The organism is Nonomuraea sp. NPDC005692, from assembly GCF_040631115.1.
Taxonomy (GTDB): domain Bacteria; phylum Actinomycetota; class Actinomycetes; order Streptosporangiales; family Streptosporangiaceae; genus Nonomuraea.
In genome coordinates this window covers 1-54,976 of sequence record NZ_JBEXYU010000051.1, presented here as the reverse complement: position 1 = coordinate 54,976, position 54,976 = coordinate 1, and the positions used below count along the sequence as shown (strand labels likewise).

Genomic DNA, 54,976 nt, shown 5'->3' with positions numbered 1-54,976 from the left:
TCCATCGAGATGCGCGACACCGACGAGGACGTCTTCCGCGCGGCGGAGGAACTCGGTATCGATCTGTCCCGGCGTGAGCCGAGCAGCGTGGAAGAGGTCTGACGGTCCCGTGCTCCACTGCGGCGCGCCGGGCCGGAGAAGGGTCCGGCGCGCCGCGGTGGAGCAGGACCGGAGGGGTCCCGGAGGCTCAGGCCGCGGCCTGCCGCACGAGGGCGGCGATGCGCGCCTCGGCGTCGGGGGTCAGCTCCTTGAGCGCGAAGGCGCACGGCCACAGGGCGCCGTCCTCGAGGGCCGCCCCGTCGTTGAAGTCGAGGATGGCGTAGCGGGACTTGAACTTCGCCGCGGGCTTGAAGGAGCACACGATGTTGCCGTCCTTGGCGTAGGCCGGCATGCCGTACCAGGTCTTCGGCATCAGGTCCGGTGCGACGGCCCTGATGAGGGCGTGCACCGCCTCGGCCAGCACGCGGTCGTCCTCGGCCATCTCGGCGATCTTCTCCAGCACGTCGCGCTCGCCGTCGGCCGCCGACGCCTTCCCGCCGCGCCGCGCGGCCTTCTTCAGCTCGCTGGCGTGCGCCTTCATCGCGGCGCGCTCGTCCTCGCTGAAGCCCTCGAAACCCTTGCCGGCCGCGGCGGTGTTGTTGGTGGTGCTCATGGTGAAATCTCCTTCTCTGTGGGGTGAATGCTAGTACTGACCGTTTTGTGGGATGGTGTCGCTCAGCCCCAGGCGCCGGCGATCTGCCGGGTGGTGGCGTTGAGCCGGTTGAACAGGTTCGTCACGCCGATCATCAGCACGATCGCGGCGAGCTGCTTCTCGTCGTAGTAGGTGGCGGCCCGGTCCCAGACCTCGTCGCTGACCGCGTCGGCCCGGTCGGCCAGCCGCGTGGCGGACTCGGCCAGCTCCAGCGCCGCCCGCTCCTCCTCGGTGAAGTACGGGGCCTCCCGCCAGGCGGTCACCGTGGCCAGCCGCTCCTCGCTCACCCCGGCCTTGCGGCCGCTCTTGACGCCCGCGTCCACGCACGCGCTGCACCCGTTGATCTGGCTGACCCGCAGGTGCACCAGCTCCAGCGTCGTGGCGTCCACCCCGCCGGCGTGCACCGCCTTGAACAGATCCTGGATCGACTGCATCGCGCCGGGCAGAACGAAGGCCGGGTTCTTCATCCGGGACTGCATGGTGGTTTCTCCCTTTTTCCTGGTCGGCGCCCCGTCCCCCGGGGCGTGACTCCATCTCAGCGCAGCGGGCCCGCCGCGACGATGCCCGTGGGACACCGTGGGACAGCCGGAATGCCGGTGGCCTGCGATGATTCGTCCCGGTAAGTTTCTTCACGGACGGGACAGAGAGGCAGGAACGCGTGACACGACAGCAGACGGCGGACCCCCAGGACGAGCTGGCCACCCGGCTGCGCCTGCTCCAGGAGCTCTCCGGGCACGGCGTACGGGCGCTCGCCCGCGAGACGGGCCTCAGCTCGTCGTCGTTGTCGCGCTACCTCAGCGGCCAGTCGGTGCCGCCGTGGGCCGCGGTGATCGAGCTGTGCCGCCTGGTCAAGCGCGACCCGCGCCCGCTGCGTCCGCTGTGGGACCGGGCGGCCAACCCCCTTCCGGCGCCGCCCAAGGCCAGCCGCCAGGTCCAGCCGCCCGCGCCGCCCGCCGGCGCTCCCCGTCCGCCGCGCAACGACCTGCCGCGTGACGTGCCGGACTTCACCGGGCGCGAGGCCCATCTCGACGCCGTGCTCGCCGCGGTCGCGCAGAGCCGGGTGGTCGCCGTCGACGGCATGGCGGGCGTCGGCAAGACGTGCCTGGCCGTGCACGCCGCGCACCGGCTCGCCGCCGACTACCCCGACGCCCAGCTCTACCTGGACCTGCACGGGTTCACCGACGGACGTGAACCGCTCGACCCCGACCCCGCGCTGCGCTCGCTGCTCGCCGCGCTCGACGTGCCCTCGGAGAAGATCCCGCAGGAGGGCGGCATCGAGCCGCTGGCCGCCTGCTGGCGGGCCGAGCTGGCCGGGCGGCGGGCCGTCGTGGTCCTCGACAACGCCGCCGGCGCCGAGCAGGTCCGCATGCTGCTGCCCGGCGCGGGCGAGTCCGTCGCCCTGATCACCAGCCGCAACCGGCTGCTGGGCCTGGAGGAGGTGCCGCCCGTCTCGCTGGACGTGCTCACCCCGCAGGAGAGCGCCCAGCTGCTGGCCCGCGCCAGCGGCGACCCCAGCGGGCCCGACGGGCGGCTGGCCCAGGACCCGGATGCGGCGGCCGAGGTGCTGCGGCTGTGCGGCCACCTGCCGCTGGCCCTGCGGCTGGCCGGGGCCCGGCTGCGCCACCGGCCCGGCTGGACCGTCGGCATCCTGGTCGAGCGCATGGCCGAGGGGCCGAGCGAGTTCGACACCGCCTTCGCCATGTCCGTACGGCAGCTCGACCGCGCCCAGCGCCGCCTGTTCCGGCTGCTGGGCCTGCTGTCCGGGTCCTCCTTCGACGACTACGTGGCCGCCGCGCTGGCCGGGGTGCCGCTGCGCGAGGCGCGGACGATGCTGGAGGACCTGCTCGACGCCCACCTCGTCCAGCAGCCCTCGCCCGGCCGGTACACGCTGCACGACCTCGTCCACCAGCACGCGCGCCGGGCCGCCGAGGAGCAGGACTCGCCGGCCGAGCGGGAGCAGGCGCTGGGCCGGGTGCTCGACTACTACGTGCACGCGGCGGCCGCCGCCGACGCCGCGATGCCGTACGAGTCGGGCAGCCGTGCCGCGTCGGCGGGCAGCCCGCCGGCCGCTCTGCCGGCGTTCGGCAGCAAGCACGCGGCGCTGGGCTGGTTCGTCACGGAGTACACCAACCTCATGGGCGCCTTCGAGGTGGCGGTCGCCACCGGCGCCGACGCGCACGCGTGCGAGCTGCCCCGCTTCATGCGCGCGTTCTTCGCCCGGCGCTGCGGCACCACCCACCTCAACGTGCTCTTCGAACGGTCGCTGGCGGCGGCCGAACGCCTGGGCGACCCGTGGCAGCTCGCCGAGGCGCACAGCGACCTGGGCTTCGCCCGCTACAACGCGGGCCGCATGGCCGAGGCGGGGGCCGCGTACGAGGCGGCGGCCCCCCTGGTGTCCCAGGCCGGCGACGCCCGCTCCGCGGCGGACCTGATGATGCGCCGCGGCTACCTGAGCTGGGACGAGGGCCACGTCGAGGAGCCGCTCGACCTGTTCAGGCAGGCGGCCCGGCTGTACGCCGACGCCGGCTGCCCGACGGGCGTGGCCCACGCCGCCGCCGACGAGGCGTGGGCGATGCTGCAACTGGGACGCCGGGAGGAGGCGGCCCGGCTGGCCCGCGACGCGCTGGAGCAGACGCACGGCGAGCCCGGCTGGCCGGCCACGCTGACCGCCCGGATCACCCTCGGCATGGCAATCGTCCACGAGGAGCCCGCAGAGGCCGCCCAGCACCTGAGCCAGGCCCTGGATCTGGCCCGCGAGGACGGCCACAAGCACAACGAGGCGTGGTGCCTCAACTGCCTGGGCGTCGCCCTGCGCCAGATGGGCCGCCACGAGGAGGCGCTGGAGAGCCACCGGCAGGCGTTCGCCCTCCTGGACGAGCTGTTCGAGGAGCACTGGAAGGTGCACTTCCTCTACGGCTACGCCGAGACCTGCCGCCTGGCCGGCCTGCCGGATGAGGCGCTGCGCCTGCACCGCCAGGCCCTCGAACTGGCGCCCAAGGTGGGCGCGCGGCACAAGGAGGCCCTGGCCCACGAGGGCATCGCGGCCGTGCTCGACGAGAGCGACCCGGCCGCCGCGGCCGAGCACCGCGCGGCGAGCCAGGCCATCCGCCGCGAACTCAACCCGGACGCCTGACCCCGTCCTCCTCGCGGACGGGCCGGGCGGCGGTCGCGCGGGCCAGCTCGGTGCGGTTGGCGACCTGGAGCTTGGCGTAGACGTGCGCCAGGTGGGTCTTGACCGTGCCCCGGCTGACGAACAGCCGGGCGGCGATCTCCGGGTTGGACAGCCCTTCGGCGGCGAGCCCGGCCACCGACCGCTCGGCCGGGGTCAGGCTCTCCCATCCGGACTCGGGCCGGCGGCGCGGCCCCCGCGCGCGGGTGGCGTGGGCGACCGCCGTGTCCAGGTCCATGCCGCGTCCCCGCTCGATGGCCGCGAGCAGTTCGCGGCCCTCCTCGCCGTCCGCGGCCGGGAGGGGGCGGGGCGCGGCCCCGAGGCCGGCGCGCGCCCGCTCGGCGGCGCCGGCCAGCACCCCGGCCGTCCTGACGGCCCCGCGACGCAGGTCGAGCAGCGCCAGCGACTCCAGGCCGGCCACCAGGCCGAGCACGAGGTCGTGGTCGACGTTGATCCGCAGGGCCTCGTGGTGCAGCCGCAGCGCGCGTTCGGGGTCGTTCTCGTGGGACAGCAGCGCCAGCTCGTCCAGCACCCCGGCGCGCACGCGCGGCATGCGCCCGGTGACCGGCGACCGCGACAGGGCGTCCAGCAGCCGCGCCGCCGCCGCCTCCGCGCCCGACCGGCGCAGCGCCGCCGCCAGCACGAGCTGGGTGTCGGGCGCCAGCCACGCCGCGTCCGGCTCCTCCTGCCAGCGGCCCTCCCGCCAGCACCACTCCACCGCCTCGCGCGGGCGGTCGTGCCCGAGCGCGAGCATCGCCTGGCAACGCTCCCACCCGGTGATGAACGGCAGCCGTCCGAGCCCGTCGATCAGCCGGTCCACGGGCTCCAGAGCGGCGGCGGCCTCGTCCAGGCGGCCCTGCAGGATGCGGATCTCCGCCAGGACGACCCGGGCCGAGCCGGTCCAGTGCAGGTCACGCAGCGGTTCCGCGGTCACGACGGCCCGCCCGGCCAGCTCGGCGGCCCGCTCCAGCGCGCCCGACCGGGCGGCGGCCAGCGCCCACCAGCCCAGCGCGAAGGAGGCCACGCCGCGGTCGCCGCGCGCGACCAGCCGCTCCACGGCCCGCTCGAAGCACTCGGTCGCCTGCCGGTAGTCGTCGCCGAGCACGTGCACCAGGCCGACGATCGCCTCGGCGCTGTCGGCGACGAACCCGTCCCCGGCCCGGACGGCCTCCTCCCGCACCGCGCGGGCCTCGGCCAGCGCCTCGGGCAGGCCCGTCGCCAGCAGGCCGAGCGCGATCAGCGGCCCGGCCGGCCGGGCGGACTCCGGGGCGCCGGTCGCCTCGGCCAGCTCCCGCGCCGCCCGCGCCACCTCGAACGCCTCGATCCCCGGCTCGGCGGTGTTGAGCACGAGCGCCAGCGCCGCCAGGACCCGGGCCTGGAGCGGGCTCGGCTCGTCCGCGCCGAGCGCCGCGGCCCGGCGCAGCAGCGCGGCTCCCTCGGCGCCGCGTCCCTCCAGGTGCCACAGCCACGCGCAGTCCGCGGCCAGGCGCCGCCCCCGCGCCGGGTCCGGACGCGACAACCCCCACTCGATCGCGGCCCGCACGTTGGGGTAGGCGGCGCCCAGCCGCGCCCGCCAGGCGTCCTTGTCGGTCTCCAGCAGCGGCGCCAGCTCCGCCGGCAACGACGCGTGGACGTCCAGGTGCAGGTCGCGCGCGGCGGTCTCCTCCCGCGCCGCCGCCAGGCGGTCCAGCGCGTACGCCCGCACCACCCCGAGCATCCGGTACCGGGCCACCGGGCCGGTCGTGTCGGCCACGACCAGCGACTTGTCGATCAGCCCCCGCAGCGCCCTGAGCAGGCGTCCGGCGCCGGGCCCGCCGAGCTCGGCCAGGCGGGTGACGGCGTCGGCGGTGAAGCCGGGCTCGAACACCCCGGCGCGCCGGAACAGCACCCGCTCGTCGTCGTCCAGCAGGTCGTGGCTCCAGCTCATCGACGCCTGCAGGGTGCGCTGGCGGAAGGGGGTGGTCCGCGCGCCGCCGTCCAGGAGGGCGTAGGGGGCGCTCAGGGAGTCGGCGATCTGCGCCAGCGACAGCGCGCCCGCCCAGCCGGCCGCCAGCTCCAGCGCGAGGGGCAGCCGGTCGAGCCGGTCGCAGATCCGCCTGGCCTGCGACCCGGCCACCCGTGCCGCGGCGGGGCCGGCCGCGTCCGGGGCGCCGGCGCGGACGCGTTCGAGGAACAGCTCCAGCGCGTCGGCCAGCCTCATCGGCGGCACCGGCCACACCCGCTCGCCGGGCACGCCGAGCCTGGACCGGCTGGTGGCGACCACCGCCACCCGCGGGCACTCGGCCAGGACGGCCGCGACGACCCCGGCCGCGTCGTCCAGCACGTGCTCGCAGTTGTCCACCACGAGGAGGAGGTCGCGCTCGCGCAGCGCGGCGGCCAGCACCGGCACCGGGTCCCGGTCGGCGGGCAGCGGGACGTCCAGCGCGGCGGCCATCCGGCGGCCGACCTGGCCGCCGTCGGTCTCCTGCTCCAGGCCGACCCAGAACACGCCGTCCGGCCACGCCCCGGACGCCGTCCGGCACAGGCGCATCGCCAGCCGGGTCTTGCCGCACCCGCCGGGACCGGTCAGGGTCAGGACCCGCCCGGCCGCCACCGCCGCGCCTGCCGCGGCCAGCTCCTCGGCCCGGCCCACGAACGACGACAACTCTGCCGGAACATGACGGACATCAGACATCGCCCGAAGTATGCCAGCAAATCAGCCAGGGATTCGGCGGCATCTCTGCCAGGTGGCCGATGTTCCCGGCCCGCCCGGACGGAAGGATCGTGCCCATCGGAACAAGCACCTCACCAGGAGATCCGGACATGACTCAGCACGACAACATCCAGGGCCGCAGGGTCGTCGGCAACATCTCGCTGTCCCTCGACGGCCGGGTCAGCGGGCCGGGCGGCGAGTACGACATGAGCTGGATCGTCCCGCACGCCCTCAGCGACGGCGCCCGCGACCACATGATCCGGGTGACCGGCGCGGCCACCACCGTCCTGCTCGGCCGCAGGAACTACGAGGGCTTCGGCTCCTTCTGGCCGGCGGTCGCCGGGGACGAGGACGCCGACCCCCGCGACCGGGCCTTCGCCCAGTGGCTCGACGAGACCGAGAAGATCGTCTTCTCCTCGACCCTGACGGACGCGCCGTGGCGGAACTCCCGCCTGGCCGAGGCCGGCCCCGCCGAGGAGGTCGAGCGGCTCAGGAAGCAGGCCGGCGGGGACGTCGTCGTCCTGGCCAGCGGCAGCGTCATCAGGGCCCTGCTGGAGGCCGACGCGCTGGACCGGCTCAGCATCACGCTCTGCCCGGAGGTGGCCGGCGGCGGCGCCCGGCTGTTCGAGGACGGCCTGCCCGCCGCGCACTGGTCGCTGACCGACCTGACGACCACCGACTCGGGCGCGATCTGCCTGCTCTACGACCGCCTGCGCCAGGGCTGAGCGGCCACACCCGCAGGTCAGGCGGGGAGCGGGGCCGTGGTGGCGCGGTGCCGGGCGAAGGTGAGCGCGACGACCGTCCCGAGCAGCATGCCCGCGGCCGCGACGAGCACCGCCGTGCGCATCCCCGAGGCGAGCGCGGGGCCGGTGGCCTCGCCCACCCCGCCGGCCGCGACCAGCACCGCCAGCCCGAGCGCCGCGCCGACCTGGAGCGCGGTGGAGGCCATGCCGGACGCGATCCCCTGCTCGCCCGCCGCCACGCCGGTGGCCGAGGCGATCCACATCCCGGTCCAGGTGAGGCCCTGGCTGACGCCCGACACGACGATGCCGGGCAGCACAGCCCAGTACGAGCCGTCGGCGCTGATCCCCATCGCCAGCAGCGCGGTGCCCGCCGCCCCGCCGACGGTTCCGCCGAGCAGCGTCACCCGCATCCCGATCCGCCCGGCCAGCCGCCCGCCGAGCTGGGTGCCCAGCGCGATCAGCAGGGACGGCACCAGGAACGCCAGCCCGGTCGCCACGGCGCCGTACCCGAGCACGGTCTGGAAGTAGATGGTCAGGAAGTACGGCAGCGCGTTGAACGTGGCGCCGAAGACCAGGATGAGCGCGACGGCCGAGCTGAGGCTGCGGTTGCCGAACAGCCGCAGCGGCATGAGGGGGTCGGCGCCCGCCTTCTCGACCGCGACGAAGGCGCCCAGCAGCACGGCGGCCAGCACGAACCCGCCGGTGATGAGCGGCGAGCTCCACCCGGACTCGGGCCCCTGGATGAGCGCGTAGGCGAGCAGGCTGACGCCGCCGGTGGCCAGCACCGCGCCCGGGACGTCGAACCGGCGGCCCCGCGCGCGGGCCCGGTCGGCGGGCAGCAGCAGCCACGCTCCGGCGATCGCGACGACGGCCAGCGGCACGTTGACGTAGAAGACCGCCTCCCAGCCCCAGGCGCCGGTGAGCAGGCCGCCGAGCAGGGACCCGAGCGCCAGCCCGCCGGCTCCGGCGCCGCTCCACACCGCCAGCGCCCTGTTGCGCGCCGTCCCCTCGGCGAAACCGGTGTTGACCAGCGCCAACGTGGCCGGGAACAGCAGCGCGCCGCCCAGTCCCTGCGCGGCCCGCGCGGCGACCAGCGCCCCGGGGCTCTGCGCCATGCCGCCGGCCAGGGAGGCGAGCGCGAACAGCGCCAGCGCGCCGACGAACATCCGGCGGTGGCCGAGCAGGTCGGCCGCCCGGCCACCGAGCAGCAGGAAGCCGCCGTACGCGACGGCGTAGGCGCTGGCCACCCACTGCAGGGTCTGCGGGGAGAAGTCCAGGTCGGCGCCGATCCTGGGCAGGGCGACGAAGACGATGTTGAAGTCGAGGGAGGTGATGAGCTGGGAAAGGGCCAGCAGGGCGAGGATCAGGCCGGGTCGGCGTCTCATGTCCACCTTCATACGAATGTCCGGGAAATACGTACAGTTCGGGATCCTCGTACAATTGGGGGACGCTCGTCAAATCACCGTCCGGTGAAGAGGCGGGAACGAGAAAGGGCCCTCGCGAGATCGCGGGGCCCGTTTCTTCGTGCGCGGATTCGACCGGCGCGGGGGATTACTGCTGGTCCTGCGCCTTCTTCGCGGGGAGGGCGTAGGCGAGGGCCGCGCCGAGGCAGAGCGACAGCGCGAGCCCCAGCAGGATGTTGTGCAGGGTGACGCCGAGGCCCATGCCGATCGCGATGCCGGAGGCCAGGCCGATGGTCCAGTTGGGGGTGGTGCGCTGCGCGTTGTTCGTCATGGTCCGATCCTGTCGGAGCCGGCGGATCCGACGTAGACGCCGCAGTCACGGGTGGGCGATGACAGAAGTCATGGCTCTCGCCGTACGTTTCTCAAGGCCGGCCCAACCGGTCAGGATTCGAGAAGCGCCCGGGTGGGCGTCCTCCGTAGCGTTGCTCTCATCGTCGGAAACGTCTGAAGCACCAAGGAGACACGGCATGAAAGCGCACGTCAGCTCTATCCTCCTCGCCGTCCGCGACATGGACGCGGCCAAGCGGTTCTACACGGAGGGCCTCGGCTGGAAGATCCAGAACGACTACGGCATCTCGGTGTTCTTCGAGTCCGACGGCGCCTCGCCCGTCGGCTTCTACGGCCGCGAGGGCCTGGCCGACCAGATCGGGCTGAGCCCGGAAGGCAGCGGGTTCAGCGGGGTCGTGCTCACCTATGTCGTCCGCAGCGAGGCGCGGGTGGACGAGATCATGGAGGAGGCCGAGAAGGCCGGCGCCACCATCCTCAAGCCCGCCGGCGCCCTGCCGTGGGGCGGGTACGGCGGCACCTTCGCCGACCCTGACGGCTACGTCTGGAGCCTGGGCTACAGCGACCAGGGCAAGGACCAGCCGTACGCCGAGTAGCCGCGGCGGGCGCCTCCACGGGAGGTGGTGAGGTCCGGCGCCGGCGCGTGATCGTGCCGACGCCGGACCACCGTGGACGGACCTGGATGTCTTGTCGGCTTTGCGAAAAATATCTTGATGAAGTAGCGTCACCCCCGTGACTGCCGGGTCGGCCTTGGGCCACGCACCAGAGAGCAGCCCGGCCCTGGCGTGATCGCCCGGCGGGCGCGCGGCCCGCCGCTTCCTCTTCTCCTCCTCAGCACGTCAGAGCAGAGACCATCACCCATGGAGAAGAGTGGATTTCAACAAGCAGGTCATCGACGAGTTCCGCGCCAACAACGGCCAGGTCGGCGGCTATTTCGAGGGAGCGAGACTGCTCCTGCTCACCACGACCGGCGCCCGTTCGGGCAAGCCGCACACCACCCCGCTCGGCTACCTGCCGGACGGCGGTGAGCGCATGCTGGTCATCGCCTCCGCCGGCGGGGCGCCGAGGAACCCCGCCTGGTACCACAACCTGCGCGCCAACCCTCGTGCCACCGTCGAGAGCGGCGTCTTCGTCTTCGACGTCGAGGCGGAGGTCCTGGAAGGGGCCGAACGGGACGCCGCCTTCGCCCGCGCCGTGGAGAGCGACCCCGGCTGGGCCGACTACCAGGCCAAGACGACCCGGATCATCCCCGTCGTCGCGCTGAAGGTGGTGCCGGGGCCGCCCCGGTCGACCGCGCCCTCCGGCGGGGCGTACCTCAAGCTGGTGCACGACGGCTTCCGCCGCGAGCTCGCGCTGATCCGCAAGGAGCTGGCCGACACCGGACGCCCCGGCCTGGGCGTGCAGCTGCGCATCAACTGCCTGACCATGTGCCAGGGGCTGCACCACCATCACACCGGCGAGGACACGATGATGTTCCCGGCGCTGGCCGAGCGGCACCCCTCGCTCGCCCCCGTTATCCAGCGGCTGGCCGTGGAGCACGAGCGCGTGAGCGTGCTGGTGGCGGAGCTGAAGGAGGCCCTGTCCGGTGACGACCCGGTGCGGGTGCGCGCGGAGATCGAGCGGCTGACGGACGACCTCGAAGCGCATCTGACGTACGAGGAGGAGCAGCTCGTGCCGATCCTCGACCTCGCCTGAGCCCGTTCAGGCCGAGACGGACGCGCGTGCCGGCGGCGCGGCGCTGAGCCGCCGGGTCGAGACGGCGACGACGAGCCCGAGCGCGGCGTAGGCCGCGCCGAGCAGGCAGGCGGCCGCCCATCCCGCGAGGCTGTAGGCCCAGGTGGTGGTGATCGCGCCGAGCGCGGAGCCGAGGGAGTAGCAGGCCATGTACGCGCCGATGACCCCGCTGCTCCGGTCGGGACGCGCGGTGGTGAGCAGGTGCTGGCTGCTGACGTGCACGGCCTGCACGGCGAAGTCGAGCACGATGACGCCGGCGATCAGCAGCCACAACGACCAGCCCGCCTGGGCGGTCAGCAGCCACGAGCCGGCGAGCAGCGCCAGCGACCACCCGGTGACCGAGGACGCCAGACCCCGGTCGGCCCAACGGCCGGCCCGGGCCGCGCCCAGCGCCCCGGTGAGACCGGCGAGCCCGAACAGCCCGATCTCGGTGGTGCCGAGGTGCCACGGCGCGGCGCCGAGGGGCAGCGCCAGCCCGCTCCACAACGTGCCGAAGGAGGCGAACAGGAAGAACGCGATCAGCCCCCGGCTGAGCAGGAGCCGGTCGCCGGCGACCAGCCGCCCCAGCGACGACAGCGACCGGCCGTAGGAGACCCGGGGGCGCCGGACGTCGGCGTCGAGGACGAGGCGGGCGGTGATCGCCAGCAGCACGCACAACGCGGCGATGACCAGGTAGACCGCCCGCCAGTCGGCCAGCTCGCCCAGCAGGCCCGCGACCATCCGGACCCCGAGGATCCCGGCCACCACGCCCGAGGTGACCGTGCCGATGTTGCGGCCGCGCTCGCCGGGCGGTGAGACGGCGGCGACGTAGGCCACCGTGACCTGGACGACCACGGCGAACAGCCCGGCCAGCGCCAGGCCCGCGATCGCCAGGCCGCCGCCGGGTGCGACGGCGGCCACCGCGGCGCCCACCGCCGTCAGCAGCAGGTGGGCCGTGATGAGCCGGCGCCGGTCGAACAGGTCGCCGAGCGGGACGAGCAGCACCAGTCCCGCCAGATAGCCGATCTGGCCGGCGGCGACCAGCCATCCCAGTGATCCGTCCGCCAGCCCGAGGTCCCGGCCCGCGGCCTGGAGGACCGGCTGGATGCCGTAGACGGGCGACACGGCCACCGCGCACACCAGCGCGAGCACGATCCGTTGCCTTCCGGTCAGTCCTGGCGACATGTCACTCCTCAATCAGTTTCAATATGCAACCGATCGGAGGCTAGGGCATAATGGTTTTGAATTGCAACTGATCGGAGGGCCCAGTGGACGTCACACTCGCCGCGGGAAGCGCCTGGACCGACCCGGCCTGCCCGGTCGCGCGCGCCGTCGACCTGGTCGGCGACCGGTGGAGCCTGCTGATCGTCCGTGACGCGATGGACGGCGCCACCACCTTCACCGAGTTCCACCAGCGGCTGGGGATCGCCCGCAACATCCTGACCGACCGGCTCCGCAAGCTGGTCGAGCACGGCATCCTGGACAGGCGGGCCGCCGCCGACGGCAGGCGGCACGCCTACCGGCTCACCGACGCCGGGCAGGACCTCTTCACGGCCGTCGTCGCCCTGCGCCAATGGGGCGAGCGCCACGCCTTCACCCCGGACGAGCCGCACTCCGTCCTGGTCGACGGCCAGGGTCGGGAGCTGCCCCGGCTCCACCCGCTCGGCCAGGACGGCACACCGCTCTCCGCCGAGACCTCACGCGTCAGGAAGACCTCCGCGTCCGGCTAGCCGGCGATGGTCCCCGGTTCAGGGGGCTTGGAGCGCCGCGTCGAGGAGGGCGTCGAGGAGCGGTATCCGGCGGTCGGTGTCGTCGCGGGTCGCGATGAGCGCGATGCTGATGTCGAGAGCGGGGATCCGGGCCTGCAGGGCGCGCAGCCCCGTCCAGCCTCCGCCATGGCGATAGACGACATGTCCGGCATATGACCGTACGCCCATGCCCCAGGCGTAGTCGATCGGCGTCCCGTCGTCGAGCCGTCCCGGGGTCTGCATGAGCGGTGAGACGCCGAGCTCGTCCGCGTTCAGTGCCTGGCTCCAGCGCAGCAGGTCGGCGAGGGGCGTCCACACACCCCCGTCGCCGAGTGACAGGGGTGCGGGGCGGGGGCGGACGAGCGGTGCGGCGCCCTCCGGCATGGGTTCGGGCCCCGGCCAGCAGCGGGTGCCGGTCATCCCCAGGGGGGCGAAGAGCCGGCGGTGGGCGAGGTCGGGCAAGGGCAGGCCGGACGCTTGTTCCAGCACCGCCGCCAGGCAGACGTACCCGGCGTTGGAGTAGGCGTGCGCGGTGCCCGGCGGGCGGTCCAGAGCCGGGAAGCGGGTGAGGGCCGCGAGAATGCCCGGCGTGGTGCGGTCGGCGGCGCCCTGGAGTGCGTCGATCTCGGCATCCGCCGGAAGGGCGGCCGTGTGGTGGACGAGGTGCCGGATCCGTACGGCGCCGGCCCACCCCGGCAACTCGGGCAACCAGCGCGACAGGGGCGACTCCATGTCCAGCGCCCCGTCCCGGACCAGCAGCGCCGCGCACGCCGCGGTCATCTGCTTCGACAGCGACGCGGCGTAGAAGACGGTCGTGGCGCTCATCGGTTCACCGGAGGCGGTCACTCCGCGCGCCACGAGGACGGGCGGCGCGCCGCGCCGGTGGATCCCGGCCACGATCGGTTCGTCGTCGCGGTAACCGGCCTCGGAGACGAGGGCCGCGGTTCGCCGGTGCAGTTCGGACATGACCCGATCCTCCCAGTGGGGTCCGGTCGCACGTTCCCGGAGTTTAGGAATGAGCGTTCTTGACTGAACGTTCCTTTACTGTCTAGGATCGAGGCATGGGACGACCAAGAGGATTCGACGAGGTCACCGTGGTACGGGCGGCGGCGGAGCTGTTCTCGACCCGGTCATACGACGGCATCTCCATGGACGAGCTGGTGACCCACCTCGGCGTACACCGCAACAGCCTGTACAAGACCTTCGGCAGCAAGCGCGGTCTCTACCAGGCCGCGCTGAGCTGGTCCCTGGAGCACGACGTCAACCCCCTGATCGACCGGATCGCCGCCGCCGGCGACCTGGCCGAGGCGTTGCGCGTGGCCGCCGAGCCGGCCGCCGAGGTGGGCCTCAACCTGCTGCTGCTGGCCGCGGTCGAACGCGCGCCGGTGGACCGCGAGGTCGCCGACCGGCTCGCCGCCGTGCTGGCCGCGTTCGACCAGGCCGCCAGGGCGGCGTCCGGGAGCGAGGGCACGGAGGACGACCTGGCCTTCGCGCTCACCGCGGCCGTCCTCGGCCTGCGGATGCGGGCCAGGGCGGGGACCGCGAACACCGATATAGACCAGGCCGGCGCCGCTCTGGCCCGCCGGCTCACCCACCACCACCACCAAGGAGCATGACATGGCGAGGATCAGCATTGACGGACAGGCGCTGGTCGTGGAGATCGAGGGCCTGGACAAGCTGTGGGCGTTGAAGAGCCGGCTGGTCATCCCGCTGGCCAACGTCCGCGGCGCCACCGCCGACCCGGGGATCGTCGGCGACCCCAAGGGGGTGCGCGCGCCCGGCGCCCACCTGCCCGGCGTCATCACCGCCGGAACGTTCCATCTCAACGGCGAGAAGGTCTTCTGGGACGTGCACGACGCCGCCAAGGCCGTGGTCATCGAGCTGGCCGACGAACGTTACGCCCGGCTGGTGATCGAGGTCGCCGACCCGCGCGCCGCCGTGGCGCTCGTCGAGGAGGCCATCACCGTCCGCTGACGGCCGATCCTGGATCAAGGGCTGGAGCAGAAGCGCTACCGGGACACTCCGAGCGTGCGGTCCACCCGCGCGAGCCGTCGCACGGCCTCGGCCAGCTCGGTGTGCCCGGCGGTCGCGGCGAAGCCGAGGCGCAGGCAGGCCGCCGGGAGCTCGGTGGCGAAGTAGCGGTTTCCGGCGCTGACGGCCACACCGTCGCGGCGGGCCGCGTCGGCGACCACGGCGTCGTCGGCGCCACCGGGCAGGCGCACCCACAGGTGGAGGCCGCCGGCGGGCACGCGGTCGAGGGTCCAGCCGGGCAGCTCGGCCAGGACGGCGGCGGCCAGCGTCGCGCACCGCTCCCGCAGCGCCGCGCCCAGCGACCGCACGTGCCGTTCCCAGGCGGGCGAGGTGAGCAGTTCGAGCGCCGCCTCCTGCAGCGGGCGGCTGACGAAGAAGTCGTCGACCAGCCGCACGGCGCGCAGGCGTTCCATGACCGGGCCCCGGGCGGTCAGGGCGCCGATGCGCAGGCTGGGCGCGGCCGGCTTGGTGAGGGAGGTCAGGTGCACGACCGTGCCGTCGCGGTCGTCGGCCAGCAGCGGCGGCGGCACCGGCGCGCCGTGGCCGAGGTGGCGCGCGAAGTCGTCCTCGATCACGAAGGCGCCGGCCGCGCGGGCGGTGTCGAGGACCTGCCGGCGGCGGCCCGGGGCCAGCACCGCACCGGTCGGGTTGTGGTAGGTCGGCTGGCAGTAGAGCAGGCGGGCGCGGGTCAGGGCGAAGGCGTCGGCCAGCAGGTCGGGCTTGAGGCCGTCGGCGTCCGTCGGCACCGGCACCGGGCGCAGGCCGGCCGCCCGGGCGGCGGCGATGGCCCCGGGGTAGGTGGGCGACTCCATCAGGACGGGGTCGCCCGGCCCGGCGATGGCCCGGAACGCCATGGAAAGGGCGCTCTGCCCGCCGGCCGTGATCAGAACGTCCTCGGCGTTCACACCGCCGCCCGCCATCGTGGCGAACACGCCGCGCAGGGAGGCCAGACCGGCGGCCGGGGCACGGTCCCAGGCGTCGGGACGTCGGGCCGCGCGGGCCAGCGCGGCGGTCAGGGCGCGGGTGGGCTGGAGCGAGCGGTGCAGGTAGCCGCCGTCCAGCAGGATCGTGCCCTCGGGGAGCGCGCCGACCGCGCCGGCCAGGCTGCGGGTGTCCACGGCCCGGTCGGCGAGGGTGACGGACTGCCACGCGGTGTCGGGGACGCCGGCCCGCCGCCGCGCCGGGGCCGCGACGTACGTGCCGCTGCCGGGACGGGTGACCACCACCCCCTCGGCGGCCAGCGCGGCGATCGCCTGCGACACGGTGGCGGGGCCGACCTTGTAGCGCCGGATCAGCTCCCTGCTGCTCGGCAGCCGGTCGCCCGGCGAGAGCCGGTCGATCATCGTGCGCATCCTGGTCGCCAGCTCGGCCGAACTGCTACTGTCGGACATGAGAATCGATGATAGCGCTTCCAGCACTTCGCCAGAATCGCTTCTGGACGTCGCGGCCCTGCGCGCCGACACCCCGGGAGCCGCCGAGGTCGTGCACTTCAACAACGCCGGGTGCGGCCTGCTGCCCGCTCCGGTGCTGGCCGCGATGGTCGACCACCTGCGGCTGGAGGCGCACCTCGGCGGCTACGAGGCGGCCGCCGCCCGCGCGGCGCAGGTCGCCGAGTTCTACGCCGAGACCGCCGCCCTGATCAACTGCGCTCCGCGCAACATCGCCTTCGCCGGCAGCGCCACCCACGCCTTCTCCACCGCGCTGTCGGCGATCCCGTTCGCGGCCGGGGACGTCGTCCTGACCACCCGCAACGACTTCATCTCCAACCAGATCGCCTTCCTGTCGCTGGCCAGGAGGTTCGGGGTACGGGTCGTGCACGCGCCCGACCTGCACGAGGGCGGCGTGGACGTGCCAGCCATGGCCGCGCTGATGCGCCGGCACCGCCCGCGCCTGGTGGCCGCCACCCACATCCCCACCAACTCCGGCCTGGTCCAGCCGGTCGCCGAGATCGGCCGGCACTGCCGCGAGCTGGACCTGCTCTACCTGGTGGACGCCTGCCAGTCGGTCGGCCAGTACCCGATCGACGTCGAGGAGATCGGCTGCGACCTGCTCACGGCCACGTGCCGCAAGTTCCTGCGCGGCCCGCGCGGCTCCGGCTTCCTGTACGTCGCCGACCACGTCCTGGACGCCGGCTACGAGCCGCTGTTCATCGACATGCACGGCGCGCGCTGGACCGAGCCGGGCCGCTACGAGCCGGTCGCGACGGCGGCCAGGTTCGAGGACTGGGAGTTCCCCTACTCCGTCGTGCTCGGCTGCGCGGCCGCCGCCCGCTACGCCCGCCGGGTGGGCGTGGACGCCGTCGCCCGGCGCACCCCGGCCCTGGCCGCCGGCCTGCGCGACGGGCTCGCCGCGCTGCCCGGGGTGCGCGTGCTCGACCGGGGACGGCGGCTGGGCGCCCTGGTCACCCTCGCCGTCGAGGGCTGGCGGGCGGAGCCGTTCAAGGCGGCGCTGGACGCGCGCGGCGTCAACTCGGCGCTCAGCTTCCGGCACTTCGCCCAGTTCGATTTCGGGGACAAGGACGTCGACTGGTGCCTGCGCCTGTCGCCGCACTACTACAACACCGAGCAGGAGGTGGACCTGGTCGTCGCGGCGGTCGCCGAGCTCGCCGCCACGCCTCGGTGACGGGTGCCGCGAGCGGCTGACGGCGGTTCCTTCCACGCATGTCCCAACTTATGGCGAATTTCGCCAGAAGATCTAGACGTACGGCATTACGCGGGTGACAATCCGTTCGTCAATCGAAGATCGCCTGGTCCCGCGCGGACCTCTGGTCGACATGCGAGGACCGATGCGGGTTGTGCGTGGGCTGGTCGCGGCCGTCTTGGCGTTCACGATCCCGGCGGTGCCGCCCGCCGGCGCGGAGCCGCCGGAGGCAGGCGCGCCTCCGGCGGCGAGCGCGCCCCCCGCGTCCCTCGCGCCGGAGGCGGCCGCGACCGCCGCGGCCAGGCGTACCGGCCGGCCGGTCGAGATCGAGTCGATGCGCAGCGAGACCCGCCAGGTCTTCGCCCGCCCGGACGGCACCTTCACCCTCGAACAACACGCCCGCCCCGTCCGCGTCCGCCAGGCCACCGGCTGGGTGCCCGTGGACACCACGCTCCGCCTGCGTCCCGACGGCGCGGTGGAGCCGGCGGCGACGGCGGCCGGGCTGACCTTCTCCGGCGGGGGCGGCGGCCCCCTCGCCCGCCTGTACCGCGGCGGCAAGGCCCTGGAGCTGAGCTGGCCGGGCACGCTGCCCAGGCCCTCGCTGGACGGCGACACCGCCACCTACCCCGAGGTGCTGCCCGGCGTGGACCTGCGGGTCACCGCCGACGTGGACGGGTTCTCCCACGTCCTGGTGGTCAAGACGCGGGCCGCCGCGCGAGCCCTGCCCGACCTGGACTTCCCGCTGTCGGTCAGCGGCCTGTCGCTCACCGCCGACAAGGCGGGCAACCTGGAGGCGGTCGACCGCACCGGCGGCACGATCTTCATCGCGCCCACCCCCACGATGTGGGACTCGACGGGCGCCGGCCAGGCCGCGGTCAAGGAGGGCCGCGCGCCCGAGGCCCGCCAGGCCACCATGGGCGTCTCGCTCGAAGGCAGGAAACTGCGGCTGCGGCCGGACCGCGCGATGATGAGCGACCCGAAGACGCGGTACCCGGTGTTCCTGGACCCGTACTTCTCGGCCGCCCGCGGCGCCTGGACCGCCGTGTGGAGCAACTGGCCCAGCTCCAACTACCTCAACTCCAGCGACGTCGCCCGCGTCGGGCACGTCAACTCGCAGACCAACCGCTCGTTCTTCCAGATGAACACCGGCGCCACGATCCACGGCAAGCAGATCATCAAGGGCACGCTGCGCACGTACGAGACATGGTCGTACTCGTGCAGCGCCCGCGCGGTCGAGGCGTGGTCCACCAACACGATCAGCAAGAGCACCACCTGGAGCAACCAGCCCAAGTGGGTCAAGAAGCTCTCCACGGTGAACGTGGCCAAGGGCTGGGGCTCGGCCTGCCTGCCCGGCGGCGTCGAGTTCGACGTCACCTCCCAGGTCGCCGACGCCGCCGCCAACAAGTGGCCCAACATCACCGTCGGCCTCCGCGCCACCAGCGAGACCGACCAGTACGCCTGGAAGAAGTTCCGCAACAACCCGAGCCTGGTCATCGAGTACAACTCGCTGCCGACCGACCCGGTGGCGGCCGACGCCTGGTCCGACCCGGGCGGCCCGTGCGTCTCCGGCGACGACCGGCCGGTCATCAGCACGCCCACGCCCAAGCTCTGGGCCCGGCTCAAGGACGCCGACAACTCCGTCAGGGGCCGCTTCGAGTGGTACCGGGCCGACGGCACCAAGGCCGGGGAGTACCTGACCCCCTTGGGCTCGACCGGCACGGCCTTCTCCGCCCTCGTCCCGCAGAGCCTGTACGCCGACGGCGCGCTGGTCCGCTGGCGGGTCCGCGCCGAGGACGGCAAGGCCAACAGCGCCTGGAGCCCCTGGTGCGAGGCCACCGTGGACGCCACCGCCCCCGGCCGGGAGCCCGAGGTGTCCTCCGACCGGTTCACCGAGAACGGCTGGAGCGACGGCGTCGGCCTGGCGGGCGGGTTCACCTTCGCCCCCAACGGCGTCACCGACGTCGCCGCCTACGTCTACGGCCTGGACACCGCCCCCAAGACCGAGGTCCCGCCCGCCCAGGACGGCACGGCCGCGATCACCCTCACCCCGCGCCACGACGGCCCGAACGTCCTGTCGGTGCGCAGCAAGGACCGCGCCGGGCAACTCGGCCCGATCCGCACGTACGTCTTCAACGTCAACGCCGGACGGGGACCGGCCGGCCACTGGCCCATGGACGAGGGCCAGGGCGGCACCGCCGCCGACGCCGCCGGCACCCACCCGGCCACCCTGTACGGCGCCACCTGGACCTCGGGCCGGACCGGCGGCGCGGTGTGGCTGGCCAACGCCTACGCCCAGACCGGCGGCCCGGTCGCCGACACCGGACGCAACTTCGCCGTCACCGCCTGGGTCCGGCTGACCGGCACCGCCGCCTCCGCCACCGCCGTCACCCAGGAGGGCGGCCGGACCGGCGCGTTCTCCCTGCAGTACAGCAAGGCCGACAACCGCTGGGCGCTGGCCGTCACGGGCGCCGACGCCGACGCCGCCACGGCCGTGCGCGCGCTGTCGGCCGCCGCGCCCCGGCTGAACGAGTGGACCCACCTGACCGGCGTCTACGACTCGGCGGCCGGTCAGATCTCCCTCTACGTCAACGGCCGGCCGGAGTCCTCGGTCGCCGTCCCCGCGCCGTGGAACGCCACCGGCCCGCTGACCATCGGCCGCGGCAAGGCGACCGGCGCGGCGGCCGACTTCTGGCCCGGCGACGTGGACGACGTGCGGCTCTACGGCCGCGCCATGTTCGCCGACGAGGTCGCCGACCTGGTCAACAGCGCCGCCACGCTGGTCGGTCACTGGAAGCTGGACGAGGACGGCGGCCTGTCGGCCGCCGACTCCTCCGGCCGGGCCACGCCCGCCGCGCTGGCCGGCGCCGCCACCTGGACCGACGGCTGGCTGGACGGCGCCCTCGCGCTCGACGGCGCGACCGGCTACGCCCAGACCGCCGCGCCCGCCGTCGCCACCGGCTCCGGGTTCACCGTCGCCGTCTGGACCCAGCTCGACTACCTGCCCGCCAAGGACACCGCCGCCGTCGCCCAGCCGGGCACCAGAGCGGCCGGGTTCCAGCTCGGCTTCGACAAGGAACAGGGGCGGTGGGCCCTCGGCATGGCCGCCGCCGACACCGACACCGCCGCCCTCGTCCGCACCCGCTCGGACGCCGTCCCCGCCCCCCTGGAATGGACGCACGTCGCCGGCGTGTACGACGCCCTCGCCGGCGAGCTGCGCGTCTACGTCAACGGCCGCCTGTCGGCCACCACCGTCACCCCCCACGTGAGCACCTGGACCGCCACCGGCCCCCTGCAACTGGGCCGGACCAGAACAGCGGGCGTCTTCACCGGCTACTGGCCGGGGACCGTCGACGACGTCCGCACGTACGACGGCGTGCTCAGCGCCGAGCAGATAGCCCAGCTAGCAGCCCAGTAGCCCCTCCCTGGGAGAATCCGTGGACAGTGAGTTAGAGCTGCCAGAGCCCAACTGGAATCGTTTTCAGCAACCCGCCGCCGAACCCGACGCCCCCGACCCCCGCTGGAACCGCTTCCAGGGCGTCAAGCCCGAGACCGCCTGGCCGCGCAGGCTGGCGACCGTGCTCACGGTCGTGCTCCTGGCACCCATGGCGTACGCGATGCCCGCCTCCGCCGCGCCCCGCAAGGCGCCGACGGTGCAGAAGGAGACGCCGGTCAAGGGCGGGAAGGTGCCCGTCCTGCCGCCGCTCGCCGATCCCGCCTCCAAGCAGGCGTGGAAGGCCCCGCCCAAGGTCGCCTGGCCCGCCGCCGGCACCGCCGAGCTGGGCGGTAGCGCCGCCACACTGGCCGCCGGGTTCCCGGTGCGGCTCGCCCCGGCCGCCAAGGGCGTGGCCGCGGCCGAGGCCGTCCCGGTCAAGGTGGAGCTGCTCAGGACCGACCTGCTCGGCGTCGCGATGCGCGTGTCGCCCGGCCAGGGCGTCACGGCGGCCAAGGCGGCCGGGAAGACCCGGCTGGAGATCGACTACTCCGGCTTCCGGTACGCCTTCGGCGGCGACTACGGCGCCCGGCTGCGCATGGTCGAGCTCGACGAGTGCGCGCTCGACGCCAAGGCCGCCGCCACCTGCGCCGCGCCGCGGCCGGTCAGGAGCGACAACGACGCCAAGGCGGGCAAGCTGACCGCCGAGGTCGAGACCACCGGCCTGTACGCCGTGACCGCCGCCGCCTCCGGCCCGTCGGGCGACCACGCCGCCACCTCGCTGGCCGCCTCGGCGAGCTGGAGCGTCGGCAACCAGTCCGGCGACTTCTCCTGGAGCTACGACCTGCGCACCCCGCCCGCCCTGGGCGGCGACGAGCCCGACCTGTCGCTCGACTACTCCTCCCAGAGCGTGGACGGCCGCACCGTCTCCACCAACAACCAGCCGTCCTGGGTGGGGGAGGGCTTCGAGCTGAACCCCAGCGGCTACGTCGAACGCCGCTACAAGGCGTGCATGATCGACGGCAAGAAGACCGGCGACCTGTGCTGGGACCAGGACAACGCCACCCTGTCGCTCGGCAACTCCGCCGTCGAGCTGGTCAAGGACGCCACCACCAAGCAGTGGCGGCCCAAGCGCGACGACGGCACCCGCATCGAGTACCTCACCGGCGCCACCAACGGCGACAACAACGGCGAGTACTGGCGGGTCACCACCGCCGACGGCACCCAGTACAGCTTCGGCCTGAACCGCCTGCCCGGCTGGGTCACCGGCAAGCCGGAGACCAAGTCGGTGCAGACCGTGCCGGTGTTCGGCAACAACAGCGGCGAGCCGTGCTACTCCAGCACCCCCGCCAACGCCTGGTGCCAGCAGGCCTACCGGTGGAACCTCGACTACGCGGTCGACACCCACGGCAACGCCACCACGTACTGGTACGAGAACGAGAAGAACTACTACGGCCGCAACATGAAGCCCGAGCTGGGCACCGTGTACGTGCGCGGCGCGTACCTCACCCGCGTCGACTACGGCTACCTGAGCAACGAGCTGTTCACCAAGGCCCCGGCCGCCCGGGTGGTCTTCGACGTGGCCGAGCGCTGCCTGCCCTCCGGCACCGTCACCTGCGCCGCCGACCAGCTCAAGAAGGAGACCGCGGCGTCCCGGCCGGACGTGCCGTTCGACCAGATCTGCGACGCCGGGGTCAAGTGCACCGACCGGCTGTCGCCGACGTTCTTCTCGCGCAAGCGGCTGGCCAAGGTCACCACGCAGGTGCTCAGCGCCTCCGGCCAGTACAGCCCGGTCGACTCCTGGACGCTGACCCACCAGTTCCCCGCCACGGGCGACGGCCTCAGCCCGTCGTTGTGGCTGGCCTCGGTCCAGCAGAGCGGCCACGTGGGCGGCACCCTCACCATGCCGAAGATCACCTTCAGCGGCGTGCAACTGCCCAACCGGGTGGACGCCAACGAGGGACGCGCGCCGCTGGTCAAGTGGCGGGTCCAGGCCGTGAACAACGAGACCGGCGGTGAGCTGCGGGTCAACTACGCCGCGGCCGACTGCAAGCCCGGCGACGTGCCCGCCGCGGCCGACAAGAACAACCGGCTGTGCTTCCCGCAGCGCTGGGCGCCGCCCGACGAGGGCGAGGTCACCGACTGGTTCCACAAGTACGTCGTCACCCAGACCGTCGAGGTGGACCGCGTCGCCGGCTCGCCGAACGTGGTCACCGACTACGAGTACCTCGACGGCGGGGCCTGGCACTACGCCGACAACATCCTCGTCAAGCCCGAGCAGCGCACCTGGTCGGACTGGCGCGGATTCGGCCGCGTGCGGGTGCGCGAGGGCGACGGGCAGGACACCCGGCGCACGCTCACCGAGTTCAGGTACTTCCGCGGCATGCACGGCGACAAGCAGGCCGACGGCTCCAAGCGCACCGCGCAGGTCGTCGACACCGAGGGCGGCAAGCTGGACGACCTCGACCAGCTGTCCGGCTTCGAACGCGAGGAGATCCTCTTCGACGGCGACAGCGCGACGGTGCTCACCGCGACCGCCGAGGAGCCGTGGTCGCTCAAGACCGCCGAGTCCACCCAGGGCGGTGTCACCAAGACCGCCTACGTGGTCGAGCCCAAGTCGATGGTGACCCGCACGGCGCTGGCGGGCGGGGCGTGGCGGCGTACCGGCGAGGAGCGCTCGTACGACGCCAAGGGCCTGCTCACCCAGGTGGAGGAGAAGGGCGACCTGGCCAAGACCGACGACGACCAGTGCACCCGCTACACCTACGCCCGCAACGACACCGCCTGGATGCTCGACTACGCCAGCAGGATCCAGAAGGTCGCCGCGAGCTGCGGCACCGCCGTCTCGGCCCTGGCCGCCGGCGAGGTGATCTCCGACGAACGGGTCCAGTACGACAACAAGGCCTACGGCCAGGCGCCCACCAAGGGCGACGTGACCACCGTCCAGCAGCTCGGCGCGGCCGACGGGTCGACCGTCACCGACAGCACCCACACCTACGACGTCTACGGCCGCGAGACCAGCGAGACCGGCCCGGTCGGGACGAAGTCCACCATCACCTACAGCCCGGCCACCGGCGCCCCGGCCACGGAGATCGTCGAGACCAACCAGCTCGGCCACGTCGAGCGCACCCTCGTCGAGCCCGCCTGGGGCGAGCCGGTCGCCGAGGTCGACGCCAACGGCCGGCGTACCGACATGGAGCACGACGCGCTCGGCCGCCTGGTCAAGGTCTGGCAGCCGGACCGCAGCAAGGCCGCCGGCCAGTCGCCCAGCACCGAGTACGCCTACACCATGCGCACCGACGGCCCCAGCGTCGTCACCACCAAGACGCTGCGCGCCGACGGCGGCTACACCGTCAGCCACGAGCTGTACGACGGCCTGATGCGCGAGCGCCAGACCCAGGAACCCGCCCCCCGCGACGACCAGACGCAGGACCCGGCGCTGCGCGACGGGCGCACGATCACCGACACCTTCTACAACTCGCTAGGCGAGGTGAGCAAGTCCAACACCGGCTACTTCGCCACCGGCACGCCCGCCACCCAGCTGCTCGCGGTCGCCGACACCGACGTGCCCACGCAGGTCGTGTCGGTCTTCGACGGCGCCGGCGAGGTCAACGCCCAGATCCTGAAGGCCAAGGGCGTGGAGAAGTACCGCGTCTCGGCCACCCAGCAGGGCGACCGCGTCAACATCACGCCGCCGGCGGGCGGCACCGCGACGACCCGCATCGGCGACGCCGACGACCGGCTCGTCGAGCTGCGCCAGTACAAGGGCGCCACCCCGACGGGCCCGTACGAGTCCACCAGGTACACCTACGACCCCGCCGGCCGCCTGTCCACGGTGACCGACGCCGCGGGCAACGTGTGGCGCCACCACTACGACGTGCGCGGCCGGGAGATCAGGACGGAGGACCCGGACAAGGGCGTCACCACGATGACGTACAACGACGCCGACGAGCTGGTGAGCACCACCGACGCCCGCGGCAGGACCCTCTGGTACGTCTACGACGAGCTCGGACGCAAGAAGGAGCTGCGCGACGGCTCGGCCACCGGCACGCTGCTGGCCGAGTGGAAGTACGACGCGCTGGCCAAGGGCCACATGAACGCCAGCATCCGGTACGCGGGCGGGCAGGCGTACAAGGCGGAGATCAACGCCATCGACGCCGACTACCGCACGCTGCGCGAGACGGTGACCGTCCCCGAGCGGGAGGGCAAGCTGGCCGGCTCGTACGTGCTCAACACCCGCTACACCCTCGACGACCAGGTGCAGTCGGTCAGCTTCCCGGCCGGGGGCGGGCTGGAGGCCGAGTCGGTGGTCTACTCCTACGACGAGCTCAGCCAGCCGACCAAGGTCAGCGGGCTGTCGTCGTACGTGACCGCGACCCGCTACTCCAAGCTCGGCGAGACCCTGCAGTACGAGCTGGGCTCCGGCGGCAAGAAGACCTGGCTCACCTACACCCATGACGAGTCCACCCGCAGGCTGACCAGGATGCGGCTGGATCGGGAGGGCGCCGCCGCCACCGACCTCGACCTCGACTACGCCTACGACGCCGCCGGCAACATCACCAAGATCGCCGAACGGGCGGGCGGCCAGGACACGCAGTGCTTCACCTACGACCACCTGCGCCGGATGACCTCGGCGTGGACGGCCACCGACGACTGCGCGAGCGGCACGCCGGCCTCGGACAAGGTCGGCGGCGTGGCGCCGTACGCGGTCAGCTACGCCTACGACTCCACCGGCAACCGGGTCAAGGAGACCAAGCACGCCTGGGGCGGCGCGCCCGAGGCCGTGCGCACCTCGGTCTACCCGGCGGCCGGCGGCAAGCAGCCGCACGCGGTGCAGAGCATCGGCGCCGACCTGTTCGCCTACGACGAGGCCGGCAACACCACCCGGCGCAAGGTCGGCACGTCCGACCAGGCCCTCGTCTGGGACGCCGAGGGCAACCTGGAGTCGGTCACGGAGGCCGGCAAGACGACGTCGTTCGTCTACGACGCCGACGGCGACCGGCTGCTGCGCAAGACCGCCACGGACGCCACCCTGTACGTGGACGACATGGAGCTGCGCTTCGACTTCGCCAAGGACGCCGTCGAGCAGACCCGCTACTACACCGTCAACGGCGAGCCGATCGCCGTCCGCACTCCCGACAACCAGGTCTACTTCCTGGCCGCCGACCACCAGGGCACCGCGCAGGCCGCGGTGAACGGCGGCACCGGGGAGCTGGCCGTCCGGCGGACGACGCCGTTCGGTGAGGACCGGGGGTCGCCACCGCCATGGTGGCCGGGGCAGCGGTCCTTCGTCGGCGGCACCAAGGACCCGACGACCGGGCTCGTCCACCTGGGCGCCCGCGAGTACGACCCGAAGAACGGCCGCTTCCTGTCGGTCGACCCCATCATCGACGAGGAGGACCCGCAGCAGCTCAACGCCTACGCCTACGCCAACAACAGCCCCGTCAGCATGAGCGACCCCGACGGCCAGCTGTTCTGGATCGCCGTCGGCATCGCGGCCCGCATCGCGGCGCGGATCATCGCCAGGAAGCTGGCGCAGGCGGCGGCCCGGCGGGCGGCGCTCGCGGCGGCCCGGGCGGCGGCGCGGCGCGCGGCCATCGCGGCGGCCAAGCGGCGGGCGGCGGCGCTGGCCAGGAAGAAGGCGCTGGAGGCGGCCAAGAAGAAGGCCGCTGCGGCGGCCAAGCGCAGGGCATTGGCCGCGGCCAGGAAGAAGGCGGCGGAGAAGGCCAGGAAGGCGGCCGCGGCGGCGGCCAAGAGACGGGCCGCGGCGGCGGCCAAGAGGGAGGCACGCAGGAAGGCCGCAGAGGCGGCCGCCAAGCGGCGGGCCACGCAGGCGGCCAGGGCGCGTAACCGCTACCGGGCGGCCCAGGCCCGGCGCGCCCAGGCGGCGCGGCGCCCGGCACAGCGTCCGACCAGTCACCGGGCGGTGCAATGGCAGTCGCCGCCGAAGGCCGCCAGGCAGCCGGCGCAGCCGAGACCGAGCCAGGTCTACCGGAACGACGGCACCACGCAGCCGACCCAGTCCTACACCGTCTACCGCGACGGCAAGATGTACCCGGACGGGCCGCCGCCACCCAGCCTGACCAGGCCCCAGGGCTCCGGGCAGGCGGAGAAGCAGATCTTCAAACCGGAGAAGATCGAGCCGGAGAACACCCGGACGGGCACGATCGCCGAGACCGGCGCCCGCGTCACCCGATGGATCGACCAGAGCGGCCTGGACGACTTCCTCGGCGGCTTCTTCTGATCCCCCGCCCCGGGCGCGGACCGAACCCGGTTCCCGCGCCCGGGGCTCACCCGCCGGACGCGGTGGTCACCCGGCCGCCGCGTCCGGCGGCGCGTCGTGGGCCGTGGCGAAGGCCAGCAGGGACGCCGCCGTCCGGGCCGGGTCCTCCAGCATGGGGGAGTGCCCGGCCCCGGGCAGCAGCTCGACGGTCGCGCCCGGGACCGTCCGGTAGCCGGCGGCCGAGGCCGAGCGCCATCTCCGGTCGTCCTGGCCGAAGATCACCAGCAGCGGCTTGCCGAGGACGGCCAGCCGGTCGGGCAGCGTGCGCTGCCGCAGGTACGCGTCGGCGGCCTTCGAGGTCGTGGTGAGCGAGTGGTAGGTGAGGCCGCGCACGTCCTCGACGAGCTCGGGCGGGATCCGGTAGCCGGGGCGGCTGAACGCGGTCGCCAGGCCCCGCAGGAGGAGGCCGTCGGTGCGGAACCGCCACAACAACTGCCCGGCGACGGGAACGAACAGCAACTCGCCGACGAACCCGTCGGAGATGAAGGCGTCCAGGCGGGGCCCGGAGTCGACGAGGGCGAGCGCGGTCACCAGGTCGCCTCGCTGCTCGGCGAGCGCGGTGGCGACCGAGCCGCCGGGCGGGCCGGGGTCCGGACCTGTTGGGAAGTCATCATGGCGACACTGTCGCGGGTCCCCCGCCCCGCCGGCTTGTACGAATGTCCCCGGCTGCCCCCGGTCAGGCAGTCACCGGTTCAGGCCACGTCCCGGCGCAGCGGCCGCAGGACGGCGGCCGCGCTCGCCAGCGCCGCGTACACCAGCAGGACCAGCGCCCCGGCGGCCGGTGACAGCAGCCGGACCGGCTCGCTGGACAGCTGGGCGGCCAGCGCGTCGGCCACGGCGGTGAAGTCGGTCAGCGCCGAGGTCGCGCCGCCGGGCAGCCACGGGTACAGCTCCCGCACGCCGGGGATCATGATCAGCGCCAGCTCGCCGCCGTACAGGTAGCCGATCACCACGCACAGCGCCGCGACCTGGTTGCGGATCAGCGCGCCCATGCCCACGCCGAGCACCACGTAGACCGCCATCGCCACCCCTTGGCGGGCCAGCAGCGCCACGATCGTCCCGGCGGGCAGGCCGAGCTCCGCGCCGCGGGCCGCGGCCACGCCGAACAGCGCCGCCCCGGCCGCGCCGGCCAGCACCAGCCCGTACGCCAGGCCCGCCACGGCGTAGGCGAGCAGTTTGGCCACCAGCACCCGCCACCGGTCAGGCGCGAACAGGAAGGTGAAGTTCACCGTGCGGTGCCGGTACTCCGACGTGACGGCGAGCGTCCCGACGGCGGCCGGCACGAAGGCGGTGAACCCGAGGAACCCCAGGACGGCCCGCACCCCCGCCTCGGTGTCCAGCCCCGGCATGGGCGGCTCGAAGTTCTCCGGCCCGACCAGGGCCAGCAGCCCGATCAGACCGCCCCCGAGCAGGACGGCCGTCAGCGGCAGGCCCCACCACATCCTGGTGGCCAGCAGCCGCCGGAACTCCGCGCGCACGAACCCGGTCATGCCGCCGCCTCCCCGCCCGTGCCGGCGCGTTCCCGCGTGCCCGCCGCCTCCCCGCCCGTGCCCGGTCGTTCCCGCGCGCCCGCCGCCTCGCCGGTGAGCCCGAGGAAGAGCCGTTCCAGGGTCGGGCGTTCGGTGGTCAGGCCGTGGACCGGCAGCCCATGCGCCGCGGCCAGGGCGGCGACCCGCGCCGGATCGAGGCCGCGGACCCGCAGGTCGTGCGGGCCGGCCACGTCCGCCAGCTCGGCCACGTCCACCAGCTCCGCCTCGGCGGCCAGCACCGCGCGCAGGGCGGCGGCGTCGGGGGTGCGCACCAGCACGTCCGGCTCCGCGCCGCACAGCTCGCGCAGGGGGCCGGCGGCCAGCAGCCGCCCCCGCCCGATGACCACCACGTCGTCGGCGACCTGCTCCACCTCGGCCAGCACGTGGCTGGAGACCAGCACCGCACGCCCCTGCGCGGCCATGTCGCGCAGGAACGAGCGCAGCCACGCCGCCCCCTCGGGGTCCAGGCCGTTGCCCGGCTCGTCCAGCAGCAGCACCCGGGGGTCGCCGAGCAGGGCGGTGGCCAGGTTGAGCCGCTGCCGCATCCCGGTGGACAGGGCCCCGGTCGCCCGCCCGGCGGCTCCGGCCAGGCCCACCAGGCCCAGCAGGTCGCCGACCCGGCGATCGGGATGGCCGCCCATCGCGGCGTAGACGCGCAGATGGTCGCGGACCGAATGGCGGGGATGGAAGGAGGCGGCGTCGAAGGTCGCGCCCACCACGGTGGTCGGGCGCGGCAGGTCACGGTAGCGGCGCCCGCCGATCGTCACGGCGCCGCGGGTGGGGGTGACGTGGCCGACCATCATGCGCATCGTCGTGGTCTTCCCGGCGCCGTTGAGACCGAGGAACGCGGTGACCGCCCCGGGCCGGACCGTGAAGCTGAGGTCGTCGACGGCGGTCAGCGAGCCGTACCGCTTGGTCAGGCCCCTGACCTCGACGCCGGTCACGCGACCACCGCCCGTACCGCGGCGGCGACCCGGCCCGCGTCGGGGACCGAGACCACCACCTCGTCGAACTCGCCGCCGGACGCGGCGCGGTCGAGCAGCAGGTGCACCGCCGGCGTGTCACCGGTCACCGACACCAGCTGCCGCCGTCCGCCGAACAGGCCCCACACGCCGATCTTGACGTGCCCCGCCACGCTCAGCCCCTTGCGCGCGCCGCGCGGGACGCGCAACGGGTCGCCCGCGACCCGCGCCTCCCGCACGGACGCGAGCGGGCACGTGTACCGGCCGTGACCGGTGAGGAACCGCTCCCAGCGGCCGAACTCGATCGTGACCATGCCCTCGTCGACCCTTACCGTTGCCACAGTTCAGCCTTCCTTCAGGGGGAGCAGGACCGTCGCCAGCAAGCGCGGCGTACGCCCCCCTCCCGGCTCGTTCGCCAGCAGGGGCCGCACCAGCTCGGCGAACCCCGTGGCGAAGGCGACGAACTCCTCGTCGTCCAGGTGCAGGACCACCTGCTGGTATCCGGCGCCGTCGGCGGCCAGATCGACGCGCTCCCGGTCGAGGTAGCGCGCGAACTCCGACAGCAGGCTGCCGGCGAACGCGGTGAAGTACCGCGCGTGGTCCTCCGCCGACGCCGCCGCCAACGCCTCGGCGGACGGCGTCAGGCCGCCCTCGGGCACCGCGTAGACCCGTTCGGTCGCGCCGCCGACCTTGTGCTCCTCGACCACCTCCAGCATCCCGGCCTTGGCCAGCGTCGCGATCTGCCGGTAGAGCGTCGCCTGCGGCACGTCGGGCAGCAGGCCCGCCAGGTCGGAGGGCGTACGGCGGCCCCCCGCGACGGCGCGCAGGATGCGGATGCGCACGGGATGCAGCGCCAGCTCGGCCCAGCGCTCTGTCGAGGTCGTCACACGTCACACGTTATCATTATCGAGAATGAGAATGACAAGAACGGGGCATTTCCGCATGTCAGCGGCCTTGCGGGGGTATGTGGCGCCTGAGGGGGACCCGGTGATGGGAGCGGCGGTCGGATATCAGGCGGCGTTCGAGGCGCTGCCGTGTCCCTGCATGCTGCTCACCCGGGGCCAGGTCGTGCTCGCCGTCAACGACGCCTACCTGCGGATGACCGGCCAGGACCGGGCGGAGGTCGTCGGCCGGGCCCTGCTCGGCGCGGCCCCGGTGCTCGCCGATCTGAGCGGGTCGGGGGCGGCGAAGGTGCGCGCCTCGCTGGAGCGGGTGGCCGCCACCGCCACCGGCGACGTCGTGCCGCTGCTGCGGGAGGACTGGGATCCGCCCGGCCGGCGCCACTGGCGTCTGGCGAACGCCCCGGTGCTCGACCCGTCGGGCGAGGTGAAGGAGATCGTCGTCGTCTTCGGGGACGTCACCGGGTCGCTCGAACCCCGGCTCGCCACCCGTCCCGACGGCCGCGTCTCCGGACCCCTGAAGCCGGACGCGCTGCTCCACCAGGCCTACCGCCAGGAGCAGCAGAAGGTCTCCATGCTGCACGAGACGATCGAGCACCAGCAGCGGTTCGTCTTCGACGCCGCCCACGACCTGCGCAACCCCATCACCGGCCTGCTGACCGAGCTGGAGGAGGCCCTGTCCGACCCCGGCGCCGACCTCCGCCGGACCCTGCGCAGCCTGCACCGGGACGCCGAGCGGCTCAACGACATCGTCGGCGACCTGCTCGCCCTGGCCCGCCTCTACACGGCCCCGCCGCCGGGCGCCGACCTCGTCGATCTGGCCCGCCTGGTGGTGGAGGAGCTGGACGCCCATCCGCCGAGCGCGTCCGTCCTCACCCGGCTGGAGGAGGACGTGGTGGTCCGCGCCTCGCGGGTGCGGCTGGCCCGGCTGCTGTCCAACCTGGTGGCCAACGCCGAGCGGCACACCAGCAGCAGGATCGAGTTCGTGGTCGCCGCCGCGCCGCCGTACGCGGTCCTGGAGGTCATCGACGACGGGCCCGGCATCCCGGCCGAGGAGCGGGAGCGCATCTTCCACCGGCTGTACCGGCAGGAGCAGGCACGTTCACTGGACGCGGGCGGCTCCGGCTTCGGCCTGCCGATCGCCCGCGAGATCGCCCACGCCTACGGGGGCGACCTCTTCGTGGCCGACCACCCGGGCGGCGCCCGCTTCGTCCTGAGGCTCCCGCTGGCGACGTGATCGTCCTCGGGATCGACGGGCTTATGTCGATGCTCAGCCATAAGTCGTGCGCCAGTCGGCGAAGATAGACTTGGGCTCCTCTGAAGTGGCTGCCGTCATCGGCGGAGAGGCTGGTGTTGACTCTGGACACGCTCAACGGCGCGACGGCGGGGGCCGGCGCGCTGCTCTCCCTGCTGCGGGAAGGGCCTCCGCGCACCCGGACCGAGCTGGTCCAGCTCACCGGCCTGGCCCGGTCCACCGTGTCCCTGCGCCTCGACGCGCTGCTCCGCCACCGCTGGGTGCTGCCCGCCGACGAGGCCATCTCCTCGGGCGGGCGGCCCGCGGCCATGTTCGCCTTCAACCGCACCGCCCGGCTCGTCCTGGCCGCCGACCTGGGCGTCACGCACGAACGGGTCGCGATCACCGACCTCGGCGGCACGGTGCTGGCCGAGCGCACCGCCGACGCGCCGATCGGCCAGGGCCCCGAGGCGGCGCTCGGGCGGCTCGCGCACACGTTCACCGACCTGCTCGACGAGAGCGGGCGCGACCTGGCCGACGTGTGCGGGGCGGGCATCGGCCTGCCGGGCCCGGTCGAGTACCCGACGGGGCGCCCGGTCAACCCGCCCCTCATGCCGGGCTGGGACCGCTTCCCGGTGCCGGAGTGGCTGGGGGAGCGGCTGGGCGTGCCGGTCTTCGTGGACAACGACGTCAACATCATGGCGCTCGGCGAGCAGCGTGCCGGGCGGCAGGCGACCGGCCAGCTCGTCTTCGTCAAGATCGGCACCGGCATCGGCTGCGGCGTGATCTCCGACGGCCGCCTCCACCGGGGCGCGCAGGGCGCGGCCGGCGACATCGGCCACATCCGCGTCGCCACCGCCGACGACGGCGTGCTGTGCCACTGCGGCAACGTGGGCTGCCTGGAGGCCCTGGCGGGCGGGGCGGCGCTGGCGGCCCGCATCTCGGCGACCGGCGTGCCCGCCGCGGGCGGCCGGGACGTCGTCGCGCTGCTGCGCGCCGGCAACCGCGACGCGGCCCAGCTCGTCCGCCAGGCCGGGCGCGAGATCGGCGACGTGCTGGCCACCATCGTGAACTTCTTCAACCCGGCCGCGATCGTGATCGGCGGCGACCTGGCCGACGCCGGTGAACACCTGCTCGCGGGCGTGCGCGAGGCCATCTACAAGCGCTCGCTGCCGCTGGCCACCCAGCACCTGCGCATCCAGGTCAGCGAGCTGGGCGACCGGGCGGGCGTCATCGGGGCGGCCGTCATGGTGCTGGAGCACGTCCTGGCCCCGGAGGCGGTCGACAGCGCCCTGGCCGGCTGACCTCGTCCGCGAAGCGCCCCGCCGGCCCGCGCAACATCCCAGCCTGGGGAGTGCGACGGAGGAGTTCGAGGTCCGCAAGATCCGAACGCCACAGGGCCGCAGGAAGCCGACCCGTGAGCGGGAGGCATGCTCCCGCCTCATGGATCAAGGCTTCAGCAGCATGGAAGCGTGCCGGAAAGTCCCGCCGGTCAGACGACCGGCGGGACCTCCGTCTGGCGTGTCCCGCTACCTGCGGGAAGACGAACGCGTCCATATCGCCGACCGGGTGCGGGAGAAGGTCTCGATCCGCGAGATTGCCCGGGAACCCGGGCCGTGCGCCCTCCACCCTCAGCCGGGAGATCCGCCACAACCGGCACCCCACCACCGGCCAGTACCGGCCGCAGCGGCTCAGGCCCGAGCTGACGCGCGCCGGCCCCGCCCCAATCCCAGCAAGATCGGGCCGAACCCGGAGTTCGGACCTACGTCCAGGACCACCAGCGCCGGCGCCGCTACAGCACCCCGATGGTCATGATCAGTGAGCGGCCCGCCGAGGTCCATCTGCCGCACGACCACACTGGGCTCAGTATGCGCGATGCCCTGCTGGACTCCGTCGCGAGGCTGCCGGTGCATCTCAGGCGCTCCCTGACCTGGGATCAGGGCAGCGAGATGGGCCGCCGCTCCGAGTTCTCCGTCGCCGCCGACATGCCCGTCCACTTCTGCGACCCGGCCGGCCCGTGGCAGCGCGGCTTCAACGAGGACGCTCGACTGGGACACCCCAGCCGAGCGGTCGGCCATGCTGCTCGCCGTCGTGGCTGAGGTGTCCACGAGTGATGCTGACCTGCGGGATCGGGACGATTCAAAGATCGCTTTCCGGACTCGCGACGGTTAGATCGTCAGGTGGTGTTGCGATATGTCCACATTTCGGCCATCTGTCCATTCGCCACCCGAGCCAGCCAGATCAGATCCGTCCCCGGCGTATTGAGGTCCTGTCCTTGATGAACGCTGCCAATGGCTGCGATCCGATCAGCGTCAGCAAGGATGCGTTCAATGTGGAAGTGAAGGTCTGGCTGCGCCGCCTTGATCTGCTCAATCGCCCGTTGCACGCCTGCTGGGCCGACCACCTCGGGGTGGGCGTGGTCGATCCAGCCTTCGCTGAGGATGTCGGGGGCGGCGGAGACATCGCCGGTGTTCCACATGTCGAAATAGCGTTCCACAACCTGCTTGGAGGTTGTGGCGACGGCTTCGTTCATCACCGTTGTGCTCCCATCCGGTTCCGCTGTGATGTTGCGCCCACCCTACGGCGGACATGTCCGCGATGATCGCCTGGTCGCCGACTCGACCGTCCGCCGGAGTGCAGCGCTGCGCCTACTGCCGATCGCGAGCGTTCCGGCCACGGGCCGAATTCGTTTCGTCTAGGTCTTAACAGACTTTCGTTGACAATCATCAAAAGTCAGATCTACTGTCGCGATCTACAAAGGTTCTTCGATCGCCCGCCAATGGAACCCTCCTTCCCGGTCCACCCCCCACGGAAAGGGAACCTCCGCGATGCCCCCCAGCAGGTCCACCCGTGTCTCCCGATGGACGGCGCGCGCCGGCGCCGTCCTCCTGGCCATGTCGAGCGCGGTCGTGCTCACCGTGGCCGCCCCGCCCGCCCGCGCCCACGCCGCCATCGACCCCGCCGACTACCAGCGCGTCGAGCTGGCCAAGGGCGTCGCCGAGATGGGCGAGCCGATGACCATGGCCGTGCTGCCCGACCTGTCGGTGCTGCACACCGCGCGCGACGGGACGCTGCGCCGCACCGACGCCCAGGGGCTGACCACCGTGGTCGGGGCGCTGCCCGTCTACACCCACGACGAGGAGGGCCTCCAGGGCGTCGCCGTGGACCCCGGCTTCGCCGCCAACCGGACCATCTACCTCTACTACGCCCCCCGCCTGAGCACGCCGTCCGGCGACGCGCCCGCGACCGGCGCCGACTGGTCGGCCTGGCAGGGCGTCAACCGCCTGGCCCGGTTCACCCTCAGGCCCGACTGGACGCTCGACACCGCCTCGCAGCGGACGGTGCTCGACGTGGCCGCCGACCGCGGCATGTGCTGCCACGTCGGCGGCGACATGGACTTCGACGCCCAGGGCAACCTCTACCTGTCCACCGGCGACGACTCCAACCCCTTCGACTCGGCCGGCTACGCCCCCATCGACGAGCGCCCCGACCGCAACCCCGTCTACGACGCCCAGCGCAGCGCCGGCAACACCAACGACCTGCGCGGCAAGATCCTGCGCATCAAGGTGAACCCCGCGGACGGCACCTACACGATCCCCGCGGGCAACCTCTTCCCGCCGGGCACCGCGCGGACCAGGCCCGAGATCTACGCCATGGGCTTCCGCAACCCGTTCAGGATGACCGTGGACAAGGCCACCGGCGTGATTTACGTCGGCGACTACGGCCCCGACGCCGGCAGCACCGACCCGGCCCGCGGGCCCGCCGGACAGGTCGAGTTCGACCGCGTCACCGGCCCCGGCAACTACGGCTGGCCGTACTGCACCGGGACCAACACCCTGGCCGAGACCTACAACGACTACACCTTCCCCTCGGGCCCCTCGGGCCAGAAGTACGACTGCGCCACGGGCGGTCCGGCCAACGACTCGCCGCGCAACACCGGCCTGGCCAAGCTCCCGCCCGCCAAGCCCGCCTGGATCAGGTACGGCGGCGACGCCGGCTCGCCGCCCGAGTTCGGCAGCGGCTCGGAGTCGCCGATGGGCGGCCCGATCTACCGCTACGACGCCGCGCTCGACTCCGCCGTCAAGTTCCCCCAGGACCTCGACGGGCACTTCTTCGCCGGCGAGTTCGGCCGCAAGTGGATCAAGGCGATCGACGTGGCCGCCGACGGCACGCGCGGCGAGATCGCCGCCTTCCCCTGGACCGGCACGCAGGTGATGGACCTGGCCTTCGGACCCGACGGCGCGCTCTACGTCCTCGACTACGGCTCGGGCTACTTCGGCGGCGACGCCAACTCCGCCCTCTACCGCGTCGAGTACATCAAGGACCGGAACCGCTCGCCGGTCGCGGTCGCCAAGGCCGACCGGACGTCCGGGAAACTCCCGCTCACCGTGGCCTTCTCCAGCGCCGGCTCCGCCGACCCCGAGGGCGGCACGCTGACCTACGCCTGGAACTTCGGCGACGGCACCACCTCCACCGCCCCGAACCCCACCAAGACCTACACCACGGAGGGCGAGTTCACCGCCACGCTCACCGTGCGCGACCCCCAGGGCAACGCCGGAACAGCCGGCGTGGTCATCACGGCCGGCAACACCGCTCCCACCGTGACCATCGGCACGCCCGCCCCCGGGACGCTGTTCACCTGGGGCGACACCGTGCCCTTCACCATCGGGGTGACCGACCCCGAGGACACCCAGATCGACTGCGCCAAGGTGCGGATGACGTACGTGCTCGGCCACGACAGCCACGGCCACCAGATCACCTCGAAGAACGGCTGCGCGGGCGAGCTGACGATCCCGGCCGACGGCGAACACGACGACGCGGCCAACATCTTCGCCGTCTTCGACGCCGAGTACACCGACAAGGGCGGGCTGACCACCCACACCCAGCACGTCCTGCAGCCACGCCACCGCCAGGCCGAGCACTACGCGACGATGTCCGGCGTCTCGCAGATCTCCAAGGCGGCCGCGCACGGCGGCAGGACGGTCGGCGACGTGCACAACGGCGACTGGATCGCCTTCATCCCCTACCGGCTCGACGACGCCAGGACGTTCCGGGCGCGGGTCTCCTCGGGCGGCGCCGGCGGCTCCATCGAGGTACGCACGGGCTCGCCCACCGGACCGCTGCTCGGCAAGGCCGCCGTCCCGGTGACGGGCGGCTGGGAGACCTTCACCGACGTGCAGGCCCCGCTGACCGGCGCGACCGCCGCGTCCACCACGCTCTACCTGGTCTTCACCGGGGGCGCCGGGGCGCTGTTCGACCTCGACGACTTCACCCTGGCCAAGGAGGCGATGGCGGTCGGCCCGATCCGCGCCGCCGACGGCAGGTGCGTGGACGTCGCGGGCGCCAACAGCGCCGACGGCACCAAGGTGCAGCTCTACTCCTGCAATGGTACGAACGCCCAGAACTGGGCCATCGACGGCCAGACCGTCAAGGCGCTCGGCAAGTGCCTCGACGTGGCCGGGGCCAACAGCGCCGACGGCACCAAGGTGCAGATCTGGACCTGCAACGGCACGGGCGCGCAGAAGTGGACCGCCGAGGGCGGCGCGCTCAAGGCGCTCGGCAAGTGCCTCGACGCCACCGACCCGGCCCAGCTCGTCATCAGGACGTGCAACGGCGGCACGGCCCAGAGGTTCACCACGGCGACCCCCTCCGCCGGCGGCCCCGCCGTCCTGGTCTTCTCCCGTACGGCGGGGTTCCGGCACGACTCGATCGCGGCGGGCGTCCAGGCGATCAGGGATCTCGGCTTCGGCGTGACCGCCACCGAGGACCCGGCCGCGTTCACCACGGCGAACCTGGCCGCGTACAAGGCGGTCGTCTTCCTCAACACCACCGGTGACGTGCTCGACGCCGCGCAGCAGGCCGCGTTCGAGGGCTACGTCAAGGCGGGCGGCGGCTACGCCGGGGTCCACGCGGCGGCCGACACCGAGTACGACTGGCCGTGGTACGGCGGCCTCGTCGGCGCCTGGTTCGCCGCCCACCCGGCGGTGCAGAAGGCGACGGTCAAGGTCGAGGACCGCGCGCACCCGGCGACCGCCCACCTCGACGCCACCTGGCCGCGGACGGACGAGTGGTACGACTACCGGACCAACGCCAGGACCGGCGCCCACGTGCTGGCCACCCTGGACGAGTCGACGTACTCGGGCGGCACGATGGGCGCCGACCACCCGATCGCCTGGTGCAAGCCGTACGACGGGGGGCGTTCCTTCTACACCGGCGGCGGGCACACCGCGGAGTCCTTCGCCGAGCCCGCCTTCCGGCAGCACCTGCGCGGCGGCTTGGCCTACGCCACCGGCCAGGCGAAGGCCGACTGCCGACCGGAGACCGGCTACACCACCCTCTACAACGGCTCGACCACCGGCTGGGAGCAGGCGGGGCCGGGCGGGTTCGCCAACGCCGGCGGCACGCTGACCTCGCAGGGCGGGATGGGCCTGCTCTGGTACAAGGCCAAGGAGTACGCCACCTCCTACTCGCTCAAGCTGGACTGGAAGCCGGCCGGTGACGACAACTCCGGCGTCTTCGTCGGCTTCCCGCCCTCGACCGACCCGGCCTCGGCGGTGAACAACGGCTACGAGATCCAGATCGACGCCACCGACTCCCCGGACCGGACCACCGGCTCGGTCTACGGCTTCAAGGCCGCCGACATCGCCGCCCGCGACGCCGCGCTGAACCCGCCGGGGGAGTGGAACACCTACGAGATCCGGGTCGAGGGCGAACGTCTCCAGGTCCTGCTCAACGGCGTGAAGATCAACGACTTCACCAACACCGACCCGGCCCGCTCCCTGAAGAACGGGCACATCGGCATCCAGAACCACGGGGACGGTGACGAGGTGTCCTTCCGCAACATCCGGATCAAGGAGCTCGGGCCGCCCGCCGGGGACTCCGTCGTCCAGGCCGAGACCTGGGCGCAGGCGTCCGGCGTGGCCACCTACCCGCACGCGCCCGCGCACGGCGGCACCGTGCTCGGCTACGTCAACCCGGGTGACTGGGCGGCCTACGACGTGGACCTCACCGGGGTCACCGCGTTCCGGGCGCGGGTGGCCTCGCCGGGGCCGTCGGGCGGCTTCGAGATCCGCACCGGCTCGCCGGCCGGGCCGGTGCTCGGCGCCGTCACCGTGCCGAACACCGGCGGCTGGCAGTCCTACGCCGACGTCTCCACGGCGCTGACCGGCGTGCCCTCCGGCGCGGCCCGGCTGTACCTGGTGTTCACCGGCGCGAACTTCGACGTCGACGACTTCACCCTCGTCCGCGGCGCGGCCAGGACGCCGGCGAAGCGGGCCCGGTAGCCGCCGGGCCGGTGGCCGCCACGCGGACGGCCGCCGGCCCGGCCGGGGTCAGGGCAGCGCGTAGCCGAGGACCTGCTCGTGGATCAGGCCCTCGCAGCCCGCCTGGTCCGTGACCAGGTGGTCGCCGCTCGCGGCCCGGCACCGGTGCAGCGCGACCGATCCGGGCACCTGGCTGGTGTAGACGTGCCCGACCGGGCCCATCGGGAACTGCCCCTCGCAGCCGGGGTCGCGGGTGAGCATGGTGTGCGCGCCGACCTTGCACTCGTACAGGGGCACGGTGCCGGCCGCCTGGTTGCGCAGCAGCTTCCACACGCGTTCCTGGGTGAAGCCGGGCGGCAGCAGCCGGGAGCTGGCCACGTGCCCCTTGCTCGACTGGTAGCCGCGGCGGAGCTGGGTGTGGGGCAGCAGCTCGAAGCCGCACGACAACTGCGGGGGCGACAGGTCGTTCCGGTTGGCCAGCGCCCACGTGGCCCAGGCCGGCTTGGCCGAGCCGTCGGTACGGCGCAGCCCTACGCCCAGGCCGGCGGCCGTCTCGTCCGGATGGTCGCTCATGCGGTGCCAGACGTAGCTCTCGATGCCCGGCGTGCCGAGGACGTTGCGGAAGGAGTTGCACAACTGCGACGCCTGCGCGGCCTCCGACGAGGGCGACAGCGAGTTCACGCCGCTCTCGGTGAGCTGCACCTGCCAGGCCGACGGCGTGTTCGGGAACTGCTGGCGCAGCCAGCCGACCAGCACGCCGATGTTGCCGTAGGTGACCTTCGGGAAGTCGTCGGCGGAGAACTGCGGCGCCAGCAGATTCGGCGGGTAGGGGTGGTAGGCGACCCGCCAGGCCCGGTTGCCGGCCCGCGCCGCCAGGCCCTTGAGCACGGTCATGCCCGACAACAGCGCGTCGGAGGCGGCCGGCTGGTCGTAGGCGGTGCCGAAGTGGTGGTCGAGCGAGGTGAGCACCTTCGCGGTGGGCTGCTGGGCCATGACGGCGTCGTAGGCGGCGTTGTAGTTCGCGGCGATCGCGTCCAGCCAGGCGGTCGTGCCGCAGGCCGTGCCCTGGCCGCAGCCGATGTCGAACCAGGTGTTGCTGTTGACCTCGTTCATGACGACGAAGTCCGCGATGCGGCCGTTGCCGTGCTGCCCGTCGTAGCGCTGGGCCAGCATGCCGGCGAAGCGGCCGTAGTCGGCGGGGTCGTCGGGGACGCAGAACTTCTCGAACCCGGGGGCGGCGGGCGTGCAGGGACGGGCCCCGCGGGCCCAGGCCGGGGTGCCGTAGACGACGGCGGTGACGACGAGACCGCGGGCGGTCCAGTCCTTGACGGCGGCGTCGACGGCCGAGGCGACGGTGAAGCAGCGCCCGCCGAACTCCTGCGCGCCCGCCGCGCACGGCGGCGTCTTCACGCTGGGCTCCCAGTCGGCCCAGATGAGGTTCATGGCGACGCCGCCGGCGTTGTTGCCGGCGATCTCGTTCTTGTCGGGCCAGAAGTCCGGTTGCAGGCCCTTGATGCGGTAGTCGGACCTGACCGGGTACGGCAGAGCGGCGGCCGCGACGGCCGGCGCCGCGGGAAGGAGAAGTAAGAGGACGGCGGCGATACGGGCAACCCAACCCATGGGACCTCCTGGATTTAAACGTCTCAACAATGAGGCCCAGAAGGCAGCCAGGCAAGACCCGATTTCCTGCGGCTGGCCGGCTTGAAACGTCACTGGGGAACGGTCGACGCCCTGACCATGAGTTCCGGCTGGAAGACGATCTCCTGGTGCCAGTGGTTGGCATCACCCCGGGCGTCGGTGAGCAGCAGCTCCGCGGCCGCCTGGCCGAGCTGGTGCTTGGGCTGGCGGACCGAGGTCAGCGACGGCGACAGCAGCTCGGCGAACTCGACGTCGTCGTAGCCCATGACCGCCATGTCGTGCGGGACGCGCACGCCGCGCCGCTCCAGCCCGCGCAGCGCGCCCAGCGCCACCGTGTCGTTGACGCAGAACAGCGCCGTCGGCCCCTTGCGCGCGGGCAGCCGCTCCAGCGCCGCCTCGCCCTCGCGCGGCGTCAGCGCGGGCAGCGTGACCTCGCTGATCACCTCGTCGGGATCGAGCCCGGCGGCCCGCACCGCCCTGGCCAGCCCCTCGCGCCGGTCGGCGCACTGGCGCACGATCGGCGGCCCGTTGAGGAAGGCGATGCGCCGGTGGCCGAGCGCGAGCAGGTGGGCGCCGGCCAGCTCGCCGCCCCTGACGTTGTCGACCGCCACTGCGCAGAGCTGGGCGTCGGCGCCCGGCCGGTCGAGCAGCACCATGCCGACGCCGCGCCTGCGCAGCTCCACCAGGTGGGAGATGTCGGGCCCGGCGGGCGTGATGAGGATGCCCGGCACCCGGTGCTGCTCCAGGATCTGCAGGTAGTGGGCCTCCTTCTCGGCCGAGTCGCCGGAGCTGCACAGCACCAGGAGCAGCTGCTCCTGCGACAGCCGGGTCTCGATGCCCGGCAGCACCTCGCTGAAGAACGGGTTGCCGATGTCGCGCACCATGACGCCCACCGAGCGGCCGGAGCCGCCGCGAAGCTGCCGGGCCGGCGCGCTGGGCACGAAGCCGAGCGCCTTGATGGAGGCGCGCACCCGGCGCAACGTGCGCTCGGCCACCAGCTCGGGCCGGTTGAGCACGTTGGAGACCGTTCCCACGGACACGCCGGCATGAGCCGCGACGTCGACCATGCTGAGCCGGCGGCGCTCGGCCGGCTTGTGGATGTCGGTCACCGGTGGACAGCCCTTCTGGTCACCTGGCAGAGAGGGCCAGTCTACTTGTTGAAATGTTTCAGCCAAACGATCCCGCGCTGTACATCTGGATCCGGGGCATTGACGGAAGTACCTCGCGATGCCTACGGTGCGCATTGTTTGAAATGTTTCAACTAGCCGGGAGCTCCCTTGTCGCATCTCGCCGTGACCGACCTGCGCGTCGAAGGACTGGCCGAACCACTGGGCCTCGACGTGGACGCGCCGGAGTTCTCCTGGCGGATCACCGGGGCCGGGCGTGGACGGGCGCAGAGCGCGTACCGGCTGGTCGTGGCCCGGGAGGGCGATCCGGCCGACGAGGGGGCCGAAACCGTCTGGGACAGCGGCGTGGTGGCCTCGGCCGCGACCTTCGACGTCCGGTACGGCGGCGCCGGGCTGCGGCCGAGGACGCGCTACCAGTGGCGGGTCAAGGTGGCCGACGAGCACGGCGAATGGTCCGGCTGGAGCCCCGCGCACTGGTTCGAGACCGGGCTCGGCGAGGCCGGCGGCTGGATGGCGGGCTGGATCGGCACCCCCATGGTGCCCGGCTCCGAGCGGCTGCCGTCGCTGGAGAACGTGCCGCGCATCTGGGTCGCCGGCCCGCTCGGCCCGTCCGGGTCGCCGACCGGGGCGTTCCGGACGCGGTTCTCGGTGCCGGGCGGGGCCAGGCCGCTGTCGGCGTGGCTGGTGATCGGCGGCGGAGCCGAGACCGAGTCGGTCGAGGCGGTCGAGGCGTACGTCAACGGGGTGCGGGTCGCGGGGGAGCGGCGGGAGGGCGCGTTCGTGGCCGACGCGGGCGACCTGGTGGCCTCGGGCGAGAACGTGCTCGCGATCAGGGCCGCCGGGCCGGGGCTGTGCGTGCGGCTGGAGGTCGTGGTCGAGGGGCGGCCCGCGCTGCCGCAGCTCGTCCCGGTAGCGGGCGAGAGCACGGTGACCGTCACCTCCGGCGGCCGGTGGCGGGCCGAGGACCGGCCGGGCGAGGGCTTCGAGCAGCCCGGCTTCGACGACTCGGGCTGGCGGCTGGCCGAGGAGGTCGGGCTGCACGGCGACCCGCCGCTGGGCCGCGAACCGGTCGGCGACCGGCCCAGCCCGTACCTGCGGCGCGAGTTCGGCGTGCCGTCGCCGGTGCGCCGGGCCAGGCTGTACGCCACCGCGCTCGGCGTCTACGAGATCCACCTCAACGGCGCCCGGGTCGGCGCCGACCACCTGGCCCCCGGCTGGACCGACTACCGCCACCGCGTCACGTACCAGACCTACGACGTGACGGCGCTGGTGTCGGAGGGGCGCAACACGATCGGCGCGGTCCTGGCCGACGGCTGGTACGCCGGCAACATCAGCTGGTTCGGCTCCTTCCAGTACGGCCGCCGCCTGGCCTTCCGCGCCGAGCTGGAGATCCTGCACGAGGACGGCACCCGCACCCGGCTGCGCACCGACGCCGACTGGCGCGCCGGCTCCGGCGCGATCCGCTACGCCGACCTGCAGAACGGCGAGCGGCAGGACCTGGCGGCCGAGCCGCTCGGCTGGACGGCCGCCGGGTTCGACGACTCCGGCTGGGCGCCCGTGGTGCCGGTGAGCCCGCCCGCGGGCCGGGTGACCGCCTCCGTCGCGCCGCCGATCCGGGTGCACGAGGAGGTGGAGCCGGTGCGGGTGTGGGAGCACCGGCCCGGCGTGTGGATCGCCGACTTCGGCCAGAACCTGGTCGGCTGGGTCCGGCTCACCGGCCGCGCCGGCCGCGACCGCCCGGTGGTGCTGCGGCACGCCGAGGTCCTCGACCACGAGGGCGGGCTGCACCTGGCCAACCTGCGCTCGGCCCGCGCCACGGACGAGTTCCTGCCCCGCGGCGAGCAGGCCGAGACGTTCGAGCCGAGGTTCACCTTCCACGGCTTCCGGTACGCCGAGGTGTCGGGCCTGCGCGCGGCCCCCGAGTCGATCACGGCCAGGGTGGCCCACGCCGCGATGGAGCCGGCCGGCGAGTTCACCTGCTCCGACGAGCGGCTCGACCGGTTGCAGCGCAACATCGTGTGGGGACAGCGCGGCAACTTCCTGGCCGTCCCCACCGACTGCCCGCAGCGGGACGAGCGGCTCGGCTGGACCGGCGACATCTGGGCCTTCGCCCCGACCGCCCTGTTCAACTACGACGCCGCCGCGTTCCTGCGGAGCTGGCTGACCGACGTGGTCGACGCCCAGGGCGACGACGGCGCGGTCACGCACGTGGTGCCCGACGTGCTGTCGGGCCGCGGCCTGTCGCCCAACCCCAAGGAGGCCGGCTCGCCCGGCTGGGGCGACGCGCTGGTCATGCTGCCGTGGGCGCTGCACCGCCTGCGCGGCGACGCCCGCGTGGTCGCCGCCTGCTTCCAGCCGATGCTGCGCTGGCTGGCCTACCTGGACCGGCGCTCGGAGAACGGGATCTTCCCCGACGAGGGGTTCGGCGACTGGTTGTCGATCGGCGCCGAGACCCCCAAACGGCTCGTCGGCACCGCGATCTTCGCGCTGTCGGCCCGGCAGCTGGCCGGGCTCGCCGCCGCGCTCGGCCGCGACGCCGACGAGCGCTCCTGCCTGGAGCTGTACGAACGGGTGCGCCGGGCCTTCCGCGCGGCCTTCGTCGAGGGCCCCGGCGTGGTGGCGAGCGGCACGCAGACCGCGTACGTGCTGGCCGTCACCGCCGGGCTGCTGGAGGAGCACGAGCTGCCCAGGGCCGCGGCCCGGCTGGCCGGCGACGTCGAGGCGCGCGGCGGCCACCTGTCGACCGGGTTCCTCGGCACGCCGTACCTGCTGGACGCGCTCACCTCGACCGGACGGCTGGACGTGGCCTACCGGCTGCTGACGCAGGACACCTTCCCGTCCTGGCTCTACCCGGTCGTGCACGGCGACGCGACGACCATGTGGGAGCGCTGGGACTCCTGGAGCCACCACCGCGGGCTGCAGGACCCCGGCATGAACTCCTTCAACCACTACGCCTACGGCGCCGTCGGCGACTGGATGTACCGGACGGTCGGCGGCCTGGCCCCCGGCTCACCCGGCTACGCCGACATCGTCGTTCGCCCGCGCCCCGGCGGCGGGATCGGCTGGGCGCGGACCGCCCACCGCACCCGGCACGGCCAGGTGGAGATCTCCTGGCGGCTGACGGACGGCTGCCTCGCCCTGGACGTCGTCGTGCCGCCCAACACCCGCGCCGAGGTGCACGTGCCCGCGCCGCCGGAGCGGGTGACCGAGGGCGGCCGGCCGGCGGCCGAGGCGGAGGGCGTGACCTTCGACCGCCTCGACGACGGGGCCGCGGTCTACCGGGTCGGCTCGGGCTCGTACGCGTTCCGCACCACCGCTGAGAGGCATTGACGATCGTGACCAGCACAAAAGCGCGCCGCCGGATCCCGTGGGGCGTCTACCTCGTCCTCCTTCCCACCTTCGCCCTGCTCGCGGCGTTCGCCTACTACCCGGCGCTCAACGGCATGCTGCACTCGCTGTACGAGTGGCGGCCCGGCTTCGGCTCGCCGTTCGTCGGCCTGGACAACTACCTCACGATGCTCGGCGACGACCTGTGGTGGGCCTCCTTCCGCAACGCCGGGATCATCTTCGTCTGGGCCGTCACGCTCATGTGGGTGTTCCCGCTGCTGGCCTCCGAGCTGGTGATGTCGCTGTCCAGCGAGCGGCTGCGGTTCGTCTTCCGCACCCTGCTCATCCTGCCGCTGGCCTTCCCCGCCGTGGTCAACGTGCTGCTGTGGCAGTTCATGTACGACCCGCGCGACGGCGTCGTCAACAGCCTGCTGCGCGCGCTCGGCCTGGACGGGCTGGCGGGCAACTGGATCGGCGACCCCGCTACGGCGCTCGCCGCGCTGATGACGATCGGCTTCCCGTGGGTGGCCAGTTTGCCGTTCCTGGTCTTCCTGTCGGCGCTGCAGAACGTGCCGGCCGAGATCTACCAGGCCGCCGAGGTGGACGGCGCCGGCCGGCTGCGCCGCTTCTGGAGCATCGACCTGCCGATGATGTTCCGCGACGTCAAGCTGCTGCTGGTGCTGGCGGTGATCTCGGTGCTCCAGTACGGCATGCAGGCCCACATCATGACCAAGGGCGGCCCCGACAACGCCACGCAGGTGCCGGTGCTGCGCATGCTCGACGCCGCCTTCGTGGACACGAGCTGGGGGTACGCGGCCGCGCTCGGCACCGTGCTGTTCGCCCTGACGCTCGGCGTGAGCCTGGTCGCGCTGGCGCTCGGCAGGAGGTCGGCATCGTGAGCCGGACCCGCAGGACCGACCTGGTGGCCGGCGGCGTGCTGGCGGTGCTGGCCTTCGCCGGGCTGTTCCCTTACCTGTTCATGCTGGCCGCGTCGGTCAAGGACAACGAGCAGTTCTTCGGCAGCTACTGGTCCCCGGCCTGGCCGGTGCACCTGGACAACTACGCGGCGGCCTGGGAGCAGGTCAGCCCGTACCTGTTCACCTCGTTCGTGGTGGCGGCGCTGGCCATCGGCGGCACGATGCTGCTGGCCCCGGCGGCGGCGTTCGTGTTCGCCCGCTACCGCTTCCCGGGGCGCAACGCGCTGTTCGGGCTGGTCGCGGCGCTGCTCATGGTGCCCTCGATCACCAGCCTGATCCCGCTGTTCGTGCTGATGCGCGACCTCGGCATCCTGGACAGCCGGCTGGTGCTGATCATTCCGCACGTCACGGCGAACACGGTCTTCGGGATCGTCGTCATGCGCACGTACATGGCGCAGATCCCCGAGGAGATCTTCGAGGCGGCGCGGGTGGACGGGGCGGGCGGCGTCCGGCTGTTCCTGGCCTTCATGCTGCCGCTGGCCCGGCCGGTCATCGGCACGGTGGCGCTGATGACGGTGCTGGGCGTGTGGAACGACTACTTCTGGCCGCTGCTCACCGTGCAGACCGATGCCTACCGGACCATCCCCGCGGGGCTGGCCTTCTTCGCCAACCAGAACGCGCAGCAGTGGGGCCCGCTGTTCGCCGGCTACGTCCTGGCCAGCCTGCCGCTGGTGGTGCTGTTCACGTTCCTGTCCAAGTGGTTCCTGGCGGGCATCCAGGGCGGCATCGTGTCCGGCAAGTGAGCCGGCGCCGCGATTGAAACGTATCAATAAGGAAAGGACCCGTACCCCGATGAGAACACCCCCCAAGAGCGGGCTCGCGGCCCCGGCCGCACTGGCCGCGCTGCTCGCGCTGACAGGCTGCGGCCTGCTCGGCACCGGCGGCACGTCCGCCCAGGACGGCGGCGGCAAGGTGACGATCACGCTGGCCGGCCCCAACCAGTGGAACGCCAGCGGCAGCAGCTTCGGACCGGCCTGGGAGGCGCTGGTCGGCGCCTTCGAGAAGCGCGAGCCCGGCATCGAGGTCAGGACGCAGGTGCTGCCCCTCGACGGCTTCATGCAGACGATCACCACCCAGCTCGCCGCCGGCACCGCGCCCGAACTGGTCTTCAACCAGCCGCCGCACAAGGCGCACGAGGTGCACGCGCTCGACGCCGAACTGCAGAAGCCCAACCCGTACGTGCCGGGCAACCAGCGCTGGATCGACGTGTTCAGGAAGGAGTACTACGGCCCCGCCGTCTCCAAGGCGCTGAGCAAGGAGAGCGGCAAGCTGGAGTACATCCCCTTCAACCTGGTCGCCATCGGCCTGTTCTACAACAAGGACGCCTTCGCCAAGGCGGGCATCGACCAGCCCCCCGCCACCTGGGAGGACTTCAGGAGCGCCTGCGGGAAGCTCAAGGCGGCCGGCTTCGACCCCGTCGCCCTCGACAAGGGCGGCCTGGCCGCCGGCTGGACGTGGGAGGCGGTCAGCACCCAGCTCATCGACAAGTACCACGACGACTGGAACCTCTTCGACGCCACCGGCAAGCCGGGCAAGGCGCCGACCGTGACCGAGAAGTCGATGAGCAGGGTCATCAAGGAGGGCACGCTCACCACCAGGACGCCCGAGGTCGCCGAGTCTCTGAAGATCTACAAGGAGTTCTTCGACTGCGGCACCCCCAACTGGACGGGCGTCGCCGACGGCGGCGCGACCGTGGGCTACCGCGACTTCGTCTCGGGCAAGGCCGCCATGTCGTGGGGCACCGACTTCGCCGTCGAGGCGCTGAAGGCGGACGCGAAGTTCGCCCTCGGCACGATGCCGTTCCCCACCATCACCAAGGCCAGCACGCCGCTGTCGTCGGAGGCCCCGGCCCGCTACGGCGCCTCGATCGGCGGCACCAGCTACATGATCCCCTCCACCGTCAAGGGCGAGAAGTACGCGGCGGCGGTCAAGTTCCTGCAGTACATGAGCTCGCCGGCGATCAAGCCCTGGCTGGACGCGACCGGCGGCCTGCCCGCCGTCGAGGGCGTCGAGCCGTCGGCCGAGACCGCCGGGCTGCTGGAGGGCGAGTGGGGCAAGCCGTTCCGGGTGGTGGCCCTGCCGGGCGGCCCGGAGGGGACCTCCTTCCGCGACGTCTTCGACGGGTACCTGCTCGGCCGGCGCTCCCTGGAGGAGGAACTGACCGACCTGGACAAGTGGTGGAAGCGCGGCATCGAGGCCGGGATCAAGAAGAACGCCTGGGGCGACGAGGACTGGGCCAAGTAGGAGGAATGACATGCGGTTGTTGATGGCTCTGGCGCTGGCCGTCCCGATGCTTGCCCTTCCGGCGCAGGCCCTGCCCGCGCGCGCGGCGGCGGCCGGCGGGGTGAGCGGCGTCGAGGTCGGCGGGGACACGGTCACCGTCACCGGCGTCGCCCCGGGCCGGGCCGAGTTGTACGCTCTGGACACCTGGCAGGACTCGCCCGCGGGGGAGCAGCCGGTCGCGACCGTCGAGGCGGGCCCGTTCCGCGTCGAGGTGCCCCGGATGGACGGTGACCAGGACCGGCTCTACGACAAGTTCCTCGCGGTGGGCGCGGACGGCCCGCTGGGGGAGGTGCACTACGCCGACGAGCTGAGCTTCGCGTCGGCCAACCAAGCCCCCTATCCCGAAATGTCGGGCAAAAAGGGGTTACAAGTCCAGATGACGGACGACGCCGAGGAGATCGGCGTCCAGCACGCCGGCATCAACCTGGCACTCGACTCGGTCATGACGGCCGGGCCGGGCGCCCCGGGCAACACCATCGAGTTCGTCTCGCAGGGCAGAACGTACTACTTCGACCGCGGCGCCGTCGCCGGGCTCGACGCCCAGGTCAAGCCGCTGTCGGACAACGGCGTCCTGGTCAACATGATCGTGCTGGTCTACAACAGCGGCGCAGCCAACTCCGCCGCGCGCACGCTCATCCACCCCGACGCCGAGCTGGGCAAGGGCACGGTGTACGCGTTCAACACCAAGACGGCCGAGGGCGAGGCGCACTTCACCGCCGCGATGGAGTTCTTCGCCCAGCGCTACAGCCGGCCTGACGGCCGGTACGGCCGGGCGTGGGGCTGGATCGTCGGCAACGAGATCGACGCCCAGCAGTTCTGGTACAACATGGGCCGCCAGGACCGCGACGTCTTCCTCGACCAGTACTCCCGCGCCATGCGGCTGACCTGGCAGGCCGTGCGCAAGGCCGACGCCGCCGCCCGCGTCTACACCTCGCTGACGCACTTCTGGACGGGCTCGGCCAACGACGACCCGAAGTACACCTACAAGGGCCGCGACGTGGTGGACGGGCTCAACGCCCTCACCAAGCGCCAGGGCGACTTCGACTGGAACATCGCCTACCACCCCTACCCGGAGAACCTGTTCAACCCGGCGTTCTGGAACGACAGGACCGCCACGGACGGCTTCGACACCCTGCGGATCACGTTCAAGAACATCGAGCTGCTGCCGCGCTACCTCGCCCAGGACGACCTCACCTACAACGGGCAACGGCGGCGGGTGATCCTCTCCGAACAGGGCCTGAACTCCCAGGACTACTCCGCCAAGGAGCTGGAGCTGCAGGCCGCGGCCTACGCCTACGCGTACTACAAGATCGCCTTCGCCGACGGCATCGACTCCTTCATCCTGCACCGGCACGTCGACCACAAGCAGGAGGGCGGCCTGCGGCTCGGCCTGTGGACGTGGGACGAGGAGCACAGCGCGCCCTCCAACGCCGGGGAGCGCAAGCCCCTGCACGAGGTGTTCGCCGCCATCGACACCGACCGGTCGCTGGAGGCGACCGAGTTCGCCAAGAAGATCATCGGCATCTCCGACTGGAAGGACGTCATCCCCGGCTTCGACCCGGGCAAGCTGGCCGTCCGGAAGCCGCCCGCCGTGGTGGGCACGCAGCTCGACGCCAGGCCGGTGGCCGAGCGGGTGATCTCCGGCTTCGAGACCGGCGCCGACGGCTGGCGGCCCTCCGACAACGCCGCCGCCGTGGAGCCGGTGGCCGTGGACGGCGGGCACGCGCTGCGCGTGCGCTTCGACCGCGACCTGCCCGGCTGGTCGCGGTACGCCAAGTCCTACAAGGGCGCCGACGTGCTGTTCGGCAAGCCGCTCGACGCCTCGCGCACGCCGTCGCTGTCGGTGTCGATCCGGGTGCCGGCCGAGGCCGACGACGGTTTCAAGCCGGGCAACGTCTTCACCGCCAAGGTCCGCGTCTACGGGCGCGGCGGCGCGGTCGCGGAGGGCGTCGGCACGATCGACCCCGAGCTCGGCTGGAACCGGCTCTCGCTGGACCTGTCCCGCTGGGCCGCGCGCGCCGCGATCTCCCGGGTCAAGGTGTGGGTCCGCGGCTCGGCCGGCTCCGACTGGGCGGGCTCGTACGACATCGACCGGCTGAGCCTGGCCACGGCGGCGCTGCCCGGCCTGGCCCGGCGCAACGTCGAGGTGAGCGCGTCCACCGCCGAGCGCGGCCGGATCGGCTCGAAGGTCACCTTCACCGTCACCAACCGGGACGTGCTGCCGATGGCCGGCCGGGTCACCCTGTCCGCCTGCGACGGCGTGGCCGTCGATCCGCCCGCGCTGCCGGTGACCGGCCTGCGCACGGGCGCGAGCCGCGCGTACGGGACCACGCTGACGGCGTACGCACCCGCGAACCAGGAGTATCCGGTCGTGTGCGCGTCCTACCTGGGGCACACGGAGCGGGTGACGTTCCGGCTGCCGCCGCAGGCCGCGTACGTGCCGCCCGCCCCCGACGCCTTCGCCAACCAGGAGCTGGCCGACGGCTTCGACCAGGCCGGCGACCACCAGGTCCACCGGGTCCAGCCGGAGGACAAGGAGCTGCCGCAGGTGACGTACGCGGGCGGCGCGCTGTCGGCCGGGCATCCGTCGGCGTCCTGGTTCGGGCTGATGTCGTCGGGCGTCTCGCCGCGCAACCCGGCGTTCGCCACGGCGATCACGATCAGGAAGTTCCAGGGCGACTCCACCGACATGGACACCGTCTACACGGGCCTGGTCAAGGACGGCAGCACGGACGTGGCGGCGTTCTACGTCAACAGCCACGGGTTCGCCGGGTTCGAGGTGCGCGGCCCACAGGTGCCGGGCGGGATCGCGGTCTTCGGCGTCAAGCAGGGCGTCACCGTCCCCGACGGCGGCCGCTTCGCGCTGTCGCTGGTGGGCGAGCGGGCCGCCATGTACGCCGACACCGGCTCCGGCTGGGAGCTGGTGACCGCGGCCACGCTGGAACACCTCCCGGCGGTGTCGGACCCGGAGGTCAGGGCCGGCTACCGCTACGGCTTCGGCGTACGCGGCGACCCCGGCCCCAGCCCGCTGGTGCTCGACGCGGTGGAAGGACGCAGCATCTCCTGACGCCCCGGCCCGCCGCTCACGGCCACATGTCCTGCGGGAACCCGGTCCAGCGCAGGCCGGACGGGAGGTGGCTCAGGTCGTTGAACATCACCATCGTGGGCGGCAGGCCGGTGCGGTACTCGATGATCGTCAGGCCGGTGTTGGCGCTGTTCAGGCCGAGCCACCGGGGCGGCGGCGCGTCCAGCGCGTGCCGCACCAGCCACGCGATCTGACCGGCGTGCGTCACCAGCACCTCGTGCGCGTCGGACGGAGGACCGCCGGAGGGCGGCCGGCCCGGGGCCTGGGCGAACCGGGCGACCAGGGCCTCGGCGAGCGTGTGGCCCGCCGCCGCCTCCGCCTGGTCGAAGCCGTCGAAGTAGCCGGCCCAGGACGCGGGCGTCTCGGCGGGGGCGGGCACGTGCGGCACGTGGTCGACGAGCTCATCGGCCGCGGCCACGGGCACGCCGGGCAGGTGCCGGGCGAGCTCGCGCGCGCTCTCGGCGGCACGCGGCAGCGGGGAGTGCCACACCGCGCCGATCGGCATCCCGGCCAGCCGTTCGCCCAGCAGGGCCGCCTGCTGCCGCCCGGCGTCGGTGAGTCGTCCGAACGCGTCGGCCGCGCCGTGGCGGGCCAGGTAGAGGCGTCGCATCGCCATGGGTGGCCGGGGAGCGGCGGGTCAGCGACCGCTCCCCTCTCCTTTCCATCGGTCAGGTGGTGGTGACGGTACCGGCGGTGCCGTTGACGGTGACGAGCGCGCCGTCCCGGAGCCTGCTGGTCACGTCAGGGACGCCGAGGACGGCGGGGATGGCGTGCTCGCGGGCCACGATCGCGGCGTGGGAGAGCACGCCGCCGGTCTCGGTGACGACGCCGGCGGCGATGCGCAGCAGCGGCGTCCAGGCCGGATCGGTGAAGGGGCAGACGAGCACGTCGCCCGGGAGCACGCGGGCGAAGTCGCCAGGCCCGCGCACGATCCGCGCGGTGCCGGTCACGGCTCCGCGGCTGCCCGGCGTCCCGACGAACGCCCCGGCCGGCACGTCCGCGGCCGGGGCGGGCGCGCCGGCGGGCGGGGGAGCGGCGGTGATCGGGCGGGCCTGCAGGATCCAGACGCGGCCGCCCGCGACGGCCCACTCGACGTCCTGCGGGCCGCCGCGCAGGGCCGCGATCCGCGCGCCCAGCCCGGCGAGCCGCACGGCGGTCGCGTCGTCGATCGCCGGCCGCCCCCGGACGTCGTCGGGCACGTTCCGCACGACGAGCCGCGCGCCCTCCCGGTCGAGCCGGGTGCGTTTGTCGGCCACGGCGCGCACGACCGATCCGTCCGCGGCGACCCGGTAGGAGTCGGGGGTGACCGTGCCGCCCACGACGCTGGGCCCGAGCCCCCACGACGCCTCGATCCCGGTGGGCTCGCCCGGCCCGCCGGGGGTGAACATGACCCCGGACACCTCGGCGTCCAGGTGGCGCTGGACGACCACGGCCATCGCCGGGCCCTCGCCGGACCGGGGGCCGACGGCGGCGCGCGGCGAGAACAGCGACGCCCAGCAGGCGCGCACGGCCTCGGCCACCTCGTCCGCCCCGCGCACGGCGAGGAAGCTCTCGTACCGGCCGGCCGCCGAGCTCAGGCCGGTGTCCTCGTCGGCCGCCGACGACCGCACGGCCACGGGCGGGTCGCCGAGCGCGCCGAGCCCCCGCGCCAGCGCCGCGGCCAGCCCGGCGTCGATCGTGAGGGCCTCGATCGCCCGCCGAGCCACGGCCGGGTCGTCCGGTTCCGCGGTGCGCCGCCCGAGGTCGAGGCCGCCTGCCTCGCCGCCTGCCTCGCCACCTGCCTCGCCACCTGCCTCGCCGCGGACCGCGGCGAGGTAGACGGCGAACGGCACCACGAAGCCGTCGGGGACCGGCAGCCCCGCCCGCAGCAGCGCGCCGAGCGCGCCGCCCTTGCCCCCGCAGGTGTCGGCCGCGGCCTCCTCGAGGGGTACGATCATCCGCCCGCCCTTCAACAAAATGTTGACGATGTCCCGCCGATTGTGAATCATGTGCCGCATGCAACGCAACCACGACCCCGTCCGGGCCACGAACGCGGACCAGCTCCAGGCCCAGCGCGAGAAGGAGGCCCGGCGGCGGCTCCTGGCCCTGGGCGCCGACCTGCTCGACCCGCGCCCGTGGCAGCCCCCGCCCGTCCCGCCGTCGGCGGTCGACCTGACACGGTTCGCCGTCTGGCGCAACGCCGGCCTGGAGCCGGAGGACATCCTGGGCGCGCTGGCCCTGCTGCCCGCCGCGCGCGCCGAGGTCGAGGCGATCGAGTCCGCCCTGCTGTTCACCGCCCGCAGTGCCGGGCTGACCTGGGCGCAGATGGCGGAGGCGATGGGGTTCAACTCACCGCAGGCGTGCCAGCAGCACTTCACCCGCCTGACCACCCGTCAGGAGGCCGGCTCATGACCAGGAGCTCCGCGCCGGACCTGCTGGTGCTGCACGCCGTACGCGTCACCGGCTTCGCCGACACCCCGGTGCTCGCCCGCCGGTACGCGCTCGGCCTGGCCGAGACGGAGGAGGAGCTGCTCGACGCCGAGGCGCGCGGCTGGGTGAGCCGCTCGGAGTTCGCCGGCACCGGCGGCTGGTCGCTCACCGAGGCGGGCCGGGCCGAGGACGAGCGGCGCCTGGCCGCCGAGCTCGACCGGGCCGGCGGCGTCGAGGAGGTGCACGACGTCTACCGCGAGTTCCTCCCGCTGAACGCCCTGCTGCTCAAGGCGTGCACCGACTGGCAGCTGCGCCCGGACGGCCGCGACCGGCTCGCCGTCAACGACCACTCCGACCCCGCCTGGGACGCCCGGATCCTGCACGAGCTCACCATCGTGGGCCGCGCCCTCCAGCCGCTCGCCGACCGGCTGACCGGCGTCCTGGCCCGGTTCGGCGGGTACGACACGCGCTTCGCCGCGGCCCTGGCCCGCGCCCGCAACGGGGAGGGCGCCTGGGTCGACCGCACCGACGTCGACTCCTGCCACCGCGTCTGGTTCGAGCTGCACGAGGACCTGATCTCCACCCTCGGCCTCGACCGCCACGCCCACCCCTGACCGCGGCGCGCGTCCCGTCAGGTCAGCCCCGGCCGCCGCCCAGGGAGTCCAGGACTGTGGGCAGGTCGGTGCGCGGGCCCCGGTTGTAGGGCAGCCTGGACAGCAGCATGCCCATGGCGCAGGTGTCCGACACGGCGGCGAAGGTCAGCCCGGCCCCGATGCCGGCGGCGATCCACCTGGCCCGCGGAAGACGCATGCTGATCAGCACCGAGCCGAGCACGATCGAGCCCGCCACCAGCCGCACCTGGCGTTCCAGCGACCAGCGCGGCGTCCCCGTGACGACCGGGGCTCCGGCGGCCTGCCAGCCGCTGATCCCGCCCGTGAGCACCCGCAGGCCGGGCAGGCCCGCCCCGGCCAGCACGCGTTCGGCCTGGCCGGCACGCTGCCCGCCGTGGCAGACGAGCACCGCGCGCTCGTCCAGCAGGGGGCGCAGGGTGGTGTGGTGCGCGCGCAGCAGGTCGAGCGGCACGTTGCGGGAGCCCGGGATGTGCACGGCGGCGAACTCGCCGGGGGTGCGCACGTCGATGATCTGGGGCGGGGCGCCGCCGTCCAGCAGCCGTCGCAGGGCGGCGGCGTCGACGGTGGCGGGGGCCGGCGGGGTGTCGGCGGTGGTCATGCGATGTCCTTGTCGAAGGTCCGGGATCGGTCGGGTCAGACATCCCTGGACGTTTGTTGTCAAGCAGCGAGGTCGTTTGATCGGTGCGACCAGGCGGTTGCCTGGTCGTAGGGGCTGTGGGTTTTG

The 54,976-nt window shown here is 73.3% G+C and carries 40 protein-coding genes; 21 read left to right on the top strand and 19 right to left on the bottom strand.

The window, feature by feature from the left end; translation table 11 throughout:
* Positions 1 to 187: 187 nt before the first annotated feature.
* Together ABZ459_RS49700 and ABZ459_RS49695 are read right to left on the bottom strand one after the other, a co-directional pair.
* The gene (locus tag ABZ459_RS49700) at positions 188 to 652 is read right to left on the bottom strand and encodes a DUF1801 domain-containing protein (RefSeq protein ID WP_357987531.1); all 465 of its coding nucleotides are present in this window, start codon (positions 650 to 652) and stop codon (positions 188 to 190) included.
* Positions 653 to 714: 62 nt separating this feature from the next.
* On the bottom strand, positions 715 to 1,170 hold the full coding sequence (locus ABZ459_RS49695) for a carboxymuconolactone decarboxylase family protein (RefSeq protein WP_357987528.1): 456 nt from the start codon (positions 1,168 to 1,170) through the stop codon (positions 715 to 717).
* A gap of 179 nt (positions 1,171 to 1,349) precedes the next feature.
* Between ABZ459_RS49695 and ABZ459_RS49690 the strand changes: the two genes are divergently transcribed.
* Positions 1,350 to 3,824, top strand: coding sequence for a tetratricopeptide repeat protein (locus tag ABZ459_RS49690; RefSeq protein ID WP_357987525.1), 2,475 nt, complete (start codon positions 1,350 to 1,352; stop codon positions 3,822 to 3,824).
* Here ABZ459_RS49690 and ABZ459_RS49685 read toward each other — a convergent pair.
* Entirely contained in the window at positions 3,808 to 6,534 is a 2,727-nt protein-coding gene (locus ABZ459_RS49685) for a LuxR C-terminal-related transcriptional regulator (protein WP_357987522.1), read from the bottom strand. The two genes, ABZ459_RS49690 and ABZ459_RS49685, sit on opposite strands and share 17 nt — an antisense overlap.
* 128 nt (positions 6,535 to 6,662) lie before the next feature.
* Between ABZ459_RS49685 and ABZ459_RS49680 the strand changes: the two genes are divergently transcribed.
* A complete protein-coding gene (locus ABZ459_RS49680; protein ID WP_357987520.1) occupies positions 6,663 to 7,277 on the top strand; it encodes a dihydrofolate reductase family protein in 615 nt (204 codons plus the stop codon).
* A 17-nt stretch (positions 7,278 to 7,294) separates the two neighbouring features.
* Here ABZ459_RS49680 and ABZ459_RS49675 read toward each other — a convergent pair whose 3' ends face one another.
* Both ABZ459_RS49675 and ABZ459_RS49670 read right to left on the bottom strand, forming a co-directional pair.
* Complete coding sequence (locus tag ABZ459_RS49675; RefSeq protein ID WP_357987517.1) at positions 7,295 to 8,680, bottom strand: MFS transporter; 1,386 nt, start codon at positions 8,678 to 8,680, stop codon at positions 7,295 to 7,297.
* A 166-nt stretch (positions 8,681 to 8,846) separates the two neighbouring features.
* On the bottom strand, positions 8,847 to 9,029 hold the full coding sequence (locus ABZ459_RS49670; protein WP_357987515.1) for a hypothetical protein: 183 nt from the start codon (positions 9,027 to 9,029) through the stop codon (positions 8,847 to 8,849).
* Between the two features lie 196 nt (positions 9,030 to 9,225).
* Here ABZ459_RS49670 and ABZ459_RS49665 point away from each other — a divergent pair, with 196 nt between their 5' ends.
* A complete protein-coding gene (locus ABZ459_RS49665) occupies positions 9,226 to 9,639 on the top strand; it encodes a VOC family protein (protein WP_357987512.1) in 414 nt (137 codons plus the stop codon).
* Positions 9,640 to 9,913: 274 nt separating this feature from the next.
* Entirely contained in the window at positions 9,914 to 10,738 is an 825-nt protein-coding gene (locus tag ABZ459_RS49660) for a nitroreductase/quinone reductase family protein (RefSeq protein ID WP_357987509.1), read from the top strand.
* A gap of 6 nt (positions 10,739 to 10,744) precedes the next feature.
* Here the strand turns inward: ABZ459_RS49660 and ABZ459_RS49655 are convergent, their stop codons facing one another.
* Positions 10,745 to 11,941, bottom strand: coding sequence for an MFS transporter (locus ABZ459_RS49655; protein ID WP_357987506.1), 1,197 nt, complete (start codon positions 11,939 to 11,941; stop codon positions 10,745 to 10,747).
* A gap of 83 nt (positions 11,942 to 12,024) precedes the next feature.
* Between ABZ459_RS49655 and ABZ459_RS49650 the strand changes: the two genes are divergently transcribed.
* A complete protein-coding gene (locus tag ABZ459_RS49650) occupies positions 12,025 to 12,486 on the top strand; it encodes a helix-turn-helix domain-containing protein (protein WP_357987503.1) in 462 nt (153 codons plus the stop codon).
* A gap of 18 nt (positions 12,487 to 12,504) precedes the next feature.
* On the opposite strand, the gene ABZ459_RS49645 is transcribed toward ABZ459_RS49650, so the two are convergent.
* Positions 12,505 to 13,470 carry a serine hydrolase domain-containing protein gene (locus tag ABZ459_RS49645; protein WP_357987500.1) on the bottom strand — a complete coding sequence of 322 codons (966 nt, stop codon included), beginning with the start codon at positions 13,468 to 13,470 and terminating at the stop codon, positions 12,505 to 12,507.
* A gap of 95 nt (positions 13,471 to 13,565) precedes the next feature.
* Between ABZ459_RS49645 and ABZ459_RS49640 the strand changes: the two genes are divergently transcribed.
* Positions 13,566 to 14,120 carry a helix-turn-helix domain-containing protein gene (locus tag ABZ459_RS49640; RefSeq protein WP_357987497.1) on the top strand — a complete coding sequence of 185 codons (555 nt, stop codon included), beginning with the start codon at positions 13,566 to 13,568 and terminating at the stop codon, positions 14,118 to 14,120.
* A gap of 1 nt (position 14,121) precedes the next feature.
* Positions 14,122 to 14,478, top strand: a complete 357-nt coding sequence (locus tag ABZ459_RS49635; RefSeq protein WP_357987494.1) for a hypothetical protein — start codon at positions 14,122 to 14,124, stop codon at positions 14,476 to 14,478.
* Positions 14,479 to 14,513: 35 nt separating this feature from the next.
* Here ABZ459_RS49635 and ABZ459_RS49630 read toward each other — a convergent pair whose 3' ends face one another.
* A complete protein-coding gene (locus tag ABZ459_RS49630; RefSeq protein ID WP_357987491.1) occupies positions 14,514 to 15,926 on the bottom strand; it encodes a PLP-dependent aminotransferase family protein in 1,413 nt (470 codons plus the stop codon).
* On the opposite strand from ABZ459_RS49630, the gene ABZ459_RS49625 reads away from it, so the two are divergent.
* The 3 genes from ABZ459_RS49625 to ABZ459_RS49615 all read left to right on the top strand — a co-directional run bounded on the left by ABZ459_RS49625 (position 15,925) and on the right by ABZ459_RS49615 (position 26,849).
* Entirely contained in the window at positions 15,925 to 17,157 is a 1,233-nt protein-coding gene (locus ABZ459_RS49625; protein WP_357987488.1) for an aminotransferase class V-fold PLP-dependent enzyme, read from the top strand. The genes ABZ459_RS49630 and ABZ459_RS49625 overlap by 2 nt on opposite strands.
* 163 nt (positions 17,158 to 17,320) lie before the next feature.
* Positions 17,321 to 20,590, top strand: coding sequence for a LamG-like jellyroll fold domain-containing protein (locus tag ABZ459_RS49620; protein ID WP_357987485.1), 3,270 nt, complete (start codon positions 17,321 to 17,323; stop codon positions 20,588 to 20,590).
* 19 nt (positions 20,591 to 20,609) lie between these two features.
* Entirely contained in the window at positions 20,610 to 26,849 is a 6,240-nt protein-coding gene (locus ABZ459_RS49615) for an RHS repeat-associated core domain-containing protein (RefSeq protein ID WP_357987482.1), read from the top strand.
* Positions 26,850 to 26,915: 66 nt separating this feature from the next.
* Here ABZ459_RS49615 and ABZ459_RS49610 read toward each other — a convergent pair whose 3' ends face one another.
* The 5 genes from ABZ459_RS49610 to ABZ459_RS49590 are packed head-to-tail and all read right to left on the bottom strand — an operon-like array spanning position 26,916 to position 30,266.
* Positions 26,916 to 27,572 carry an alpha/beta hydrolase gene (locus ABZ459_RS49610; protein WP_357987534.1) on the bottom strand — a complete coding sequence of 219 codons (657 nt, stop codon included), beginning with the start codon at positions 27,570 to 27,572 and terminating at the stop codon, positions 26,916 to 26,918.
* A gap of 8 nt (positions 27,573 to 27,580) precedes the next feature.
* Positions 27,581 to 28,378, bottom strand: a complete 798-nt coding sequence (locus ABZ459_RS49605) for an ABC transporter permease (RefSeq protein ID WP_357987479.1) — start codon at positions 28,376 to 28,378, stop codon at positions 27,581 to 27,583.
* Positions 28,375 to 29,361: an ATP-binding cassette domain-containing protein gene (locus ABZ459_RS49600; RefSeq protein WP_357987476.1), complete on the bottom strand. Its 987-nt coding sequence runs from the start codon at positions 29,359 to 29,361 to the stop codon at positions 28,375 to 28,377. The genes ABZ459_RS49605 and ABZ459_RS49600 overlap by 4 nt, the downstream gene beginning before the upstream one ends.
* Positions 29,358 to 29,720, bottom strand: a complete 363-nt coding sequence (locus ABZ459_RS49595; protein WP_357987473.1) for a hypothetical protein — start codon at positions 29,718 to 29,720, stop codon at positions 29,358 to 29,360. Before ABZ459_RS49595 ends, ABZ459_RS49600 begins: the two co-directional genes overlap by 4 nt.
* A 3-nt stretch (positions 29,721 to 29,723) precedes the next feature.
* Entirely contained in the window at positions 29,724 to 30,266 is a 543-nt protein-coding gene (locus tag ABZ459_RS49590) for a helix-turn-helix domain-containing protein (RefSeq protein WP_357987470.1), read from the bottom strand.
* Here ABZ459_RS49590 and ABZ459_RS49585 point away from each other — a divergent pair.
* The 3 genes from ABZ459_RS49585 (at position 30,208) to ABZ459_RS49575 (ending at position 33,611) form a co-directional block, all read left to right on the top strand.
* Complete coding sequence (locus tag ABZ459_RS49585; RefSeq protein WP_357987467.1) at positions 30,208 to 31,515, top strand: ATP-binding protein; 1,308 nt, start codon at positions 30,208 to 30,210, stop codon at positions 31,513 to 31,515. The two genes, ABZ459_RS49590 and ABZ459_RS49585, sit on opposite strands and share 59 nt — an antisense overlap.
* Positions 31,516 to 31,628: 113 nt before the next feature.
* Positions 31,629 to 32,816: an ROK family protein gene (locus tag ABZ459_RS49580; RefSeq protein ID WP_357987464.1), complete on the top strand. Its 1,188-nt coding sequence runs from the start codon at positions 31,629 to 31,631 to the stop codon at positions 32,814 to 32,816.
* Between the two features lie 501 nt (positions 32,817 to 33,317).
* The gene (locus ABZ459_RS49575) at positions 33,318 to 33,611 is read left to right on the top strand and encodes a hypothetical protein (RefSeq protein ID WP_357987461.1); all 294 of its coding nucleotides are present in this window, start codon (positions 33,318 to 33,320) and stop codon (positions 33,609 to 33,611) included.
* 77 nt (positions 33,612 to 33,688) lie between these two features.
* Here ABZ459_RS49575 and ABZ459_RS49570 read toward each other — a convergent pair whose 3' ends face one another.
* A complete protein-coding gene (locus ABZ459_RS49570; RefSeq protein ID WP_357987458.1) occupies positions 33,689 to 34,045 on the bottom strand; it encodes a nuclear transport factor 2 family protein in 357 nt (118 codons plus the stop codon).
* Between the two features lie 295 nt (positions 34,046 to 34,340).
* Between ABZ459_RS49570 and ABZ459_RS49565 the strand changes: the two genes are divergently transcribed.
* Positions 34,341 to 38,795, top strand: a complete 4,455-nt coding sequence (locus tag ABZ459_RS49565; RefSeq protein WP_357987455.1) for a ThuA domain-containing protein — start codon at positions 34,341 to 34,343, stop codon at positions 38,793 to 38,795.
* Between the two features lie 48 nt (positions 38,796 to 38,843).
* On the opposite strand, the gene ABZ459_RS49560 is transcribed toward ABZ459_RS49565, so the two are convergent.
* Both ABZ459_RS49560 and ABZ459_RS49555 read right to left on the bottom strand, forming a co-directional pair.
* On the bottom strand, positions 38,844 to 40,394 hold the full coding sequence (locus ABZ459_RS49560) for a DUF5722 domain-containing protein (RefSeq protein ID WP_357987452.1): 1,551 nt from the start codon (positions 40,392 to 40,394) through the stop codon (positions 38,844 to 38,846).
* Positions 40,395 to 40,483: 89 nt separating this feature from the next.
* The gene (locus tag ABZ459_RS49555; RefSeq protein WP_357987449.1) at positions 40,484 to 41,521 is read right to left on the bottom strand and encodes a LacI family DNA-binding transcriptional regulator; all 1,038 of its coding nucleotides are present in this window, start codon (positions 41,519 to 41,521) and stop codon (positions 40,484 to 40,486) included.
* A gap of 168 nt (positions 41,522 to 41,689) precedes the next feature.
* On the opposite strand from ABZ459_RS49555, the gene ABZ459_RS49550 reads away from it, so the two are divergent.
* The 5 genes from ABZ459_RS49550 to ABZ459_RS49530 are packed head-to-tail and all read left to right on the top strand — an operon-like array spanning position 41,690 to position 51,193.
* Positions 41,690 to 44,869 carry a family 78 glycoside hydrolase catalytic domain gene (locus ABZ459_RS49550; protein WP_357987446.1) on the top strand — a complete coding sequence of 1,060 codons (3,180 nt, stop codon included), beginning with the start codon at positions 41,690 to 41,692 and terminating at the stop codon, positions 44,867 to 44,869.
* Between the two features lie 5 nt (positions 44,870 to 44,874).
* The gene (locus ABZ459_RS49545) at positions 44,875 to 45,765 is read left to right on the top strand and encodes a sugar ABC transporter permease (protein ID WP_357987443.1); all 891 of its coding nucleotides are present in this window, start codon (positions 44,875 to 44,877) and stop codon (positions 45,763 to 45,765) included.
* A complete protein-coding gene (locus ABZ459_RS49540; RefSeq protein ID WP_357987440.1) occupies positions 45,762 to 46,586 on the top strand; it encodes a carbohydrate ABC transporter permease in 825 nt (274 codons plus the stop codon). Before ABZ459_RS49545 ends, ABZ459_RS49540 begins: the two co-directional genes overlap by 4 nt.
* A gap of 49 nt (positions 46,587 to 46,635) precedes the next feature.
* Positions 46,636 to 48,087, top strand: coding sequence for an extracellular solute-binding protein (locus ABZ459_RS49535; protein WP_357987437.1), 1,452 nt, complete (start codon positions 46,636 to 46,638; stop codon positions 48,085 to 48,087).
* Positions 48,088 to 48,097: 10 nt separating this feature from the next.
* Positions 48,098 to 51,193, top strand: coding sequence for a DUF5722 domain-containing protein (locus ABZ459_RS49530; RefSeq protein ID WP_357987434.1), 3,096 nt, complete (start codon positions 48,098 to 48,100; stop codon positions 51,191 to 51,193).
* A 16-nt stretch (positions 51,194 to 51,209) separates the two neighbouring features.
* On the opposite strand, the gene ABZ459_RS49525 is transcribed toward ABZ459_RS49530, so the two are convergent.
* Together ABZ459_RS49525 and ABZ459_RS49520 are read right to left on the bottom strand one after the other, a co-directional pair.
* Entirely contained in the window at positions 51,210 to 51,827 is a 618-nt protein-coding gene (locus ABZ459_RS49525) for a histidine phosphatase family protein (protein ID WP_357987431.1), read from the bottom strand.
* A gap of 52 nt (positions 51,828 to 51,879) precedes the next feature.
* Positions 51,880 to 53,148 carry a PEP/pyruvate-binding domain-containing protein gene (locus ABZ459_RS49520; protein ID WP_357987428.1) on the bottom strand — a complete coding sequence of 423 codons (1,269 nt, stop codon included), beginning with the start codon at positions 53,146 to 53,148 and terminating at the stop codon, positions 51,880 to 51,882.
* Between the two features lie 58 nt (positions 53,149 to 53,206).
* Here ABZ459_RS49520 and ABZ459_RS49515 point away from each other — a divergent pair, with 58 nt between their 5' ends.
* Together ABZ459_RS49515 and ABZ459_RS49510 are read left to right on the top strand one after the other, a co-directional pair.
* Positions 53,207 to 53,602 carry a DNA-binding protein gene (locus ABZ459_RS49515; protein ID WP_357987425.1) on the top strand — a complete coding sequence of 132 codons (396 nt, stop codon included), beginning with the start codon at positions 53,207 to 53,209 and terminating at the stop codon, positions 53,600 to 53,602.
* Positions 53,599 to 54,234, top strand: coding sequence for a transcriptional regulator (locus ABZ459_RS49510; RefSeq protein WP_357987422.1), 636 nt, complete (start codon positions 53,599 to 53,601; stop codon positions 54,232 to 54,234). The genes ABZ459_RS49515 and ABZ459_RS49510 overlap by 4 nt, the downstream gene beginning before the upstream one ends.
* A 22-nt stretch (positions 54,235 to 54,256) precedes the next feature.
* On the opposite strand, the gene ABZ459_RS49505 is transcribed toward ABZ459_RS49510, so the two are convergent.
* Complete coding sequence (locus tag ABZ459_RS49505) at positions 54,257 to 54,850, bottom strand: rhodanese-like domain-containing protein (protein WP_357987419.1); 594 nt, start codon at positions 54,848 to 54,850, stop codon at positions 54,257 to 54,259.
* Between the last annotated feature and the right edge of the window lie 126 nt (positions 54,851 to 54,976).

What these genes read in the sequence shown, in the direction of transcription:
- ABZ459_RS49525 (WP_357987431.1), bottom strand. Translation starts at nt 51,827, where the DNA reads ATGGCGATGCGACGCCTCTACCTGGCCCGCCACGGCGCGGCCGACGCG.
- ABZ459_RS49665 (WP_357987512.1), top strand. Translation starts at nt 9,226, where the DNA reads ATGAAAGCGCACGTCAGCTCTATCCTCCTCGCCGTCCGCGACATGGAC.
- ABZ459_RS49585 (WP_357987467.1), top strand. Translation starts at nt 30,208, where the DNA reads ATGCGGATGCGCACGGGATGCAGCGCCAGCTCGGCCCAGCGCTCTGTC.
- ABZ459_RS49635 (WP_357987494.1), top strand. Translation starts at nt 14,122, where the DNA reads ATGGCGAGGATCAGCATTGACGGACAGGCGCTGGTCGTGGAGATCGAG.
- ABZ459_RS49655 (WP_357987506.1), bottom strand. Translation starts at nt 11,941, where the DNA reads ATGTCGCCAGGACTGACCGGAAGGCAACGGATCGTGCTCGCGCTGGTG.
- ABZ459_RS49505 (WP_357987419.1), bottom strand. Translation starts at nt 54,850, where the DNA reads ATGACCACCGCCGACACCCCGCCGGCCCCCGCCACCGTCGACGCCGCC.
- ABZ459_RS49535 (WP_357987437.1), top strand. Translation starts at nt 46,636, where the DNA reads ATGAGAACACCCCCCAAGAGCGGGCTCGCGGCCCCGGCCGCACTGGCC.
- ABZ459_RS49510 (WP_357987422.1), top strand. Translation starts at nt 53,599, where the DNA reads ATGACCAGGAGCTCCGCGCCGGACCTGCTGGTGCTGCACGCCGTACGC.
- ABZ459_RS49605 (WP_357987479.1), bottom strand. Translation starts at nt 28,378, where the DNA reads ATGACCGGGTTCGTGCGCGCGGAGTTCCGGCGGCTGCTGGCCACCAGG.
- ABZ459_RS49575 (WP_357987461.1), top strand. Translation starts at nt 33,318, where the DNA reads ATGGTCATGATCAGTGAGCGGCCCGCCGAGGTCCATCTGCCGCACGAC.
- ABZ459_RS49680 (WP_357987520.1), top strand. Translation starts at nt 6,663, where the DNA reads ATGACTCAGCACGACAACATCCAGGGCCGCAGGGTCGTCGGCAACATC.
- ABZ459_RS49640 (WP_357987497.1), top strand. Translation starts at nt 13,566, where the DNA reads ATGGGACGACCAAGAGGATTCGACGAGGTCACCGTGGTACGGGCGGCG.
- ABZ459_RS49645 (WP_357987500.1), bottom strand. Translation starts at nt 13,470, where the DNA reads ATGTCCGAACTGCACCGGCGAACCGCGGCCCTCGTCTCCGAGGCCGGT.
- ABZ459_RS49630 (WP_357987491.1), bottom strand. Translation starts at nt 15,926, where the DNA reads ATGTCCGACAGTAGCAGTTCGGCCGAGCTGGCGACCAGGATGCGCACG.
- ABZ459_RS49685 (WP_357987522.1), bottom strand. Translation starts at nt 6,534, where the DNA reads ATGTCTGATGTCCGTCATGTTCCGGCAGAGTTGTCGTCGTTCGTGGGC.
- ABZ459_RS49625 (WP_357987488.1), top strand. Translation starts at nt 15,925, where the DNA reads ATGAGAATCGATGATAGCGCTTCCAGCACTTCGCCAGAATCGCTTCTG.
- ABZ459_RS49620 (WP_357987485.1), top strand. Translation starts at nt 17,321, where the DNA reads ATGCGGGTTGTGCGTGGGCTGGTCGCGGCCGTCTTGGCGTTCACGATC.
- ABZ459_RS49570 (WP_357987458.1), bottom strand. Translation starts at nt 34,045, where the DNA reads ATGAACGAAGCCGTCGCCACAACCTCCAAGCAGGTTGTGGAACGCTAT.
- ABZ459_RS49670 (WP_357987515.1), bottom strand. Translation starts at nt 9,029, where the DNA reads ATGACGAACAACGCGCAGCGCACCACCCCCAACTGGACCATCGGCCTG.
- ABZ459_RS49700 (WP_357987531.1), bottom strand. Translation starts at nt 652, where the DNA reads ATGAGCACCACCAACAACACCGCCGCGGCCGGCAAGGGTTTCGAGGGC.
- ABZ459_RS49565 (WP_357987455.1), top strand. Translation starts at nt 34,341, where the DNA reads ATGCCCCCCAGCAGGTCCACCCGTGTCTCCCGATGGACGGCGCGCGCC.
- ABZ459_RS49560 (WP_357987452.1), bottom strand. Translation starts at nt 40,394, where the DNA reads ATGGGTTGGGTTGCCCGTATCGCCGCCGTCCTCTTACTTCTCCTTCCC.
- ABZ459_RS49515 (WP_357987425.1), top strand. Translation starts at nt 53,207, where the DNA reads ATGCAACGCAACCACGACCCCGTCCGGGCCACGAACGCGGACCAGCTC.
- ABZ459_RS49675 (WP_357987517.1), bottom strand. Translation starts at nt 8,680, where the DNA reads ATGAGACGCCGACCCGGCCTGATCCTCGCCCTGCTGGCCCTTTCCCAG.
- ABZ459_RS49530 (WP_357987434.1), top strand. Translation starts at nt 48,098, where the DNA reads ATGCGGTTGTTGATGGCTCTGGCGCTGGCCGTCCCGATGCTTGCCCTT.
- ABZ459_RS49520 (WP_357987428.1), bottom strand. Translation starts at nt 53,148, where the DNA reads ATGATCGTACCCCTCGAGGAGGCCGCGGCCGACACCTGCGGGGGCAAG.
- ABZ459_RS49695 (WP_357987528.1), bottom strand. Translation starts at nt 1,170, where the DNA reads ATGCAGTCCCGGATGAAGAACCCGGCCTTCGTTCTGCCCGGCGCGATG.